Consider the following 57671-nt stretch of genomic DNA (forward strand, 5'->3'; position numbering starts at 1 on the left):
GCGAGTGGTTGATCCGCATACTTTCGTGGAGGATAGCTTGCGCGTGTATCGCGCGGTACAGTTTGCCGCAAGATTTGAGCTTCGCACCGAGCCGCGCACCTTAGAGCTCATGCGTAGTATCGACGTTAGCGATCTTAGTCGCGAGCGCGTTAAAGCAGAGCTGATTAAATTTTTCCGTGCACCTGCGCACCGATATGGGATGATGCTAATGCAAGAGCTGGGGCTTTATGAGCGGGTTTTTGGATTGCAGATTGATACGCGTACGCATGAGCGGCTGATAAAATTCATAGAGCACGGCGAATCTTTCGTAAGAAATGAAATGTTTTTTTTATACGCGTTTTTGAATTTTTTAGGATTAGATAAAAATAAGATTTTAAAGAATTTAGGGCTAAATTCTCTTTATAAAAGGCTACTTAGAGAGCCGTTTTTTAAGCGGGTAAGCGACGAGCGACTATGTAAAATCGCTCTAAAAATGCCGCTTAAGCAGTGGCTCGGGCTGTATTGTAAAGGTAGGGTGCAAGCGGCAAAGCGGCTTGGGATTTGGGATAAGAAATTTAAAAGCTTGGTTTGCGCCGCGGATGTCGCTCGCAATCTGCGCGGCGCTGCGATCGGCAAGGAGATCGAGAGGATGCAAGAAGCGGAGATTAGGGCGTTTGTAGCGGCTTTAAAAGCGTAAATTTAGAGAGATTTTTGTAAAATCGCCGTTTTATTTAGGAGCTAGTTTTATGAAAAAATTCTATCGTCGCGACGAAATTTACGCGTTTTGTAAGAATGCTGCGTCTTTGCAAAAGCGCGCTTTTTGCTTTGATCGCAGGCAAAATTTCGTGATTTTTGTTGCGCGAAATTTTATCTTTTGCGACGAGCGAAATTTAAATTTTTGCGGCGTAAAATTCCATAGCGAAAAGCTTAGCTCGGTAGGATTTTATGACACAGAATTTTACCTATTAAAATTCCATCCGTCGTGCTGTCATACCAAAAAAGCCCACGAGGCGAAGTTTTATGGATCGAGCGAATTTCACAGATCACATCACTGTGGCGGGAAACTATATGAGCCGTGCAGCAGCGATGCGGAATTTCACGGCTCACATTGCAGCGAGATGAAATTTTGCGGATTAGGACATCTTGGCACAAAATCTCACAGCCTGCGTCATATTAAACGCATTAAAGCAAAATTTAGCGAGCCGTATCGCCCGTCCTGTGCTATGGGGGCAGTTCTCGCGCCGCATCATAGAAAGACGCAAGAGCCGTGTCGCTGCAAGGAGAGATCTGACATCCTGCAGCATCGCAAAATCATGAACCTAAATTTTATTTCGCAGAATTTCAAATTGTGGAATTTTGCCCATTTAAATTTGCAAGGCTTTACTGCGCGAAATTCCAAGCCGCATAATTTGGCTTTGCAAAATTCTAAATCTCAAAATCTCGCTTTGCGGAATTTTAAATCGCAAAATTGTGCTCGTTCAAAATCGGTGATTTTTGATGTTTAATATCGTGTTAGTATATCCGCAGATCCACACAAACACAGGCTCCATCGGGCGCATGTGCGTCAATGCGGGGTGTCCTTTGCATCTAATTAAGCCGCTAGGATTTCTCATCGACGACAAGCATCTGCGCCGCGCGGGGCTCGATTATTGGGCGAACTTGGATCTTAAAATTTGGGAAAATTGGGACGAGTTTATGGCGGCGAATGAGAAATTTAAGCAGCGCTTCTTTTTTGCGACGACGAAGACGAACAAACTCTACTGCGAGGCAAAATTTCAGCCGGGCGATTTTTTGATTTTCGGCTCGGAGGGACACGGACTACCGCTTGAGATAATGCGCACAAACCGCGAAAACTGCATCACGATCCCGATGAGCGGGGCGGGACGCAGTTTAAATTTAGCCACCAGCGTGGGTATCGTAACCTACGAAGCGATCCGTCAAAACATCGATAAATTCGACTTTAGGAGCGCGGTTTGCGAGTTTTAGCGCTACTTTTTGCGATGTTTTTCTACGGCGCGAGTGCGGCGGAGCTGAAAATCGCATCGTTTAACGTACAGAATTTATTCGATGGCAAGGACGACGGCACGGAGTACGCGGATTTTGAGATCGGGCGCGGAGGCTGGAGCAAGCAAAAATACGAGCGCAAGCTGCAAAAGGTAGCGGACGAGATAAGCGCGCTTAATGCCGATATTTTGGGGCTGCAAGAGATAGAAAACGAAGCCGTGCTAAAAGCACTTGCTCAGAAAGCGGGCTATAAATTCTACGCTTTTTCGCGCGCGCAAGCCGCACCTGCGGGCGTGGCAGTGATGTCACGCATACCGATAAAATTTCAAAAAACCTACCGCCCGATAGAGCTTAAAACACGAGATATTTTGCGCACTGATTTCGCGCTTGGCGGCGCTGATTTTAGCTTTTATGTCGTGCATATGCTCTCTGCACGCAATCCGCTTAGCGAGCGCAAGCGCAATTTCGCCTTTTTACGCGAGGTTTTGCAAGGGCACCAACGCGCTATCGTAGCGGGAGATTTTAATACGAATTTCGGGCGAAATTCTTTGCTAAACGAGCTTATCGAGCGCGACGGATTTAATGATTTGTGGGCGCTGCATCCCTGCTCGCAGTTAAAGCATTTTGGCTCTTGTGAATCTCATGAAAGTGGCGCGGTGCTCGATCATATCTTGCTTAGCGACGATTTTTTTAGTAGCGAGCCGGGATTTAAAAAGGATAGCTTCGCGGTTGCTAAATCCTCTACCGCTTCCGATCATTTCCCGATTAGCTTCATTCTGACAGACGAAGGCGCTTTAAAATCTATGCCGAAAAAGCAAGAATTTTTAGCTAAAAATACCGCTAGCTCCGCAAAGGCTGTCACGATAGAGGAGCTTTACGGGCGCATTATAAGCGAGCCTGTGCTGATAAAAGGCGCAGTCGTGAGCTTTACAAACCGCCACGGCTTTGCGATCTCCCAAGATGGAAGCGGAGTTTTTGTCTATGGCGGCAGCGGGCTGCAGCTAGGCGATAAACTCGATCTGCTAGTAAAAAAGACGAAATTTTACAAACAAAGCTTTGAAATCGATGATTTTGAGATCGTATCTAGAAGCGGCAACGTAGGCTCTATCGCGCCATACGTTTTGCCTAGCGCATTGGTGCGGCAGCTGCGCGCAGGAGATGTGATAAGCACGATCAAAGGCGACGTTAAAGACGGCATAATTGATCTAAAAAGCGCGGGCGAGTTTAGAATTTTTCGCAAAAGCGCTCCTGTACAAAACGGCAAAAATTTAGAATTTAAAAATGCCTATTTTACGATTTATAAAGGGCAAAAGGAATTTATAGTAGAATGATACATGCCGTTATAACCGCACTTTTCGTGCTTTTTATGATATTTATGATCGTAGGATTTAACCGCGAAATGATGGAGAAAAACGAAAAACGAAATCAACGAAAAAAGGATAAAGATGGAACTACTCATTGAGATTGGGGTCGAGGAGCTGCCTGCGATCCCGTTTTTAAAAGAGCGTGCGAATATCGCGCCAAAATGGCGCGCAGTGCTTGAGGCTAACCGCATAAATAGCGACTTTCGCTTTGAATTTAGCCCGCGTAGATTTGTGCTATTTCACGAGGATTTTCCGCAACGCGGCGATGATGCACAGATCGTAAGTACGGGTGCACCAAAATCCGTCGCGCTCAAAGACGGCGCGTGGAGCCCTGCAGCGCTAAGTTTTGCTAAAAAATGCGGCATAAGCGAAAGCGAGCTGGAATTTCGGCAGGTGGGCGGTAAAGAGGTGCTATATCACGCTGCGGTGCAAAAGGGGCGCGATAGTCGTGAAATTCTAGGCGAAATGATAGAGGAGTTTTTACGATCGCTAAATTTTGGACGCGCGATGCGCTGGGGTAGCGGCGAGTTTGAGTTTATCCGTCCGATAAGAAGTATAGCCTGCGTTTTGGGCGGTCAAAACGTAGATTTTGAAATTTATGGCGTGCGAAGCGCAGCTGCATTTTTTCCGCACCGAAAATTTGGCTACGAAGCGATTAAATTTAAAGACGCCGCGGATTATTTCGCACTGCTGGAGCGTAACGGCGTAATTTTAAGCGAGCAAAAAAGAAAAGATAAAATTCTAAGCGAGTTTGCAAAGCTCGAGAAAAAGCATGGTTTTAAGATTGAGGTCGATCCTGCGTTGCTAGATGAAGTAACGGCGATTACCGAGTATCCGACGGCGCTGTTAGGCAGCTTTGAGCGAGATTTTTTAAGCGTGCCAAAAGAGGTCATTATCACTTCGATGATGGAGAATCAGCGCTATTTTCCCGTTTTCGAGGGTAAAAGCCTAAGCAATCACTTCGTTGTCGTTAGTAATGCGATCACCGATGATGACGAGCTTGTAGTACGTGGTAATGAAAAAGTTTTACGCGCGCGCCTAAGCGATGCTATGTTTTTTTGGAAAAGCGATTTGCAAGCGGAATTTAGCCCTGAAAAACTTAAGCAAATTTCCTATATGCAAGCTCTTGGCTCAGTTTATGATAAGCAAGTGCGCGAGCTAGCTGTAGCAAGGGCGCTGAGCGCGGATTATGCTACGCAGATTGAGGCGGAGATCGGCAAAAAGGACTTCGCGCGGGATGTGGAAAATGCCGTAATGTTTAGTAAAGCAGACCTTAGCAGCACGATGGTGGGCGAATTTAGCGAGCTTCAAGGCATTATGGGTAGTTACTATGCCGCACACGCTGGACTGGCAGATCATGTATGCCGCGCGATACGCGAGCAATATCTGCCTAGCGGCGAGGATAGCGAGCTGCCAAGCGGCGTATTTAGTAGCGTAATTGCTGTAGCGATGAAATTTGAAACGCTCCTGGGACTTTTTAGTATCAATAAAGTTCCAAGCGGCAATAAAGATCCGTACGCGCTTCGCCGCGCAGCTACGGGGCTAATTAAAATTTTACTAAATCAAGGATTGAGCTTTGATGCGAATGCGTTGGCGCAAAAGCTGGCGCCAAATTATAAGAAATTTGACATTTCTAAGCTGCTGGATTTTATAAAAGATAGGTTATATGGAATTTTTGACGAGATAAATCCGTCCGTGATCAAGGCGTGCATCGCAAGCGGCGAGGACGATCTATTACTACTAAGCAAGGCTATAAAGGCGCTGGGCGAGATCGCAGCAGCAGCAGATTTTGCAGAGAATTTCGCAACTTTTAAGCGCCTAGCCAATATCATCAAGGACGAAAAAATAGGCGTGGTGGACGAAAACCTATTCGAACACGACGCTGAGCGTGCGCTAAATGCGGCGTTCAGGGCGATTAAGCTCAACGAAAACGACGTGAGTGGGTATCTGCGCTCACTATTTGGGCTTAAAGGCGTGATTGATGATTTTTTCGATAATGTGATGATAAACGTCCAGGATACCGCAATACGCGCAAATCGTATCGCAAATATCGGGCAAATTTATCGCGCGTTTTTGCAGTTTGCCGATATCAAAGAGATAGGATTTTAATCCCACTTAGAACTCATTTGCCCAAGGTTTACGAGAACCTTGGGCAAAATTTTACTGCGCAAAGGAGCGCAAATGCTAATCATCAACGCAAAATTACCAACTAAAAATCTAAAAATCACAAAATCTCTCTCACAGCTGATTCAGGGCTTTCTTTATCGCTGTCTGCCGGCTTCAGAGCACGTAGGATATAGGCACGAATCAAGCGGTAAAATTTTTAAACGCACGGTGTTTGATTTTATCTTGCGAGGAGAGGACTTGCGCGTGCGATTTGCTTCATGCGAGCCGGAGTTTGAACGTAAAATCGCGCTAGCAGTGCTAAAAGACGAGCTAAGCTTGGGTGAAATTCTATTTACGCAAACTACCGTCGAAGCAAAAAATCATAAAATTTGCGAGAACGAAGCTATTGTGCAAGGCTACGTGGCGTGCGCAGTAAGCGGGCTTTTGGGGCATAAAGTCTATTTGCAGCCGCAAGATAGCAGGCATTTAGAGATGATGAAGACGAATATTTTACAGCGATTTGAAACGATTATGGGGCGAAAATATGATGGCGAAATGGAGTTAAATTTATTGTGGCAAAAGCTGGGTGAATCTGTGAAATTCTATTACGGCAACAATCGCGAGCCAGTATATGCGTGGCAAGCAAGATGGAAAATTGTAGCTAATGCAGAACTAATAAATTTGATCCTTGGCACGGGCGTTGGAAGCGGGTGCATGAACTATGGAGTAGGGGTTTTGGAGGTTGTAAAGCAAGACTGCATTAAAGCACAAATTTCAAATCCTAAAAAGGATGATTGCTTGCTTTAAAACCGATTGTATAATAAAAATTTAAAAAAGGCAAATTATTTCATTAAAACACAATAACTATTGACAATATAATTAAAATTAGTTATAATTCGCGTATATTTTAGAAAGGATAAATTTTGGGCGATATAGTTAAAATTTTTTCTAGTATCGGCGAAATTTATGATAAACAGAAAACTAAAATCAACAACAAAAGCTATGAATACGATGCTATTAAAATTTATCTTTGTGATATTAAAAGTAAAGAAATATTGGTAAATAACAATATTTCAAGAGACGATTTAATAGTTTGTAGATTTGGCATAGGCGCGAATTCTGGCAATTTGTTCCCTAATGTCCAATTCATTAACAAAGCCGTAAAAGACGATACTCCTAAATTTATAAAAGGAATTTCAAAAGCCGTAAAAAATATGCTCTCTTGCTTCAATCCTGACGATATCAAAAATGATAAAATATTAACGGATTTATCTAGCTTAAACGAGAGCTTTTTTGATGATATTTTAAGTGAAATTGTAGCTCTACAAGAAGAGCCTAAGAAAAAGGGCATGAAAGTGGCTACTTTTTTTGCATTATCTTGGGAGGGTAGACCAGTTTCAGCGTATTTCAAAAATATTTTTACGAGTCATTTAAGCGATAGCGATAATGGTAAAACTGCCAAAATTTATGGTTATGATATGCTTACAAATAGTATTGGTATCGGTGGAGATGCGAATTTAGCGTTTTGTTCCGTAAATGAGCTGCCGACTGCTTTGCAAGACATTAAAGTTAGATTACTACCTCTAAATAGTGCTAATGCAAATTTGGTTAAAAACGGTTTTATGGCAATTGATAAGGAATTATCTTTTAATTTTTACGGGGATAAAATGGCGGTCTTACCGACGTTAATGGTAAATGATACAAATTTATTAGAAAAAATAGTGGAAATTTTAAAAGATCCGAGCGAAAAGAAAAAAGATCTGCAAAGCATACAGAATATCGAAGAAAGTATTAATTACGAGTTGGAATCCGTAGCTAAAGCGCAAGCAAATATGCCCGTGCTAAATACAATTCTATTTTATAAAAAAGGCAATGCTGCGGTTAATGTATTATTGCAAATAGATGATGTATTGCCGTCTTATATTTCTAAAATTTCCGATTTAATGGGTAGATATAATATTAAGGCGATTAGGCGAAAAGATAGTAAAGATCAACAAGATGATACTATTTACATGCAAAATTTATTTCTTAAAAACATCGATATTATGGATTTTTTATTATCGCAAAATAGGATGAATTTAGATGATATGATGGAAAAATATGCTGCTTTGATTTATAAAGGCAATATTAACTCTAGTTATGCGTCAAAAATAGAGTGGGGATTTTATTTTAATTGCGTTAAGACATATCAAAATAGAAGTATAAAAAGTATCGAAAAATATCAAAATTTCTTTAATGAAATAGGTGCTTTAAATAAAAAAATATCATTTGCAAGGGAGGTTAATTTGCAAGGCTTAAGTGATAAAAAAGAGTTAATAAACTCGATTTTGAAAAATAGCGAATTTCTAAAAGATAATGAAGTATTGCAGAGTGCATATTTGCTAGGGATGATGTCTGCAGGGTTGATAAATCGCCAATTTGCTATTAGCAAAAATAGTTCATTCGAAAAATGGCTGAATAATGCCGGATTAATTACGAAAGAGCTTTTAGAACGGATTTGGACCAAGTGCGATGAAACTAACAAAAAACTCTCCAATGTATCGCGAGGAAAAAGAAGTGCTAATATAGAAATCATGCGCGATATTTTGATTGGAATTTTACCAAGTGCGTTTTTATCTCAAAAGCGGGTTAAGAGCGCTTATGTAACGCTAGCTTTTGCTATGGGCGGAAGTGATTTTACGAAATATATTAAAGATAACACTCAAGGAGGCGAGTAATGAAAAAGAAGGAAATTCTATTTCTTTGGGACGGCGAAAATTTTAATCCAAACGGCGATATGCTAAGAGATAACGCTCCCAGGATAGACGATGAGACAGGTATAGCAGAAGTTACTGATGTACGTATAAAGCGAACAATTAGAGATGAAATTATGAAAAAAGACGAAAGTGCGATTTTCATTAAAGAGTATAAAAGAGATGAAAATATCTTAGATTGCAAAAGCGCAATACGTGAAGTAATTAACGTGAAGCAAGAAAAAATCGAGATTGAAAAAGAAATTTTATCTAAATTTATCGATATTCGCGCATTTGGTGGAGTTTTGCCGATATCGGATAAAGACGAGATGAAAAAAGAAGGCATAAAAACAGCCGGAATTCAATTTGTTGGACCAATTCAGTTTAGAATTAGCAGATCGCTTCATAGAGTTGCGGTAGAGCATATAAAAGGCACCGGCGCATTTGCAAGCGGTAGCGATAAGGCAAATAAAACGTTTAGAGAAGAAGATTTTTTAAATTATGCAATCTTTGCAACTTACGGAATAGTGGATAATCATAGTGCAAAGATTACAAATTTAAGTGAAGATGATGTGAAAGTGATTTTAGGAGCGCTTTGGAGCGGGACTAAAAATTTAATTACTCGCACGAAAATGGGTCAGATGCCTAGATTTATGCTAGTAATTACATATAAAAATGATACTTTCGCTGGAGATTTAAATAACTGTGTGGCTATAAATAGTAGCAAAGAAGACATAGAGATAAGAAGTATAAATGATTTTACGATTGATTTTTCTAGATTAAAAGCTAAACTTACCAGATACGCGCAAGAGATCGAAAAAATAGAGTATATGAGCGATTTTGACTTCGAGCAAAATAACAGATCACAATTTGATAGTAGTTGGATAAAAATAGGATTTTAAATGGATATAATAGCTTTTGAGCTATCGGGAGATTACGCGCATTTTTCTCATCCGGCTACTATATACTCGTCTCTTACATATCCCGTGCCGCCAAAGACTGCCGTCATGGGGCTTTTGGGATCGATTATAGGTGAAATGAATTATTTTAAACTTAACGATATAGGTTATAGCGTTATTTTAAGTTCGCAATTTCGCAAAAAAACTATGATTTTTAACGGTATAAAATTTGCTCTATCGTCAAATATGCATATCGAACAAGGCTATCAAGATTCTAGCGAGAAAAAGCAGTTTTATAAAGAGCTAATAAAAGATCCTAGATATGTCATATTCGTTGATTTAAGTGCTTTAAAAGCTTCTTATAAAGAAAATATAATCGACAGCTTAAAAGCTCATAGATGTGTCTTCACACCATATTTAGGTATAAATTTTTGTATAGCGGATTTTAAATATATCGAGATAAAAAATTGTGAATTGGTGCATGGAAAGGAAAGTTTTATAGATACGTTCGTTTTAATGGACGATTTTATATTTGATGCACAAAGCTTTGATATCAGACTTGCTACGGCTAGAATGGCTTGCGGATGTGAAGAGGGTAGAATTTTTAAGGATTTTAAAGATTTTGTTATTAAGTTAAGCGGCAATAGTCAAATCAAAGTAAAGAATAGAGGAAATATCTATCAAATAAATGACTACAAGGTCTACTTTGCAAAGTGAGCCGCTATCACATCCCAACAAACCACTAATAAAGCATATAGCAAATATGCTTGCTGAAGCGGATAGTAGGCTTTTACAATGCATTAAAATTTATCACGATATAGCTAAGCTAAAAACTAATTTTCAGATTTATATCAAAAACCCTACTGAAAAAATTGCAGATAAAAATCATGCTTTATTATCCTCTTACATATTTTTACTAAATTCAGAATTTAATGAGCTAGATACGGCTTTTGGATTTTTGTCCATCGTATCACACCATGGAAATGTAGAAAATTTTTGTGAGCTTACAACGCAAAATAAAAATTTCGGCAAATATTTTGAGAGCTCGAAAGAGCTAGACTTTTGAGATGAAGTCTTAGATAAAGCTTTAGGTTTAGAAATTTACAAAGATATTAAAAGCGATAAAAATGAGCTTTTAATTAAAGCTAAGCATTTAAGAGAATATTTCAAATTTGCGAAAAAGAAGTTTGATTATGATGACTTTTTAAATTTCAAAGACATATTTTCGTCGCTTATTTATAGTGATAAATATGAAGCTATTTTTAATCAAAGAATCCCTGTTTCTAAGCCGGCGAATTCTAATACGATCGAAAAATATATCAAAGCCCTGGAAAATCGTAAGCCAAATGCGAAAAGAAGCGAGTTTAGAAAATTTGTTTTAAATAATTTCGATGTAAATCATAATCTTTTTACTTTAACCGCGCCTACAGGCTACGGTAAGACTTTGACTGCGCTAAATTTTGCCGCTAAATTTAATAAAGAACGTATTATTTACGTGCTGCCGTTTACGGCTATCATAGATCAAGTTTATGATGAGATAAAAGAGATTTTCAAAGACGATAAAAATATATTAATTCATAAAATTCATCACAAAACTATGATAGATGAAAGCACCCCGCAAGATCGCTATTCTAAAGTTAAATTTTTGATGGATTCTTTTAGCGGAGATATTAACGTAACTACGCTATATCAATTTATATTTGCACTCTTTGGAAACAAAAATAAAGATAGCGTAAAATTTAACCGATTAAAAAGTAGTGTAATAATAATCGATGAAGCGCAGGCGGTACCGTATAAGTTCAGGGCGGATTTTATGAAACTTTGCGAGATGATGGCGGAAAGATTTGGCTGCATTTTTATTTTTATGTCCGCCACGATGCCTATTGTTGATACGACTAAATTTAAAGAAATTTCAAATTTAGATTATTTCAAAGACCAAAATAGATACGTTTTGAAGTGGTTTGATGGTGACGAGAGTGCCTTAAAAGACAATATTAAACAGTTGGCAAAAAGCAAAAATACACTAGTCGTCGTAAATACCATTAAAAAAGCGCAAGAGCTATTTTTGGAATTTTACGATGAATTTAAAGTTTTTTGCCTAAACGGATATATGTGCGACGATCACAAACGAAAAAATATCGAAAATATAAAAGATGCAATTGCTAAAAATAAGAGTGAGCACGGTGATTCGATCTTGCTAATTTCTACGCAGTCTATCGAAGCTGGCGTGGATTTGGATTTTGATGTCGGATTTAGAGAGATAGCGCCCATTAGCTCGATTATCCAAACTGCCGGTCGTATAAATAGAAATTTCGCAGCTCTGGGAGAATTATACGTATTTAACGATATTTGCGACTACTCCGATCTCATTTACGGTGATTTAAAACGCATTAGCGATAATATTTTGGTAAAAATTCTAAAGCAAATGGATATCATCGAAAGCGAAATTTTAGATATTTCCACTAGGTATTTCAGCGCCATAAAGCAAAGCTTAGAGGGCTTATTTTTGGCGGAACAGATACGAGAGCTCGGATTTTACGATATAAACGAAAAGATTAGCGAGGCTATGGATGATGGGCTTAAAATTTTAGTAATAATCGAGCCAAAAGAAGATTATATTAAAGAATTTCAAAATGAAATTTTTGAAATCAATAGGCTTGATATGGACAAATTTACTAAGAAAGATATATTTACGAATACTATTAAGAAAATTAATAGATTTGGTGTAAATATCACAGAATTTGATGCAAAGCGTTTAAATATAAAGCGTATTGATGGGCTAAAAGATGTCTATTATTTACCATTCGGCGATACTTCGTACAATAATAATTTCGGGATTAAAAAGGATGCCGCCTTAAATCTCAAGAATGAGTTTTTCGACTAATGTTTTGCAAGGACCAAATCACCGGCACGCTTGTGAATTATTACGTCACCTGTAAGCGCGAAGCATGGCTTTACGGACACAATATTCACGCCAATCAGGAGGATGAAAACATGCTGATGGGCAAGGCGCTAGCAGACATCAAAGAGAGCGGTTTGCAGGACTTCGCATTTTCAAATTTGAAATTCGACAAGCTTTCTAAGCAGCGTGGACATTATCTCATCACTGAATATAAAAAGAGCCTAAAAAATCCAGAAGCAGGCAAGATGCAGCTACTTTTTTATATCTATCTTTTAAAAACAGGCTTAAATTTAAAAGAGGTGAAAGGCAAATTAATTAGCGGCAAAACCGTCATAGCCATTGAGGATAATGCCGAAAATTTCACTAAAATCGAAACAATTCTAAACGGCATTGCCGCCCTTGTGAATGAGCCAAAGCCGCCTAAATTTAGCCTGCAAAAGATTTGCGAGAGTTGCGCTTATCGTGATTATTGCATTTAGGAGATAAAATGTACGCTATTTTATTTTACGATATTTCAAGCAGCGACGAAAAGGAGAAAAATAACGCTGCGCGCGTCCGAAAGGCGGTCGAGAAGTTTCTGCCTCGCGTGCAATTCAGCGTTTTTGAAGGTGAAATCAGAGCGAGCGATCTTAAAAAATTAATGGCGATTTTGCAAAAAGAATGCGCCAGCAAGCTTGATTCGGTAGTAATTTATACTTTTAATTCGCTTAAATATTCACAGCGTCTCGTCATCGGGTGCGATAAAAACGAGGCAATATTCAGCTAAAATTTAAGGATAAAGTATGCAAAAATCGGATCGCACGCATTTTATTTTAAGCCCAGGCCGATTGCGCCGCAAAGATAATAATCTATACTTCGATAAATTTAACGACGAGGGCGGAATTTTAACTAGTAAAATTTTGCCGATTAACGCAATTTATGAAATTTATATTTTGGCGCGGGTAGAGCTTGATACTTATGCTATGGCGTTTTTGGCTGATAATAACATTTTGCTGCATATTTTTAGCGCCTATCAGAGCTTCCGTGGCAGTTTTTTCCCGAACACTTCAAATTCTGTAAACAAAAGCGGCTTTGTGCTTTTGGCGCAGCTGCGGGCTTTTGACGATCTTTCTAAGCGCCTTTTTATCGCTCGCGAGATTACTCGCGCTCGCATCTTAAATGCAGCCATTAATTGCAAGGCTTACGGCGTCTCGCTCGATACTGTGCCGCATCTGGATGCTCTAGCGCGCGCCTGCGACATAGCAGCAGTAATGGCGGTGGAAGGTGGCTTTGCCAAGCAATATTTCGCGGCTTGGAACGAAATCATCGAGGATCAGCGCAGTTTTAAATTTACGACGCGCTCCAAACGCCCGCCGGCAGATAAAATTAATGCCCTCATTAGCTATGTAAATACGCGCATTTATAACATCTGCTTCAGCGAAATTTACAAAACCGAGCTTGATCCGCGCATCGGCTTTTTACACGAGCCAAACTACCGCGCGTTAAGCCTGCATCTTGATCTTGCAGAGATTTTTAAGCCTATTTTAGGTGATAGATTAATTTTTGGAATGTTAAACAAGCGCGAGATTACGGCAAAAGATTTTGAAACGGATGCGGGGCGTATTCAATTCGGTCGAGAAGCGGTGCAAAAGATCGAGCTAAAAATGATCGAGAAACTATCATCTTGCGCAAATGTAGCGGGACAGAACCTAACCTGGCGTCAAATCATCCGTCGCGAGGCCAATCAGATTAAAAAATACGTCTGTGAAGGCGTGCCTTACGAGGGGCTGGTATGGCGGTAGGTCTCAGGGCTTCAAGCCTAATTTATGCTTTTTAAATCTTCACTAGAATCATTTGCGCCTATAGATTGTGTCCTCTTAAGATGTATGTGCTTTTGAAATAAATTTGATCTGAAGCACGGAACGGCGAACGAATTGGCTTTAAAAATATATATGCTTTTAAAATTTTAGCTTTTTTTGTTATTCACACTTCGATTTTTTGAATGTCTTATATTGAGATTTTAACATTTGCACTCACGATACATATAGATAGCGATAAAGTTGCTTTTAAGATTTTGAAATGCCTAATTTTGGGCATTTAACAATCGGCGCTTTTTTAAATTTAGTCCATTTTAAGGCATAAAAATATATACTCCTAACGCTTTCTACCTAGAAAAATGGCAAAATTCGTGCTGTAGAATTCCATCCCGTTGGGAATTGAAACTTGTCGTTTATAATCGCGTTATTTGCAGCCTCGCGTAGAATTCCATCCCGTTGGGAATTGAAACAATTTCATCATTCCTTTTTCAATTCCTTTCAGATGAAGTAGAATTCCATCCCGTTGGGAATTGAAACAATGGCTGAGAAACTAAATATCAAGGATTTAGCGCGCGTAGAATTTCATCCTATTGGGAATTGAAGCGCTCTTTGTGCCGGCAGATATGGCTCGGCATAGGGTAAAATTCCATCTTGTTTGTAATTGCTGCCAGAACCGATCAAAAAAATCAAATCCCAAAAGCTTCGATGTGTAAAATTTCATCTATCCCCATTTTAAAATTTAATGTGCCGTTCTGTAATATGCCTGTTTGTGCAAGCTGGTTCATCTTTACGGCATAATATGCAAAATTTTATAAAATTTTATGTTTATTTTATGCAGTATTCTGTATAATTCACACGAATAAACGAAGTATTTTGCTATTTTTACTTATGAATGACACGATTTTTATTCATTTTATACGATTTTATGTATAATTAACGAATAAATTTGTATAATTTTCATATGTTAGAAACGAGCGATATATTCAACATTTTGCACAATGCCGTCGAAGCCAAAAATAATGGCAAAAAGATCTCGCACGCCGCGATGGCGCAGAGGTTAGGCGTGTCGATGCGGACGTATCAGGACTGGCGCTTGGGCACGACCAAGCCGCAAGCCGCGACCGCGATATGCCAGATGTTGTGCGAGCTCGATAGCGACGACGCTGCGTTTGTGCTGCATAAGATAAAAAAACTTATAGGAGAGTAGGGTGCAAAACATTACTTTGCAAGAAAAGCTGGATCTGCAGGGCGTCTTTAGCGTGATTTATGAGAAAAAAGAGTCAAAATTCGCGATCTTTTATAAAGCGGTTTTGAAGAAATTTTTTAAAAATTTTAAAAAATAATTGGCGGAGGCATTTAATTATTATACTTTGCGTGACAAAGGCGGTAGTATCCATTAAATTTAGATGATTTTTCCTTTTTATGACGACCACGCCGATATTCTTTGTTTTGCAGTTTCAAAGGTTACTGCTGAATTCTGCTTTATAAAATTTTTTCCATCTTTCTGCCTCTTTGGCATCATCTAATTTAATTTTAAATTCTATACTTTGGCTCATGATCTTAAATTTATGGCGTAAATTTAATTGAAATTAATGCAGAATTCCTTCTTTAACCTAGCTTTTAAGATCCCTAGCGTGCATTTTTACAAATATTTTGGAATTTGCTACTAAATGAGTTGCATTTAAATCTATTTATATTGCGGCAAATATACAGTTCGTTAAAATTTTAATTTGTGAGTAACTCCAAAATTTCATTCGTAACCTATAAATTTAATATATTTGGTGGCAAATTGAAACCGAATGAAATTTCGCATAAGTGCCCCATGCTGTATCCTATCCCAGCCACAACTAATCTTTTTAAATTTTATAGCGAGACGAGAATTTTACCCATTTCTGCCGCAAAAGTCGCATCGCGTGGATCCGTTTTGATTTCAACAAGATGAATTCTACCGCCTACGCAAATCGTGCAATAAGCCCATTTATGCATTTCAATTCCCAAAGGATAGAATTATTCCACATTCCTGCGGGACGCTATAAAATGCAGTGGCAGAAGTTTCAATTCCCAACGGGATGGAATTCTACGAGACCGAAATTTACCTTAAAAAACTAGAAGCTATGTTTCAATTCCCAACGGGATGGAAATCCCGCTAAAGATTTTAAATGAAAAGCTGTAAAATTCAATGCCTTTCTATTATTGGGAAATAAATCCCTAATGAGGCAATTCCTGGCAAGAAAATCCTCCCTAGCAATTCTTAGCGGGTAATCTTTATTGGCAAGATTTAGCCCTTTCTCTTATCCTTCTTATTCTTGCGAGAGGGGCTTTCCAGCTTGCGCCAAGCCTCGCTTTTTTGGCTATCCTCCATTAAGACTATCTCCCTGGCGCCGTTTCGCACGAGGTTTGGATCCACCGCAAGTTCCTTCGCACCAATTTTTTCGGGATAGTCTATGCGCGAGAGGATGCAACGGAAGGCGTTTAGCCGCGCGATCTTTTTGTCGTTGCTATCAAGGATCGTCCACGGCGCAAACTCGGTATTTGAAGCGAGCAGCATCGAGTATTTTGCGAGCGTGTATTGATTCCACAGCTCCTGCGATCTCGCATCCACCGGCGAGAGTTTGTATTGCTTCAGCGGGTCGGTGCGGCGCGATTCGAAGCGCCTTTTTTGCTCCTCTTTGGAGACCGAAAAGTAAAATTTAAACAAAATTATCCCCGCACTTACCAAAAGCTCCTCAAATTTAGGCACTTGGCGCAGGAAATCTTTATGCTCGGCGTGGGTGCAAAAGCCCATTACCGGCTCAACCATCGCGCGGTTGTACCAGCTGCGGTCAAATATCGTGATCTCGCCGCCGCTGGGTAGGTGCGAGACGTAGCGCTGGAAGTACCATTGAGTCTTTTCGACGTTGCTCGGCTTTTCGAGCGCTACGATGCGGCATCCGCGCGGATTTAGATGCTCGGTTAAACGCTTGATCGTGCCGCCTTTGCCCGCCGCATCGCGCCCCTCCATCAAAATCAAAATTTTTAGCCCCTTCTCTTTTACGAATTTTTGCAGCTTCAAAAGCTCGATCTGGTATCTCTCAAGCAGCGTTTCGTAGTCTTTGAACGATATTTTTTCATACTTTGAGCTTTTAAATTCTATCTCTTTCAGCGCTATTTCGCCCGTTTCGGTTTTGATCTCTTTACTCATATCGCCTCCTAAAAATTTTAAGGAATTTTACAAAAAAGTTCTTTATATTACACTATAAATTCATACTTATTACGTTAGAATGTAGGAAAAAATTTCAAAGGATAAAATTTGATCAGATCACTGATTTTGGCAGCGTTTTTTCTTTTAGGCTTGGGCGCCGAGCCCCTGAAACCCTCCGATGCGTTCAAGCTTAACGTGGCGGCGCAAAGCGATGGCGTAACGTTAAGCTTTGATATCGCGGACGGGGTCTATCTCTATCAAAACGAGATAAAAATTTTCATCGGCGGCGCGGAGGTGACGAATTTAATAAATCTGCCCGCCGCGACCGAATATAAGGATTATAAAATTTACGAGGGCAAATTTAGCATCGCCGTGCCTTTAGGCCTTGTGCTTGCAAATGCCGCAGACAGCGATGATTTCGTGCTTAACGGCGATTTTTTGGGTTGCACGAAATCTGGCTTTTGCTACCAACCGCAGCAGTTTGGCTTTAGCTTCAAGCGCGTGGTGGAGGGCTATCAGATCAGCAAAATTTCAAACTCCGAGCTGAAAAGATACCGAAGCGGCGGAAATTCCGCGCAGATTTCTGCCGCATACAGCGCACAAGGCGGGGCTGTAAATTTTAAAAGCAATACTACAGCAGCGGGCGCAGAGACAGATTCTGTGGCGGACTCGCACGCGGCGGGAAATTCCGCTACAAGCTTGACAGAAAACGCTGCTGTAAATTCCGATGAATCCTCCGCTCACAAAAACCCACGCGGCGCAAATTCCATCTCCGAGCAGGATAAAATTTTAAACGTTCTTGGCGGCAAGAGCTTCATCGCGGCGATCGCGCTGTTTTTCGGCTACGGCGTGCTGCTTTCGCTAAGCCCTTGCGTCTATCCGCTCATCCCGATCCTCTCGTCGATCATAGTGGCAAAAACCTCCTCCAAGCCGAGCGCGAAAACGAGCCTCGCCGTAAGCCTTGCGTATATTTTTGGGATGGCGAGCTCGTATGCGATTTTGGGGGCTTTCGTGGCGGTTTTCGGGCAAAATTTACAAGGCCTGCTGCAAACTCCGCTCGCGCTGATCTTAACCTCGCTCATATTCGCCGCGCTCGCGCTTTCGATGTTTGGATTTTACGAGATTCGCTTGCCTGCGCGCTTTCAAAACTTCTTAAACAGCAAAAGCGAAAAGAGCGGCGGTCTGATCGGAGTTTTTTCGATGGGGCTTATCTCGGCGCTCGTCGTATCACCGTGCATCTCCGCTCCGCTTGCGGGCGCGCTCGTTTATATCGCTGGCAGCGGCGACGTCCTGCTGGGCGCGGCAGCTCTTTTTGCGCTGGGGCTCGGAAGCGGCGCGCTGCTGCTTGTGGTGGGGCTTGGCGGCGCGCTACCGAGACCGGGAGCTTGGATGGAGGCGGTGCCTAAAATTTTCGGCTTTTTGCTGCTTTTTACGGCGGTGTGGATTTCGCGCACGCTCATCGGCGAAAATTTAAGCCTGCTGATTTATGCAGTTTTAGGCGCAATCTTCGCAGGATTTTTGGGGCTGTTTGACGGCGCTGCGGGCGGTATCAAGCGCGCTTTAGCCCTCATAATCGCTCTATATTCGGCGCTGCTGCTCGCGGGCTTTGCCAGCGGCGCAAAAGATTTTTCCAGGCCGCTTGGTAATCTAATCCCGCAAAACGCGAGATATTCCAGGGACGGCTTGGGCGAGAGCTTGCAGGCGGGTGAAATTTCTAGCGCTCAAAATTTTAGCGGTGCACATTTTTCGTTTGTGCGCGATCTGGCGCAGCTGCAGGGCGAAATAGAAAATTCTAAAAAGCCCGTGATAGTGGATTTTTGGGCTAGCTGGTGCAAAAATTGCGAGCAGAGCGAGCGAGCGTTTGCAGACCCTGCGCTTGCCGGCGCGCTTGATAAATTTAGCCTTTTAAAGATCGATCTTAGCGAAGATAGCGAGCAAAATAGGGCGATAAAAGCGCATTTTAACGTATTCGGTCCGCCTACGATTCTGTTTTTTAAAGAGGGCGCCGAGATTGCGAGCCTGCGCCAGATCGGCAGCGTAAATTCCGAAAAGCTGGCTGAGATTTTAAGCGAAATTTAGTGAAATTTAGATAGATTTCAAACAAAATTTAGTTTTAAGGATTGCGCGATGATAAGCAAAAATAGGGCTACGAAAGAGACTAAAATCGAGCTTGAGCTGGAGGTTTACGGGCGCGGCTCGGCGCAGATACAAACGGGCATCGGCTTTTTCGATCATATGCTTAGCGCGTTTGCCAAGCACGCGTGGATCGATCTAAACCTGCGCTGCGAGGGCGATTTGCAGGTCGATTTTCACCACAGTGTAGAGGACTGCGGCATCGTGCTCGGAAGCGCGATCAAAGAGGCGATCTATCCCGCGCAAAACATCGAGCGCTTCGGCGATAGCGTCGTCGTGATGGACGAAGCCGCCGTAAGCGCCGCGCTTGATTTTTCCAACCGCGCGTTTTTGGTATTTGATTGCCCGAGCCTAAAGCGCGGCAAGATCGGCGAATTCGACGCCGAGCTCGTGGAGGAATTTTTTCGCGCTTTGGCTTTCAATGCAAATTTCACGCTACATATAAACCAAATTCGCGGCGAAAATCTGCATCACGTCGCAGAAGCCGCGTTTAAGGCGTTTGCCGTCGCATTTCGCCGCGCGATAAGTATCAACGAGCGCGCCGGCGTGCCTAGCACGAAGGGCGTTTTATAGCAGTAAGTGCGCGCCAAGTTTAGTAAATTTGGCAATTCGCGGTTTTGTAATTTTATCGGCGTTTGAAATTTTACTCTTGCCGCCGCTTGAAATTTGCAAAATTTCGCTTTCGCTCGGGCGAGGATCGCCCGCTTTATTAAGAGCTTGCTTTAGGCGCATTTGCGCTTATGCTCTTGCTTGACTGGCGCGTAAATTTAATCGGCGCGCTAAAATGCCGCTTTGTACATTAAAATTTAAAGGTAAAGAATGAATATTTTTGGATCGCTTATGGAGATTTTAAATGTGCTCTTTTTGATCTGCTTTGTTTGGCTTGTCGCGTGCTTGATTAAATTTATCAGATCAAAAGACGAGCCGGAGCGCCATAAAAGAGATAAAAAATTTCTAATTATTTCGGCAGTTGCGTTTGCATGCGCTTTTACTCCACTCATATATTCTCAGTGGCTATTCGATCCTTTTTCCATGTTTATCTTGGTTTTTACTGGGCTGCCGGTAGTTTCGCTCATTTGGCTAATCGCAAGTTTAGTAAAATTTATTAAATCTGCTAAAAGTGCACCCGAGCGCCGCAGAAGAATTAGAAATCTTTTGATCCTCTCTGTGTTTTCGTTCATAATTTTTTTGAGCGTCCTAATGGGCTTTTTTTGGCTACTTAATCACGCAATCGAGCATATGTGAGGCGCAAAATGAGCGATGAAATTTTTCAAAAAACGATCGCCGTAATATTTACGGCTTGGGCGATTAGCGTTTGCGCGCTAGTCGCAGCGGCGCTATATCTTCAGAGTAAATGCTCGATCATCTCCTATATCGCAAACGGAAACTAAGATGAAGCGTGCAATTATCGCCATTTTTCTGGTGTTTATCTTGGCGGCTTTCGATTTTACGTTTTACCGCCTCGTCGTGAAGCGATACGTTAATCAAAGCAGCGCCGAGATGCAGGCCAAATCGATCGAGCTGCATAAATTTCTGCCGTTTGATGAGGGTTCGCAGATCGTGCGTGTTAGTTCTAGCTTAAAACTTAGCGGCGATCTGCCGATAATCGACGGAGCAGCGGCTTTGTATCCCGTCTTTTCGGCATTCGTCGCGGCGAGCTATCCGAAGGAAAGCGTGGAATTTGACGGGCAAAATTTCACGAGTGCTAGCAGGCTTAAATTTAGCAATACCCGCGGCGCCTACAAGGCCATAAGCGACGGCGAGGCGGATCTCATTTTCGTCGCTGCTCCTTCGAAGCAGCAGCTTGCTTATGCTCAGGAAAAGGGCGCGCGCTTGCGCTTTGTGCCGATCGGGCTGGAGGCGTTCGTCTTTATCGTAAATGCAAATAATAAAGTTTCAAATTTAAGCTTGGATCAGGTGCGAGGGATCTATTCTGGGGAGTTTGACGATTGGTCGCAGCTAGGCGGCGAGCGTATGCGAATAGATGCCGTGCAGCGAAACGCGGGCAGCGGCAGCCAGAGCGCGTTTTTAAAATTTATGGGCAAGACGCAGCCTAAGCGCAAGATCACGGGCTTTTTCGGCAGCGCGATCGGCTTTTCGTTTCGATACTACGTCGAAGGGATCGTGCAAAACGGCGGCGTGAAGATGCTTAGCCTAAACGGCGCATATCCGAATAAAGAAAATATCGCTAGCCGCAAATACCCGCTCGTAGCCGAAATTTACGCGGTTTACGATGAAAACAACAAAAACGAAAATATCCGCACGCTGATAGATTGGATCCTTTCGCCGCAGGGGCAAAGCATCATCGAAAATAGCGGCTACGTGCCGATTAAGGGCTAAGATCGCAGCTTAAATTTATACGGCGTTTGCCAAAAATTCAGCCAAATTTCGTTAAAATCACAAAATTTCAAAAAACGGAAAACGAAGTGATAAAGATCATATTTTTAGACGTAGACGGCTGCCTTAGCGACGGCGGGCTGTACCATTCAAACGGCGGCGAAGAGATGAAGAAATTTAACGTAAAAGACGGGTTTGGCATCCAGGAGTGGCAACGGCTGGGGCTAAAGGTCGCGATCATCACCGGCAAAAGCTCGCAAATCGTCGCAAATCGCGCGCGTGAGCTAAAGATCGATACGCTCTTTCAAGGCGAAAAAGACAAGCTCTCAAGAGCAGAGCAAATTTTAAAAAATTTTAACCTAAGCTTCGATGAGGCCGCTGCGATCGGCGATGATATAAATGATGCGAAGCTTTTAAATGCGGTCGCGATCAGCTTTAAGCCCGCCGATGCGTTAAGCTCGCTAAAAGCGGACGTCGCGTTAAGCAAAAACGGCGGCTGCGGTGCGGTGCGCGAGATGATCGAAATGCTCGTCGATAAAAACGGCATGCGCGAAGAGTGGAATAGCAAATGGCTGTAATTTTGCAAGCGCGCGTGAGAGAGCCTGCGAGAGGCGAAATTCTGCGCAGATCAAAGAGGACTGAGCGATGGTGATAAAAATTTTTTACGTCGCGATTGCGATCTTTTGCGTCGCGATGGTGTTTCTAAGCGTGCAGACGCCGTATTTTAGCGATATGTTTAGGCAGGATCTAAGCATTGCGAATATGGAGATGAAAAAGATCGTCGATTATCAGATCGGCGAGCGCGTGGATGCTAAATTTACCGCGGATAGCGGTACTCGCTACAAGGATCGCGACGAGTTTGTAAATTTTAAAGCCGAGGAGATTAGCGCGGATCTGAATCACACTCTGGTTTCAAAGACTGCGACGCGCGCAGGCGAGCTGATAAAATTTAACGGCGACGCGCATTATATCAACACGGACGGCTTTGATTACACGGCGCAGGAGATCATCTACGATACGAGCAGTAAGATCGTCTGCTCCGACGTGCCGTACGTGCTGCGCCAAGGCGGCGACCGCATCACGGGCACAAGCATCAGCTATGACACCAAAACTAAACAAACAAACTCAAAAGGAATCCACGCATGGTATTTAATAAAAGATCAAAACTCCACAAACTAATACTCGCAGCCGCGCTAATTACGGGCTTTAGCGCGTCAGCTCTCAGCGCCGCGCAGGAGCAGGTCGAGGTCACGGCGGATAATTTTTTCGCCGATGAGATCAAGCAGATCAGCGTCCTAACAGGCAACGTTCGCATCAAAAAGGGCGCTTACGATACGCTAAATTCCGATAAAGTGACGATCTACTTCGACGCCAAGCGCCAACCTACCAAATATGTCGCGACGGGAAATGCAAATTTTAAAATTTTACTCAATCAGAAGCATTACGACGGCAAGGGCGGCGTGCTGACCTACGATCCGACCATCGAAGCTTACACGCTTGAAAACAACGCCTATCTGCACGAAGCCGAGACCAAAAAGGAGGTTTACGGCGATAAGATCATCGTAAATCGCCAAAAGGGCACCTACGAAGTAAAAAGCGGCGGCGGCGAGAAAAAGCCCGTGCGTCTGATCTTTCAGGTCGAAGATCAAAACAAATGATCTATCCTAGCAGCGCGCAGTTTATCACCTCCGCCGCAAATATCGCGGGTGCGCCCGAGTTTGCGATGAGCGAAGTGGCGTTTTTGGGGCGTTCCAACGTCGGCAAAAGCAGCCTGATAAACGCGCTTACCGGGCGCAAAAATCTAGCCAAATCAAGCTCGACGCCGGGCAAAACGCAGCTGATAAATTTCTTTGAAGTTAAATTTAAACAAAAGCTTGCCGCAAGCGCGGACGGCTCGCAAAATGAAACATCGCTAGATTTAGCAAGCAAAGAGGCTTTAAGCTCGGCTGCGAATTGCGCGCAAGATCACGCGGACGCTGCGGCGTCTGAGCAAAATTTGAAGCAGGATTTCGTTTTAAATTTAAAAAGCGCCTCGGCGGATTTTAGATCGGATCGCGAGACAGATCTTGCGGCGGGTTTCGCGCCGAATTCCGCGCAAAACTCCGAATTAAATTTTACAGGTAGATCCGCGCTAAATTTAGCGGGCAATCCCGCTTTTTCGGATCTTGCTAGCTTGGGTGAAAATATCTCTTTGATCTTCGTGGATCTGCCGGGGTTCGGATATGCCAAGGTTTGCAAAAAACTGCATTATATCTGGCAAAAAAATCTCGACGAATTTATCAAAGAGCGCCTAAATATCAAGCTTTTCGTCCATCTCATCGACGCGAGGCAGTTTGATCTTGCGATAGATAAAAATTTGCAAAACTATCTCGCTAGTTTTCTGCGCGGCGATCAAAAGGTCGTGAGGCTCTACACCAAAGCCGACAAGCTTAACCAAAGCGAGCGCGCAAAGCTTTTGAGGCACGATCCGCAGGCTATTTTGGTCTCTACGCTAAAGGGTAGCGGGCTTGCGAAGGCTCGCGAAATAATCGTGCGCGGGGCGTTTGGATTATGAAATTTCTAAATTTAAATACGCAAAATTTTACGGCGCAGAATTTCAAAATAATTAAATTTAGCGGATATAAAATGCACCGCGAAAATTGCGCGAAGATTAGGGAAAATTTTAGATGATACGGCTAAAAAAAGCGCGCCTTTGCGACATTTCGCGTATGCAGGAGCTCGTAAAAGAGGAGGTGCAAAATGGCGTAATCTTGCCTCTTGAAAGCGATGAGATAGCTGCCAATATCCGCTCATACGTGCTGGCGTTTAGCTGCGATTTTAAGGCGGATATGAGTTTTGATTGCAAGGAAAATTTGAGTTTCGATTCTAAAGAAAATTCCGATTTAAATTTAGCACGCAATTCGGATTTAAATTTAGCGCGCAATTCCGATTTAAATTTAATCCAAAGCTCCGCCGCAAATTTTGCCGAAATTACTTCTGAAAATTCCACCGAAAATGCCGCGGGCAATTTTGCGTCGCAACGAGCTACGTCTCAAAATAGCGCAGCGCAAGCCGTATCCGGAGCGAGCCGCGCGCAAGCCGGCAAAGAGCAAATTTTGCGGAGCGAATATTCGCAAGAAGCGAGCGTTTCTCAGACCGAACGTTCTCAGCCCCACGAATCGCAGTGCTTAAAAGAAGCCGAAATTTTAGCGGGCTTTGCTTCGCTTAAAATTTTTAACGCAGATCTTGCCGAGGTGCGCTCGCTCATCGTCGCTCCGCAGTTTCGCAGGCGGGGCATTGCCAGAGCTATCGTAAATGAGCTGCTAGACGAGGCGAAATTTTACGGGCTAAAAAGCGTATTTACGCTCACCTATCAAAGGGAATTTTTCGAGCGGCTGGGGTTTACCGAAATCCCAAAGGATGAGCTGCCCGCGCAAAAAATTTGGGCCGATTGTATTAAATGCAAAAAGTTTCCGATATGCAACGAAATCGCACTTATCTATACCTTATAGCGGACACGCTTTTTAGCGCGGGAGTTCTTTTCTACCTGCTTCTAAGTGCGGTGTATAGGGGGCTGCCGCCGCTGATCGGATTTTTTTTCACGGCGATGGTGGTGCAAAAATATGAAAACGACGTGAAATTTAAAAAGTTCGGCTTTACCTGGTTTTTCTCTATTTTTTATCTGTTTTGCGCCGAGCAGATCCACGGATTTAACCTATTTAGCGTGGCTATCGCGTATTGTATATTTTATTTCGTAGTCTATGAAAACTCATTTAAATATATTAAATTTAGAAATTTTTTGATCTGCTTTTACGTGATGATCAGCTATGTTTTGGTCTTTGTGGTGAGCAACGCGATCTCGGCAATCAAAAAGAGCGAGTATCTGCCTCTAAGCGGCGAGTATTTAAATTATATCGTGATCGAAATTTTGCTCGCTTTGCTCTTTTTTAAGGGGCGGCTGGTATGAGGCTGAAGTTTGTATTTGCTTTCGTGATACTATTTTTTACTATGCTTTTGGTGAGAATCTATTATCTTTCGATCAAATCGAATGAATTCTACGAGCAGGTCGCTAAAAACAACGTCATCTCTACCGAATACATCCCGCCGGTGCGCGGTCAAATTTTAGACGCCAAAGGCCGCCCGCTCGCGATAAATAATCTCGGCTTTTCGCTATCGATCGCGCCGCATCTAAAAGACGCCGCGCTGCAAAGCGAGCTAAATAACATCTCGCGCTACTTCAAAGATCTCAACGTCACCGCGATGAGCAAGAGCTACAAGGACGCGAATTCCGCCTATAATCAAGACTTTATCGAAGTCGTGCCGTTTTTGGACTACAACGCCACGATACAGCATTTTGCAAGCCTAAGCCTGCACGAAAATATCAAAATTTCGCCCGCTTCACAGCGCTTCTACCCTTACGGCGCGCTTGCTTCGCACATCATCGGCTACGTCGGCCGCGCCAATAAAAAGGATATCCAAAGCAACCCCCTAAGCGCGCTTACCGGATACAACGGCAGAAGCGGCGTCGAGGGGTATTATAACGAGCTTTTGCAGGGCAGCAAGGGCGAGCGCAAAACGAAGGTTACGGCGCTAAATCAGGTCGTAGAGGAGATCTCGATGCAGGAGCCCAGCAGCAGTGAAATTTCGCTTACCATCGATCTTGAGCTGCAAAAATACCTCGAGGAAATTTTTAAAGATAAAGACGGCGTAGCGATCGTGATGGATCTGCGCGACGGCGCTATCATCGCGGCGGGCAGCTTCCCCGAGTACGATCTAAACACCTTCGTGGGCGGAATTTCACAGGCGCAGTGGGACGAGCTGATAAAAGATCCGCGTCATCCGTTTACGAATAAGCTCGTAAACGGCCTATATCCGCCCGGTTCGGTCATTAAGATGGCTGTGGGGATGAGCTTTTTAAACAGCGGCAAGATCAACGAAAACTGGAGCGTGTTTTGCAGTGGCGCGATAGAGCTAGGGGGGCGTAAATTTCGCTGCTGGAAGAGCTGGGGTCACGGCCGCGTGAGCTTAGTAGAGGCGATTAAAGGCAGCTGCGACGTGTATTTTTACGAAGGCTCGCTGCTAGTGGGGATCGACTATATGTCCGCGTATCTGCAGCGTCTGGGTTTCGGTAGCAAAACGGGCGTTGATCTACCCAATGAGTTCGTAGGCACGATGCCTAATAAGGCCTGGAAAATGCAGAAATTTAAGCGCGCGTGGTATCAGGGTGAGACGGTCAATGCCTCGATCGGCCAGGGCGACGTGCTTGTCACCCCTATGCAGGTGGCGAAAAACACCGCTCAGATCGCCGCGGGCAAGGCTATCACGCCGCATTTTTTAAAAAGCATCGACGGTAAGCCGGTGGAATTTGCCCCCACCGAGCTTTTCACGCCGAAAGAAAAGGCCCAGCTGCCGCTCGTAAGGCGCGGTATGTATGAAGTCGGCAACAACCCCGACGGAGGCACCGCCTACAAGCTCATCCATACCGCGGTAGTGCCTCTAGCGGTCAAGACCGGCACCGCGCAGGTCGTAGGCATCTCTCAGACCGCCAAAAAGCGAATGAAAGAGGCCGATATGGACTACTTCCACCGCTCACACGCCTGGATGACGAGCTTCGGGCCGTACGACAAGCCGCAATACGCCGTAACCGTGCTCGTAGAACACGGCGGCGGCGGCGGAAGCGCGGCAGGTCCCGTAATAATACAAATCTACGAAAAACTCGTCCAGATGGGCTACATCGACGCTAACGCAACGACTATCAAAGACAGCGCAAAGAAAACGAAGTAAAGCGGAATTTTAAAATTATAAAATTTTAGAATTCTACTCGTGCTTTGCTTGCTCGAAATTTTAAAATTTAGCAAGCCTTTGCGGGTTTAAAATTTTGAAATTTACCCCGCTTCCGTGAGCCTGAAATTTTAAAATTTAGCTTGGAGCATTGATGCATAATTTTAAAATTTTATAAAACTTGGAGGAGATAGAATTTTATCTCGCCTTTGCCTATTTGAAATTTTAAAATTTAGCGCAGTGTGGAGACTTTGAAATTTAGAATTTTACCCGTCCTTCGCAGACTCTAAATTTTAAAATTTAGAGCGGCGAAAGACCTTGAAATTTCGATATGGTAAAGCACTTTTAAATTTTAAATACATATATACTAGCGTATAGGCAGATATAAATATATCGTAGTATAATCCGAGAATTAAATTTTAAGGAGTGGAGAATGGCGTTTGAGAATGCAATCATCACAAAAGAGGATGATGAGAAGTATGGACTTAACGAGATTTACTATAAGTACAATCCATTATATAAGACACTGCCAAGTCAAAAGAGCTGGATTATAGATAAAAAACTGGATTGTTGGATTATGAAAACTCAATTATTTAATGATCCAGAGATAGATCACGCATATCTATCGAAAGTAATGTGGAAATTCTATTATAAAGGTGATATATTTGACATCGTTCTTGATTATGGATTAGATGAAAAAGTTTCAGGCATCCAATATAATAAAGTCTGGAAAGTATTGTCAATAGTGCCAAATGGTAGCGAAAAAATATCAGTAGATGAAATTTTATTACTTTTAAAAGAGCAACTTATGGTATTCGGGCTTGATGGATTATATAAGCAAGGTGAGAATTATAAAGTCACGCTGATAGATGCAAGAAAAGGATAAATAGTTTTTTATCCGATCATAATTCAGCTCGGTAAATTTTAAAATTTAGCGCAGCAAAAGACTAAAATTTGATGAGAGATCACGACAAAGAGTTTTGAAAACGTCGAAATAAAACGCAATATAAAAGCCGAATTGATCTTAAAAACTATAAAGTAGGGGCTAGGGTGATAAAAGAGTTCATTAAAAAATGTTTTGAGCTAAAAGGGGTGAGGATTTTATTCTGGATCGCCTTGCTCTTTTTTACTATAGACTGCCTGGGCATTATATTTGCCAGCATAGATGCGGTTTTTTGGCGGAGTATAGCGGTTACGATATCGCGCATCCGTTTTCTATCGTTTTAAAAGCTTTTGAACCAACTTGGCACGAAGAGGCAAGCGATAGCGAAAGCGATATTTTTGGCGCTATGATATTGTATCTATTTTGCGCGACGGTAATTTTGCCTCTAATCATTTGCTATTTTGTATTTTCTAAAATAAAAGCTTTTATTCTGCTAAATAAAATATCCGGCGCATCTGCATTTTTTATAAGTCTATTTTATACTTATTCGCTAGCTGTGATAATCCTAACAGGAGCCGATTTGACTTGGTTGGATCATCTGTTTGATCGCTCAAATTTTAATTTTAACATAATGATTATAAGCGCTTTATCATCGCTAGTAATCGCATCTGCGACAGTTTTTATTCTAAAAAGAAGAGATAAAATTTAATGCGGATAAGTTTATGAGATCATCTTTTTTCGGCTAAATTTCACGTAAATTAATACGTAAAATTTTATGAATATGGTTTGAGGAATAGAAATTTAAAAGGAGCAAATTTTGAAATAATCTTAAAATTTGCCCCCGCTTCAGATTTGAAATTTCAAGTTGCGCGGTTTGGAATTTCGATCATCGACTTCAAATTTTAAAATTCTAATCCCGCCTGCTTTCTTAAATTTTATAATCTAAAATCCTCGTGTTTTGAATCACGTAGCTTGAAGTCGCTGCTTCTTAAATTTAAAATTCTAAGCTCTGGGATACGGAACTCTACTCGATAAATTTTAAAATTTAAAGCCCAGAATTTTATTTGGTAAAAATTTTATCGGGCAGGATTCGGCTCGATAAATTCTATAGAATGCTAATATGTGAGAGGGAAAAATGAAATTTTAAATAGAGCATTTTAATTCCCAACGGGATGGAATTCTACGTTACCGCGGCGAAGCTCTCGCCGCCATTAATACGTTTCAATTCCCAACGGGATGGAATTCTACTCGAGAATGGCTGGAACAATATGGGGGGACTAGTCCTGTTTCAATTCCCAACGGGATGGAATTCTACGAAAGTTATCTTTTACCGTGCGCTTTAGTCCAAGCTGTTTCAATTCCCAACGGGATGGAATTCTACTTGTAGAAACCGCGCATACACCTTGATTGTCATATCGTTTCAATTCCCAACGGGATGGAATTCTACTTTACATCCTAGAGAGCATGAATAGGTTTCAATTCCCAAGGGATAGATTACCCACCAAATTTACTTAGCTAAGGTGTGAGATTTACCTCGCCTCGCCAAATTTACTTAGCAGAAGCGCGGAATTTACCCCGTAGGATAAATTCCGCCAAATTTTACTTCACTCTCTTTATCTCGATTTCGCTGCCGTGCGCGCCGATTTCGATCCGATCGCCGGTTTTGATCTCGTCGCTTAGGATCATATCGGCGATCTTATCCTCCACTAGGTCGTAGAGTGCCCTGCGCAGAGGCCTCGCGCCGTATTCGATATCAAAGCCCGCCGAGGCGATGAGCTTTTTGGCATTTTCGCTTAGGCTCGCGTTAATGCCGCGGTTTGCGAGCGTTTTTTGCAGGCTCTTAAACATAATGCCCACGATTTTTATAAGATCGTCCTCGCTTAGGGCATTGAAGATCACGATGTCGTCCAGGCGGTTGATAAATTCGGGCTTGAAATAATTCTTCAGCTCGCTCTTTACCGCCTCCTCTCGCTCGGCAAGCGCGATTTCGCGCGGCTTGTCCGCATTTTTGGCGTCAAGCTCCATAATCTTAGCCGAGCCGATATTGCTCGTTAGGATGATGATCGTGTTTTTGAAATCGACCGTAACGCCCTTGTTATCGGTCGCGCGCCCGTCGTCTAAAATTCCAAGTAGGATGTTAAAAACGTCCTTGTGCGCCTTTTCGATCTCATCAAAAAGTAGCACCGAGTAGGGCTTTCTGCGCACAGCTTCGGTAAGCTGTCCGCCCTCATCGTAGCCCACGTATCCAGGAGGCGCACCAAGCAAGCGCGAGACGCTGTGTTTTTCCATATACTCGCTCATATCAAAGCGGATCATCGCCCGCTCATCGTCGAATAAAAACCTAGCTAGGCTCTTTGCGCTTTCGGTCTTGCCGACGCCGGTAGGGCCCAAAAACAAAAAGCTTCCGATTGGACGGTTTTCATTCACGAGCCCCGCTTTGTTGCGCTTGACGGCGCGAGCGATAGCATGCAGCGCCTCATCCTGCCCAACGACACTCTCTTTTAGATGCTCTTCGATGTGGAGGAATTTCTCCTTTTCGGAGGAGAGCATTTTGCTTACCGAGATGCCCGTCCATTTGCTTAAAATTTCAGCTACGCTCTCCTCGTCCACGCGGTTTCGCAAAAGCACGCCGTTTTCTTTCATCGCGTCCCATTTCGCCTCAAGTTCCTTAACTTTCGCCTGCGCGGCGGGGATCTTGCCGTATTCGATCTCGGCAGCCTTACTAAGATCGCCGTTGCGTCTTGCTAAGCTCGCTTCGTTTTTGAGGCTGTCGATTGCTTTTTTCGCCTCGCTGATGCCGCCGAATACGGACTTTTCGTTTTCAAATTTAGCCTGAAGCGCGTTTTTCTGCTCGGTTAAATTTTCGATCTCTTTGTCGATCTGCGCGAGCCGCTCGTTGTTTTTGCTGTCATCCTCCATCTTAAGGGCTTCCTTTTCGACCTGAAGTGTTAGGATGTCGCGCTTAGCCTTGGCAAGCTCGTTGGGCTCGCTTTCGATCTGCATTTTAAGCTCCGCCGCCGCTTCGTCAATGAGATCGATCGCCTTATCCGGCAAAAATCTATCGCTGATGTAGCGGTCGCTTAGCCTTGCAGCCGCCACAAGCGCGCTATCGGTGATGGTGACGTTGTGATGCACCTCTAGCCGCTCTTTTATGCCGCGCAGGATCGCCGTAGCCTCGCTCACGCTAGGTTCCGCGACCGTTACGGGCTGGAAGCGGCGCTGAAGTGCGGCGTCTTTTTCAAAATACTTTCGGTACTCTTTCAGCGTTGTAGCACCGATAGCGTGCAGCTCGCCGCGCGCAAGAGCGGGCTTTAGGATGTTTGCGGCATCCATAGAGCCTTCGCTTGCGCCCGCGCCTACGATGGTGTGAATTTCATCGATGAAAAGCACGACGTTTGCGGCTTTTACGACCTCGTTTATGACGGCTTTGAGCCTATCTTCAAACTCGCCGCGGTACTTCGCGCCCGCGATCAACGCACTCATATCAAGCGCGATGACGCGTTTGTTTTGCAGGCTAAGCGGTACCTCTTTTTTGGCGATTAGCTGCGCAAGACCCTCGACGACCGCGGTTTTTCCCACGCCCGGCTCACCGAGCAGGATAGGGTTGTTTTTCGTCTTGCGGATTAAAATTTGCATCATTCGCGAGATTACTTCGTCGCGGCCGATTACCGGATCGAGTTCGCCCGCGATTGCCTTGGCGGTGAGATCGACGCCGAATTTGCTAAGCGCCTCAAGCGTCTCGTCGGCGGTTTGCGAATCGATGCTTTTACCGCCGCGAAGCGCCTCTAGCTCCTTTTTGATCTCGCTAAGATCTGCAAATTTAGACAGAATTTTCTTTAGCGGATCTGCGTTTAAATTTGCAATCAGCCAGGTATCTACGGCGATAAATTTATCGCCCGAGCTTGTCATCAGCCCTTTTGCGACCTCTAGCGAGTTCATCAGCTCGCGCGAGATTCGCACATTTTCCTTCGTGACGTTTGAGCTCGTAGGCAAATTTGAAATTTCGCTTTTGATCTCAAGCTCGACTGCGGTCTTTTCGATGCTAAATTTATTAAAAATTTGATTTAGCACAGAGCCGCTGTCGGCTACCAAAGCCCAGAGCATGTGCAATACGCCCACTTCGCTATTTTTGGAATGGATCGCCAAAGAAACGCTGCTTTCGAGCACGGAGCGCATTTTATCGGTTAAAATTTCTATAGTTTCGTTCATAAATTTTCTCCTAAAGTTGAAGTTGATTGCATTATATAACTTTAGTGTCTTTATGTCAAGGTTTTTTAGTGAGATTTTAAAATTTTCGGCTTAAATTTATCCGTAAACGCGCAAATTTCGTATGAAATTTACCTTATTTTTAGCCAATTTTCTATAAAATTCACTCCATTTTACTTTCAAGGATAAACTTTGCGACAAAAACACCTCTTCTTCGGCTTGGGATTCATATTTTCTCTATTTTTAGGCGTTAGTTTTTTTACCGGAAATTTACAAGCCAGAGAGGTCAATGCGACCAAAAAGCCAGACAGCGAAAAAACGCGTCTGGAGGCGCTAGCTAAGCTTACCAAAACACTTGCGATCGTCGAAAACAATTACGTCGATGAGATGACCTTCTCGGAGCTCGTGGATAAGACGATCTCGGGGCTTATGAATAACCTCGACGCGCACTCAAGCTATATGGACGAAAAGGCGTTTAACGATACAAAGGTGCAGACCGAGGGCGAGTTCGGCGGGCTTGGAATTCAGGTGGGTATGAAAGACGGCGCTCTAACCGTCATCTCGCCTATCGAGGGCACTCCTGCCGACAAGAAAGGCATTCAGGCCAACGACGTGATCTTGCGTATCGACGGCAACGCGACTTTCGGCATCACGATCGACGATGCGGTCTCAAAAATGCGCGGTAAGCCGAAAACCAAAATCACTCTAACGATCGTGCGCAAAGGTGTTAGCAAGCCTTTCGACGTCGAGATTATCCGCGACATAATCAAAGTAGAATCGGTCTATGCCAAGATGATCGAGGATGATAAAATTTTATATCTGCGCGTTACGAATTTCGATCAGCACGTAGTTTCGGATGCGAGTAAATTTATAAAAGAGCACAAAGACGCCAAGGGTATTATTTTGGATCTGCGAAACAACCCAGGCGGGCTTTTGGATCAAGCGATCGGGCTTGTAAATTTATTCGTCGGCAAAGGTCTTATCGTCTCTCAAAAAGGACGCGCGAAAAACGAAACCGAAGCGCATAGCGCCGATCCTAAAAAGAAGATCACTGATTTGCCACTGGTAGTACTAGTAAACGGCGGTAGCGCGAGCGCGAGCGAGATCGTAAGCGGCTCGCTTCAGGATCTAAAGCGCGCCGTGTTGGTTGGTGAAAAAACTTTTGGCAAGGGAAGCGTGCAGGTGATCCTGCCGATAGAGGATAAGGAGGCGCTGCGACTAACCATCGCGCGTTACTATCTATCAAGCGGCCGCACTATCCAAGCGGTGGGCGTGACGCCTGATCTCATAGTGGCGCCGGGCAAGGTGCCGAGCCGCGACGAGGATGAATTCTCGCTAAAAGAGGCCGATCTTAAAAAGCACCTGCAAGGCGAGCTAGCCAAGGTCGAGACTAAGAAAAAAGATGCTCAGAAAAAGGATGAGAAAAATTTCATCACAGCAGAGCAGATTAATAACGATATCCAGTTAAAAACCGCAATAGACGCGATAAAAATTCTAAACATCAAGTAAGGAGAGTGTGATGCAAGCTACCAAAAAAGAGCTCATCTACGAAGGCAAGGGCAAAAAGATGTGGTCGATTAACGAAAGTGACGACCTTTTGATTTCGGAATTTAAAGATTCGCTTACGGCGTTTAACGGCGTCAAGAAGGCCGAAGAGAGCGGTAAGGGCGCGCTGAATTGTAAAATTTCGACGCTGATTTTTGATCTGCTTAAAAAGCACGGCATCGCCACCGCGCTTGTTGAGACGATTAGCCCGACCGAGCAGCTCGTAAAAAAATGTAAGATTTTCCCTCTTGAGATCATCGCTCGCAATATCGCCACCGGCTCGCTTACAAAGCGCCTGGGCATCAAAGAGGGCACAAAGCTCCCGTTTGCTCTGGTGGAGTTTTGCTATAAAGACGATGAGCTGGGCGATCCGATCCTAAACGACGAGCATTGCTTGCTGCTTGGCGCCGTAAAGAGCCAAAGCGAGCTTGACGAGCTCAAAAAGATCGCGCGCAAGATCAATGAAATTTTGGTTAAATTTTTCGACGAGCGAAATTTAAAGCTCGTTGATTTCAAAATCGAGCTTGGCAGAGATAAGGACGGAAATATCCTACTTGCAGACGAGATCAGTCCAGATAGCTGCCGCTTTTGGGACAAACAGACCGATAAAAAGCTCGATAAGGACGTGTTCAGGCAGGATCTTGGTAGCGTAAAAGTGGCCTACGAAGAGGTCTTGCGTAGAATTTTAGGATAAGCGATGAAGGTAATCGTAAACGTAAGGCTTAAGCAGGGCGTGCTAGATCCGCAGGGCAAGGCGGTTTTGCACGCCCTCGCTTCGCTTGGATTTAGCGGCGTGCGAGATGTGCGCGTAGCCAAACAGATCGTCCTTGATATAGATGGCGAGGATAGGGATAAAATTTACGCCGACGTCGCTAGGATGTGCGATGAAATTTTGGCAAACACCGTCATCGAAGACTACGAGATCGTGATATGAAGGTAGCGATCGTCAATTTCCCCGGCACGAATTGCGAGCGCGACACCAAATACGTCTTTGATAAGCTCGGTTGCGAAACGCAGATAATCTGGCATAAGGAAGACAAAATAAATGCCGATCTGATCGTGCTTCCGGGCGGATTTAGCTACGGGGATTATTTGCGAACCGCGGCGATTGCTAAATTTAGCCCCGTAATGCAAGCGGTGCTTGATCACGCGCGAAAGGGCGGTTATATTTTGGGTATCTGCAACGGCTTTCAGATGCTTTTGGAGCTGAAGCTACTTGCCGGAGCGATGAGTAGAAATATAAATTTAAGCTTCATCTCAAAATTTCACCATCTGCGCGTCGTTTCAAACGATAATAAATTTCTGCACTGTTGCGAGAAAGGCGAAATTTTAAATATCCCGATCGCGCATGGCGAGGGAAACTATTATGCGCCTGCGGATACGTTAAAGTCGCTATACGACGAGGATTGCGTGCTGCTAAAATATTGTGACGAAAACGGCGCGGATCTAAATCCGAACGGCTCAGTAGACGCAATCGCAGGGATTTGCGATAAAAACAAAAAGATTTTCGGCCTGATGCCGCATCCTGAGCGCGCTATAGAGCCTATTTTGGGCGGCACGGACGGAGAGAAAATGCTAAAAGGCTTAATTTGCTAAAAAAAATTCTTACTATTTTAGGTGTCTGCACGCTTGCGTTTGCTGCGCCGGAGATTGAGATTGATTCGCTTGACGATCTAAGTAAATATGCACCGAAAAAAGCTGAGGATAAGCCCGACGAGCCGCAGACGCGCGATAATTCCAAGGTTATGCTGAAGTATAATAAAAAAGAGGTTATGTCGATGGATAATCTAAGCATCGACGATCTTAAGGCTTTGGCGCCTACTAACGAAGTCGATCTTGACGTATCCGACGATAAGGTCTATCAGGACATTAAGCCCAAGGAGCTTACGCTAAAAGCCAGCGGGATGCCTAGGAAGGTGTATTGCAATCAAATTTTTAAGATTGATTTCGCCGTATATTTGGGGCAGAAAATCACCGTTAAGCCAAAGCTAGAGATCAGCCGCACCAATGGTATGAAGTGGCTTAATGCCGACAATCTTACGTGGATTGAGGGCGACGAGATGTTTGAGACGACGCTGTGGTTTGCAGCAAGTGATAAGAGCGATAAGATAAATGAGCTCGTTTTGACCTTGCAGCGCAACGGAGAATTTTTTGAAAAAAGCTCTATCAAACCTGATAATCCGGAATTTATGAAGCTTGACACGAAGCCTAATTTTTCGCATATCGTAGCTGACGAGCTGAAACTTAAAAACTACAAAACTACCAAATTTGACGACGCTTCAAATTTACTCACGCTCGATCTTGGTATCCGAAACGGCGCAATCAGCGCTTTTAGCATTGATAATCCCGCTATTATCAAGCAGGGTGTGGACTCCGTGCGCGGCACATACGCGAGCCAAAGCGGATATTATTTCGCCGTCGTGGATAAAAATATCACAAATTTAGACTTCAGCTATTTTAATCTTAATACTAAAAAATTTGAAAATTTCGGGCTTGAACTCAATCCGCGCGCCGAGGATCTTAGCACACAGATCGGTCTAAATCCGAAAGAGAGTAAATTCGAAGCCTACAAGCAGATCGCGATCTACACGCTAGCTGCCGTGCTTTTGGTGATGTTTCTGCTTAGTAAAAATATCACGCCGCTCATCTTTGCGGTGCTGATTTTAGCGGTAAATTTCTATGCGCAAAAGCCTTACGGCACGGGCAGCATCGCGCAAAATTCCCCCGTTAGAATTCTGCCTATGCAAAGCTCCACCGTGTTTTACGTGACTAAAAATCCCGAAAAGGTTGAAATTTTGGGTACGAATAAGGAATTTTATAAAATTATGCTGGGCGGCAACAAAATCGGCTGGGTTAAAAAAGATGAGCTTAGCAAGGATTAGAGCGTTATTTTACGCGATTTGGTTTATTTTTACCGTCGTTTGCGTCGTAATCGCCATGGCTGTTAAAAACTCCTCTCATCGTCGCTTCCGCCGCATTTGGGGGCGCTTCCAGCGCTACGGCATTGGGTACGATATCCAGATCGTAGGCACTCCCGATCCGCGCGCGCAGCTAGTAATCGCCAACCACCAAAGCATAATGGATATCGTCGTGCTCGAAGAAACCCATCCCGCTGATATTTGCTGGATCGCTAAAAAGGAGATCGCAGACATCCCTATCATCGGCAAAATCATCACTCTTCCGAAGATGATCCAAGTCGATCGCTCTAATCCGCGCGATCTGGTGCGGATCGTGCACGAAGTGCAGCAGCGCGTGAGCGAAGGGCGCGTCATCACGATGTTTCCCGAGGGCACCAGACATCGCGGCACGCAGCTTTTGCAATTCCAAAGCGGCGCCAAAGCGATCGTTAGCAAGCTCGGTCTGCGCGTCCAGCCCGTGGTGCTCATCGGTACGCAGCATATCGCAAACTCTCACGATTTCACCGTCCACAGCGGACACGTCAAAATCATCTACCTAGACCTGCTCGATACGAGCGATAAAGATTGGCTGCAGCACGCCAGAGAGGCGATGCAAGCCGTAATCGACGAAAACGAAACCGCCGAAGCATAGGCGGGATTCATAAATTTTATCGATGAAATTCAAACGCGACTTTTGTTAGTTCGCGCGATTTCTGTGCGCTAGTGCGTTTATTTGCGCTTTGATTTGCGGCGGCAAAATTTTATAAAATTTCATCCGCTCGTGTTAAGCGGCGTGGAATTTTAAAATTTAGTTCGTGCGCGCGGACGACGAAATTTTAAAATTTTATCCATGCGTTTAGGTAGTGAAATTTTAAAATTTTATCTAAGCAGCAGGCGGCGAGCTATCGGCAAGAGACCCGCAAGAAAACAGCGCCTGCATAAAAGCGAAATTTTAAAATTTACGCGCTACGGCAAGATGAAATTTGGCGTATATTTAGCCATTTGCGAAAATGGCTAAACGATTTGTCGCAAGAGCAAAAAACGGCGGCAACCCGCAAGCAGTCTAAAATTTTAAATTCTTAAGGAGGAGAGAGTGGCGTTTGTTACAGAGCGTATTTCAAAAGAGGATGTCGAGAAATACGATTTACTAAAACCCTGCAATGAGATATGCGAAAAATATCATCAAGTTAATCTGGAATGGGCTATTTTAAATTCAAGAAGTTGGTGCATAGAACGAGAAAGAGGTATTTGGCTTTTTCCAATATGTAGTATCACTATCGGAGATCCTAGAGATATGAACTATAGCGGCGAGGATATATGGCTTTTGCACTATAAAGGTAAAGATATAGAGATTGATTTAAGAGATATAAATAACGAAAATACTGGTAAAAAAGATACGGATAATCCGTTTATACTAATATATGAACTGGAATCTATAAGAAGCGATCTTGGGGATATAACAAAGCAGGAGATTGTAGATATTTTAAAAGAAATTTTAAATGAGTTTAAGGGAGGAGACGTTATAACGTATTTTATCCCTAAAGAGAATATTCAAGTAATTTTCAGATCTAAAATTTAAAGAAGAGGGGATAAAGTGGCGTTTGTTACAGAACGTATTTCAAAAGAGGATATCGAAAAATACGACTTACTAAAACCGTGCAATGAGATATGCGAAAAGTATCATCAGGGTGAGCTTGTTTGGGCAAACTTAAATTCAAGAAGCTGGTGCATAGATCGAGAAAGGGATATTTGGCTTTTCCCTGTGCGCAGTATCACTATCGGAGATCCTAGAGATATGGAATTTAGCGGTGAAGATATATGGCTTTTGCACTATAAAGGTAAAGATATAGAGATCGATTTAAGAGATATATACAACGAAAATACTGGTAAAAAAGTTACAGATAATCCATTTAGAATAATATATGAACTAGAATCCATAAGAAGCGATATCGGGAATATACCAAAGCAAGAGATTGTGGATATTTTAAAAGAAATTTTAAATGAGTTTAAAAGAGGGGCTATAATAGATTCTATCCCCAGAGAAAATATTCAAGTAACTTTTATATCAAAAATTTAAAGTAAAGGATGAAATATGGGCTATACGGTAGAACAAGCAAGTGCTGAATTAAAGAAATAGTAGATGATTAAAGCGCCTGCGATTAAGAAAACTATTTGCTTTATACCGATCATCAATATGCAGTCGATTTAAAATTTTACCGTCGTAATAGGATAAATTTTAAAACCCCGTTCGCTTAAATCAGCATCGGCTTTAGTTTGCGCGCCGAAAAGTTGGGCCTCTCGCCGCGAGCTAGAGCGATGAGCTCATCCGTCGCAATTAGATAAAAGCCCGCGAGGTCTCTACCGAAAAGCCTTTGGATTTCATCGCTTCTGCCGTCTAAAAAATCAAGCGCGAGCTTGGAATTTACTAGCAAAAAATCGCTTCCGCTGTCAAACGCGTCAAATAAAATTTCACCCCCCAGCCGCAGCGCGCACTCCCGCTCGCGCTCGTATATCTGCGCTCCAAGCGGCGCGCCTTCACATTCAAAGTGCACGATCTGCGCGCCCAGCCTGCTAGCCAGCTCCTCCGCGGCCTCGTCGTACCACACGGCGACGTTAAAGCCGCTAAAATCGTGCTTCGCGCCCGCCGCGTCAAATTCCGCCATGCTTTGCGCGCTTAAAATTTTATTGCTGCGCGCGGGCTCAAATTTTAAAATATCGCAAAACGCCCTGTATGCCGCGCGGTCGTCAAACTCCATCCCTACGGCGTCGCACTTCGTAAAATACGCCATCTGCGGCTCGATGATCTCCAAAATCCTCATGCGCTCGCTCGGGTGCGTCTGCATCAGGCGGTGCGCGAAGATAAAGGCGCTGTTGCCCAAAAACTCCTGCGAGCATGCGGGGATTTTCGTCGAGTAAAAATAGGGCGCGAGGCTTTTGTAAAACTCGAAATCAGAGACATCCGCAATGCTTTCAAAGGCTTGAAATTTGTCCAAAAACGCTCGCGGCTCGCAGCGCAGATCCTTTATCGCCTCTTTTTCGCTAAAAGGAGCGATGATTAGCTCGCTTCCAAAGTGCGCTATGAGCGTATCCAGCGGCTCTTTTACGCTCACCGTCGTGCCGCCGATTTTTACAAATTCCACTCCCTGCGCGCTAAAATAGGGATCGTGCGCGCAGATGTCGTCAAGCAGTGCCGCAAGATCGGCAAAGGGCGCGCTTTCATAAACATAGGGCTTGAAGTAGCTTGCGACGTCGCAGTGCGGGTCGAAGCGAAAGAGCCTGATTCGAAGCATTTTTCATCCTTTTTTTATGGCGAATGATACTAGAATTTGCCTTAATAATGAGTTTTTTAGGCTCAATTTTATAAAATTGCGCCTTAGATTAACGCAAAGGCCGGCTATGAAAATTTTATACACCCTAAATCACGCGCCGATAAATGCGCATTTTAGTAAAAACTCCAGCGATTTCGTCGTGCGCGAAGTGCCGCTTTACGAGCCTAGCAATGAGGGCGAGCACTGCATTTTGCTGCTACAAAAAAAAGGCATCAGCACGCACGAAGCGCTGCGGATTTTAAGCGAACATACGGGCGCTAAGATGCGCGAGTTCGGCTACGCGGGGCTTAAGGACAAACAGGGCCTTACGACGCAGCACGTTAGCATGCCCGCTAAATTTGAGCCTGCGCTGGGCGGATTTTCGCACGAAAGTCTTAAAATTTTAAGCGTGCAAAGGCACAAAAACAAGCTTAAAATCGGGCATCTAAAGGGCAACGACTTTTTCATCCGCCTAAAAAAGGTTCTACCGCCCGACGCCGTCAAGCTCGCAGCCGCGCTAGATACGCTAGGGCGCGAGGGCTTTGCGAACTACTTCGGCTATCAGCGCTTCGGCAAGTTCGGCGATAACGCAGCACAGGGCGAGGAGGTGCTGCGCGGACAGAGGCGGCTTAAAAACCCCAAAATGCGCGACTTTCTAATCAGCGCCTATCAGAGTGAGCTTTTTAATCGCTGGCTTAGCAAGCGGGTCGAAATTTCAAAATTTGCGGCGGAATTTAGCCTTGGCGAGTTTTCTAAAATTTACGGACTAAGCAAGGAGGAGGCGCGCGAGATCGCGGCTCAGCCGCAGTTTTTTAAGCTTTTAAGGGGCGAGATTTTAGGACATTTTCCGCACGGCGCGTTTTTTAGCTGCGACGATCTGGGCGCGGAGTGCGAGAGGTTTGCGAGGCGAGAAATCACGAGCGCAGGCCTTATCGTGGGGCGAGCTAAGCTGCGAGCTAGCGGGCTTGGCGGCAGATTTGAAGATGAAATTTTCGCGCCTGCTCGCGAGTTTGAGGCACAGATGAACGGCTCGCGCAGGTTTGCGTGGAGCTTTATGGAGCGCGTGCAGCACGCCTATGATACGCAAAATGCGCATTTTAGCTTTAGTTTTTATCTGCCGAAAGGCTCTTACGCGACGGTCGTTTTGGAAGAAATTTTGCACCGAGATATATTTGAGGGCGCCGCGACAGACGAGGATTGAGCCGCATCGCGCCGTGGATTATGGCTCACGTCGCGTCAAACCGCGCCGTAGAGTAGGGGGGGTTCGCACCGCATCGCGGAGTGGGACTCCGTCACCCCGCGCCCCACGTTAAACCGCGCCGCGCCGCGCAGAATTTTGCGAAATATTAAAACCGACTGCGTGGATTTAAATTTATGCGGCAGATAAAATTTTATGAAATTTCGTGAAATTTCATCGCAGCAAGCGCGCCGTTTTGTCTGAGCCATAGAATTTCAAATTTAAAATTTTATTCGGCTCGGTCGTAGGTAAAATTTGCTAAATTTCACCTTTTTATAGTTGTCCAAATTTATTTTCGTCAATAACCAGCAAAATATTATTAAGCTTAAAATCGCTTAAGTCTTTTATCTACTATTGCCCGTTTACAATATTTTCAAAAAAATTATTCTCTTCCCAAAAGTAGCATTCTAACATTTTTAAAATTCCATTTTCCAAAAGAACCATTGCTCCTCCAATGTTTTCATCAGAAAGCATTAAATTTACATTGCCGACAAAACCGTTGTTTTTGCTTTTTTCTAATATTTTTTTACACTCGAAATGGCAATAATATCCGGCTGTCGAAACCTCTCTTTTAGTAATTTCTGAATTTTCAAACTGCTCATAAAGCGCATAATCGCCTAAATCATCACTTATTAGCTTAACAATTTCAGCTTCGATATTTGCAATATCCGTAAAATTGTCTAAGGATAAACATTGTTCCGATTTCTGATTTTCCATTTTTTATAACTCCACGTACAGTAATTTCATAGCCTTTAATATTGACTTTATGACCATTAGTAAAATTATTTGGCAACTTACCATTTGCCATATCTTTTTCAAGTTCTTTAATTATAGCATTATAAGCTTGTTGTTGATTATTTTCAAATTTATTTAAAAATCATCTAATTTTATGCTATTTTTTTGTTAAAGATGTGATTTAATTTATTAGCTTCTTTATCGTCGTCATCCTCCGGCGGCAATGGTGCAGAGGCGGGAGTTTATACTTGCTCACGCCAAAAATTCCGTCCCTTAAATTCCGCAAGCCCTGAAGTTTAAGCCAAAAAAGCTATAATTGCGCTCGGGTGTGGCGTGCGGTCGCTCCGCAAGGAGAGGAAAGTCCGAGCTGCGATAAGACAAGGTTGCGTCTAACGGACGCCGGGGGCAACCCTAGGGAAAGTACAACAGAAAGCAAACCGCCGCGCAAGCGGTAAGGGTGAAAGGGCGGGGTAAGAGCCCACCGCGCGCGTGGAGACACGAGCGGCAATGCAAACCCAACCTGCAGCAAGAACGGGTGGTTTCGTCTTATATTCGAACCGTTCGCTCGAACCGATTTGCAAAAATCGGTCTAGATAAATGACCGCTGTAACGGAACTCGGCTTATAACCACACCTATTTTTACGCCGAATTTATTTACTTGGAATAAGGAAAAAATTTTGAAAAGCTTAATTTTATGCGGTACGCTTTGCGCCGTCGTTTTAGGGCTCGGAGGCTGCGCGAGTGCGGGCGCTGATAAATCTATAATCTTGCAAGGCGACGCCCACGATCGCGCTTGTGCAGAGGTTTATGAGCATTATAAAGAGCTCGAAGCGGAGCTTTTAGCGGTCGAGAATCGATATGCAAACCCAAGCGTCGCAAACGATTATATACAGAATTACGACGAGTACGAGCGCACCATCGCCTACTACAATGAAAATTGCGCAACTGATAAATAAGTGGTGTGGATTGAGCGTGATTTGGTATAAGCATGGCTGCGGGCAGCGGCGTAAAGCGCTCAAAATTTTATAAAATTTCTAAAAAATATTGAAAATTTTACGCGAAGCAAAAAGCGTCTAAAATTTATTTCGTACGCTTGGATCTAGCGATACGAAGTCGCGGCGTGAAGCATAGCGTGGTGCCTATTTTTGCCCGCATTTAGCTTAGCACGCCAAATTTGCTGTAATCGTATAACGGCGCCACATACTCGCGCATTGGCTAAAGGGCGCGCGATTTATTAATTGGATCGGCGCGAAGCCTTGAAGTTGCGAAGTCGCGCTCAAAAATTCCGTCGCGCGGATTTGAATTAGTGGCTTAAAGTGTCAAAGCAATACCCCAAAATTTAGCCGCGAGGCGGACGAAGAACGATTTATTAATCGGATCGGTATAAAGTCACACTAAAAATTTCGTCAAGTGGAGTTGGTTGCCGTGCCCGTTTATGCGTCCACTAAAGCCTTGTAGCCTCAAAATTCCGTCGCGTAGATTTGATCAGCGCCTAGGCGCTTGGATCGATCGTAAAATCAGGTTTCAAAAATCCTGTTACTCGGTTTTTGACCTGCTGCGCGATTTTCGCGGCATATAAAGGCGGTAAAACGAGATCGTTAGGGTAGCTTTAAGGTGCAGCGATTTTTTCGCTTGCGTATGCGGTTTTTGAGGCGCTTGGTAATTTCAGTTTACTCGCAGAATTTTAAGATGTGCGGTTTTTTTGGGACTATAGCAGCGGGTTTTTGGGTTTTTAGCGCGAAGGTATTTGGCGAACTTGCAGTGCTATGGCTCTGATTTTTGTCGAGAAATTTTGGAATCTTACGATTTTACAGGAGAATTTTGTGTGTTTTGGCGCCGCGTCGAACTTAAAATTTCATCTTGTCGCCGCGTAAGATTGCGCATCTAATCTTTCTGTTTTTTAAATACGGCATCCGTTTTGAGATTCGCGTCCGTTTTTGAAATTTTACTCCGAATAGACGCCGAATTCGCAAAATGAGCCGCCCGGCGATAATTTTAGAAAGCCATGCAGGCTTGCAATGCAAAAGCAAAGCTTTATGAGAGACAGAGTTTAAGGCCTTTGTCGATAATTTAGCCACGCAGAATACCGCGACTTTAGAATTTCACGAGTTAAATTTTTAAAATTTACGCCGCTTGCTGTGGCTGGTAAAATTTCGCAAGTTAAATTGCGCTTAAATTTTACGAATGGCGACAGAAATATTAGGCGCAGAATTTTATTTGGCTTGTTTATGCGGAGCGAGGGTTTAAGCTTGCAAGTAACCGCGATTTTTGCTTTACGCTTGCACCAACCGCCCAAAGTACCACCGCGTATTAGTGCGATGTTTATCTTGACTACGCTTTAATGCGCGAGGTTTTTGTGTCGCCGTAAAATGCAAATTTACGAGCTTTTGGGATTGCAGATTAATTTTGCGTGCTTGCAGATCGCTTTTGAAATTTTGTCAAAATCTGAAATTATATCCGCGCAACGCCCATAAATTTCTTAGCGTCAAACGGCTAATCCTGCTCGCAGCGCTATTGTCTTAAATTCGTAATGCCTATAAGCCGCTTTTTAAAGTTTCGCCAAAATACGAAATTTCGCTCATGAATCATGAATTTCACCTCTGAAATGTAGAATTTGCCCACGACCGCAAATTTACGCATGCAATATGTGGCGTCAAATTTTGTTTCGGTATAGCAGCGCTGAATTTCTGGAGCGGAAAGCGTAGCGATTGATCTTACTCACATCGTGACGAGGGCGTTTAATGCTTAAGCGGATTAAATTTACTCGCGCGCCCATGAAATTTAGTTAATCAAATTTTATGCGTGTCAGACAGCCTTTGAATTCTGCTTGCTCGCGTAACAAATCCATTAAGCTGAGTTTTAAATTCCGTCTATCTACCCCAAATGGGAATTTTATTTGCAAAATAGGCGAGGTGCAAATTTAATTTGAATGCCACTCGCCCACCTGTGGAATTCCGCCGCGTTATAAGCTTGCTAAAGCACTCCAAGCTGCATTGTACGCTACGTTTGCCCGCCTCACAGTTCGCTAAAACGCTCGAAGCGGGCTTTTAGAGATTTTGCATTTTTGTTTAAAAGCTCCGCTTGCGCAGCGAGCTTATCTGCGTATGTTTGAAGCGCCGTCGCATACTTAGCATGCGCCTCAAAGTCCGATTTTAGCGCGTAAATTTTATCTTTTACCGATTTTATATTTTGCGCTAGCGCCTCGTCTTTTACAAAGATTCGGATCGTGCCTAAAAGCGCCAGCAGCGTCGTGGGTGATGCCGCAAAAATGCCGATTTGCGCGCAGTATTCAAGCACCTGCGGCAGCCTCTCGCAGACGTAGACGAAAACCGCCTCACTCGGCACGAATAGCACCGCAAACTCCGTGCTAAGAGGCGGTATGATGTATTTTTCCGCGATATCTGCGGCGTGCTTTTTCATATCTGCGGCTAGCTGTTTATCCGCACTAGCAAGCGCTGCGGCGTCGTTTGAAGCGGAGGCGGCGATAATTTTTTCATAGCTTTGAAGTGGAAATTTTGAGTCGATGCAAAGAATTTTTTCTTTTGCGATATGTAGCGCGCAGTCCGCGATCCTGCCGTTTGGAAGGTGCTTTTGCAGCTCGTAAAACGAGGCGTTTTGCCCATAAATCATCGATAAAATTCTCTCTAATCGGTACTCGCCGAAGTTACCGCGTAGTTTGACATTACCTAAAATCGAGTTTAGCCTTGCGATTTCGTCACGCACCTGAAGTGAAGTTTTATTTTGCTCGCTCATTCGCGCTAGATTTTCCGCTATGTCCTTAAAGCCGCGATCCAGCGAGCTTAAATTTTCGCTAAGCGCGCTGTTTTGACGCTGCAAACCCTCGCCTAGGGATCTATTAAGATAATAGAGCTTATCGTTAAAGCCGTCATTTAGGCTTTGATTTAGCTTAAAAAGCTCGGCACTTGCTCTCGCACTTTGAGCTGTGAGCCTTTCGCTTAAAAGCTCACTAAGTGTGGAGTTTGCATCGCTTATGCGGCGGTTTTGCAGCACGAGCGCGATTAGCAGGGCAAGCACTAGTGCAGCAAAAAACGCAAACGCCGCGAGTAAAATCCCATCAGCGCCCATTTTCTTGCACGCTTTGCGGATCTAAAATTTCATTTTTGTAACGCAGATATTCGATATCGTTGTTAAGCGCGCGATTTTCCTCAAGCAAAACTTCGTGCTTGGTACGAAGCGCGGCGATGTCGCGGCTGATGTAATAAATTTCGTTGCGGATATAAATCGCCGGTACCGTCAGCAAAAACGCAAATCCGATCAGCAGATAAACAACTAAAAGCTGATAAAGCGTGAGATTTTTCTCCTTTTTTTTCTCAGCGTCGTAGTTGCGTAGCAGCTCGTCTTGCGCGCCAGCAAAGCCGCCGTAGCCACGCCCTGCAGCAAGGCTTGAATAATCCTGCGCGCCCAGATCCGCGTAATTTTGATTTTGCGCGCCTGTAAAGCTTGCATCTGCAAACGCCGCGTAATCCGCCTTGCCGGTAAAATTGGCACCTACGAAATCGCCGTAGCTCGCTCCGGTTGCGTAATTCTCGCTGCCTCGAGTGGTTGAAAGATTTGCGTCGTCGCGTCCTTTTAATTTTACTTTACTGCTTTTATTAAATTTTGTTCCGCCGCTTTCGGAATTTAGGTAGTTTTGGGTATTTATAAAGCCTGAACTTTCGAATTCTAAGCCGGTAAAATCGTCGTAGCCGTCAGCTGCGCCCGCGTAGTTTCGTTTTACGGAAAGATCCGCGGCAAGCTTATCCTCTAGCTCCTCATCCGTCAGATCCTCCATAGCTCGTCTTTTTGCGAGCTCTATGCCCGCTAGATCGGATGTCCCTGCGAAGTCGTGCCCGTCATCGTCGTCGGCAAAATATTCATATTTATTCATCTAAAATCTCCATAAATTTAAAACCACGATCCTATTTTTACTTGCTGCCAAAGCGCCTGCGTCAAGATAAATTCTGCTCGAAGCTCACAGCTAGCGTGCGCTCAGCAAATAGCCGTTAAGGTAAAATTTAAAAGCCAAAATCACGAGCAAAATTTTTCTTTGCAATTTTACCTCGGTAAATGGAATTTTATCTTAACTTACCAAATTCTATCTCGGCCAGCAAAAGCAAAATTTCACTTTAGCGGCTATTGCGTTTATTTATCTGGCTCTTTGCACGATACTGTATAGTAGCGGAAGCTACAAAAGAAGCATCACATTAATTTTGCTCGTTTTTTTGCACCGCCCGCTTGGGAAAAATCGCTTTGGCGGGTAAAAATCGAGCTCACTTTACCGAGATTGACTATTTATAAAATTTTTGTCAAATCGTCTGAAAAACCGCTTAAAATTTTACTGCGTCTTCGATACGCCTTAAAACGCTAAGCGAAGGATATCGCTTGCAAGATAGGCTCTATCGTCTAAAAAGGTCAATGAAACTACTGCTCGCTTACAAAATTTCGTTAAAGCAAAGAACGAGATTTGGCATTACGCCGCTTGCTTTAGGCGCCAAATTTTAACTCTCGCTCGGTTCTGTATCTATGTTGCCACTTAGTTTTTAAAATATGCAGCAGCTAAATCTCATAAAATTATACGTTAAATATAGCGTAAAATTCAACGTTAAATTTTATGATTTAGACATTGCGCGTTCGAAATAACGCTGAAAATATCATAAATTCTAAAGCCAATCTTTGAAAGCTGGATTTCAAAATTCCGTAAAATTTTAAAATTTAATGCCTGCAAATCTGTAAATTTTACAAAATTTCGTCAAAATTTAAAATTCATAGCAAGCAAAGGCGGTTATTTTAGCCGAAAAATTCTAAGCTTCGCGCTCGCTGCTCGCGAGTTTTGCGCAAGCTCTTGCGCGTCCGCTATTATAGGGCTTTTGGTTAGGATTTTGCCTAACGAATGCCCGCCGCCGCATTCGCAGCGCATAAACTCGATAGGACAGACGCAATCGCGCTCCCACGCCTTAAATCGCTCCTTTACTATGCGGTCTTCAAGCGAATGAAACGAGATTATAGCGACAGTTGCATTAGTTAGAATTGAATCGCGCGATTTTTGCTCAATGAGCGCGAGCAGGCGCTTTAGCTCGCCAAGCTCGTCGTTTACTTCGATGCGGATCGCCTGAAATGCTAGCGTAGCCGCGCTGATGTTGCGTCCTTTAACGGGCTTTGTTCCGATTAAATTTGCCAAAGCTTTAGCACTTGTTAGTGGTGCGTTAGTCCGCGCAGTAGCTATTTTGGAAGCGATTGCGTTAGCGTTTGTTAGCTCGCCATATTCGCGGAAAATGCGCGCCAGATCCGCTTGTGAGTAGCGGTTTACGACATACGCCGCATCTAGCATTGCACTCTCGTCCATTCGCATATCCAGCGCGTCGCTTTTAGTGGAAAAGCCGCGGCAGTTTTTATCCAGCTGAAGAGATGAAACGCCGATGTCGGCTAAGATCCCGCGAACTGCGCGGAGCTTTTGCTCGGGCAGAATTTCTAAAATTTCACTAAATTTCGCTTTGTGGATTTCTATGCGATCTTTAAATTTACTGAGCCGCTCGCGCGAAAATTTTATCGCTTCGGCGTCTCTGTCGCAAGCGATGAGCTTAAGGCGCGGATTAGCGGTCAAAATGCCTTCGCTGTGCCCTCCATAGCCTAGCGTGCAGTCGATAACGTAGCCGTCCTCAAGCTGCGAAAATGCTGCGATCGTTTGCGAAAAAAGTACCGGAATATGTGGAGCTTGCACCTGAATTTATCCTTTTGAAATTTCTAATCCTATATAATATCGAAATTTTTTACAAAGGCGAGAGATGGACGAGTATTATTATGAAATTTTACGCAAAATTTCGCTTTCGATGTTTAGAGATAGGCTTTTTGGGATCTTTCACGGCTCGATTTCAGCAAAAATTAAAGAAAATCAGTTCTTGATCAACAAAAAAGACGCGATTTTTGATAGCCTGGATAGGGATGATTTTATAACGCTGTTTTCAAAAAAGGACTACCGCTGGCAGGATGCTAGCATCGATAGCGACATACATATAAATATCTACAAAAATATAAAAGAGGCGAAATTCGTAACCTACGCGACACCACCATATCTCGTCGCATATACGCTGGAGCATGATTTTATTTTGCCGCGAGATTACTTTGGGGCGAGTAAATTTAAACGCATTGAAATTTACGATCCCAAGAGTTACGACGATTGGCACGAGCGTGCGCCGTATGAAATTTGTAACTATATGATAAATGAAAATAGCGATATAATGGTGATTCGTGGCTATGGGGTTTTTGCCCATGCAAGGAGCGCGCAGCAAATGGCAAAAAAAATAGCGATTTTAGAAATGAGTTCAAAGCTGCTTTTGCTAAGCTAAGATTAATGTATACCAAATCGTTTACTAACGCGTTATAATTCGCCAAAAATGCCTATTTTTCAGCCTTACATAAGGTTTTATCTGTATAATTACTAACAAAAAATTTCTTTAGTTAGCTATTTAAGGATTTAGATGATAGAATGGATGCAAAAGCATAAGAAGTCGCTTATACCGACGATCTGGATAAGCACGATAGCCTTCGTGGGCGCAGGCTTCGTCGGCTGGGGCGCATATGATATGAACGCTAACCGCGCAGGCTCAATCGCTAGAGTAGGGCAGATTTCCATAACCAATCAAGAATATAAGATAAAATCAACCGAGTTATACAATAGATTAAACGCTATGAGCGATGGGCAATTTACTCAAGAACAAGCCAAAAATATGCATCTAGATCAGATTGCAGTAGATCAGCTAATCGGTGAGGCATATTTTCTAAATTTTGCTAAAGACTTAGGTGTTCAGGCTAGTGATAAAGATGTGGCGGAATTTGTACTGAACTCGCCAAATTTCCAAGAAAATGGCGCATTTAGTAAGGAACTTTACAACAACGTAGTAAAAAATTCAGGACTTACCAAGAAAGAATTTGAGCGCAATCTACAAAAGGTCTTAACTTTAGAAAAGCTCGGCAAAGCGCTAAAAATAACGCCTAGCCCTAAGATCGTAGAAGCATTTGCAGCATCGCAGCTGATGCAGGATAAGGTTTCTGCAGAGATAATCTACGCAGACGCTAACGTCACTTTTAATGACGACGAGCTAAAGAAATTTTGGGAAGGCGAGAAATCGCACTTTATGACCGAGAAAAAATATAATCTAGGGGCCTATTTCGTGGCGCCTAGTAAAGCCGACGTGAATGAGACGGAACTAAGTAAATTTTATGAAGAACACAGAGGTGAGTATAGAAGCCTGGATGATAAACTATTGGATTTTGCAGAAGCCAAACCTAACGTCTTAAAAGATTACCGAATGGATCAGGTTAAAAAAGACGCTACAAAGGATTATTTGGAGATCAAAAAAGGCAAGCTTGATACTAATGAAACTATAGTTGCTACGGCTAGCAATTTTCCAATATCTGAGATTGAGGTTGCAAAGCCGGGAGATGTCATAAAGCCTTTCGAGTACAAAGGCGGATATTTGATTGCTAAACTAAACGGTGTAGAGCAGCCTAGGCAGATGAGCTTTGAAGAGGCTAAGCCTTTGGCTTCTAAAGAATTTGAAACGAAAAGACGCAAAGAGCTGCTTGAAAAAAGAGCTCAAGATGCGCTTAAAAATTTTAAAGGCGAAGATTTCGGCACGCTATCTCTTAATAGTAAAAATAATACCAAGCTAAGCGATGACGAATTTTATAAATTTCTTATCGATATGTTTAATAAGCCTGCGAAAGAAGGGATAGTGATGTTTGATAACAAAGCCGTAGTGTATAAAATTTCACAGCAGAGCCTGGGCAGCAGCGAAGAGATAGATAAAGAAAAAACGATCGTAGCCGATAGGATAACCACTTTATTAAATTCTAATCTACAAGACGATTTAACCAAAATGCTAGAAAAGCGCTATAAAACCGAAAGATATTTTAAAGGTAAAGACAGTGAGTGAGTATATTTTAGGTCTAGATATAGGCTCAACTAAAATTCGCGCGATAATCGCTAAAAATGATGGCATTTTTACGGTCTTAGGTGTCGGTGGAGCCGATACTTTAGGTATCAAAAAGGGCGTCATAACAAACATAGAGCAGGCCGCGGGCTCAATAAAGCAGGCGGTGAAAGCAGCAGTAAAAGGCGCTGGTAGAAGCTATGATAAAGCCATTATATCTATCTCGGGCTCATACGCCAAAAGCGTTAAATCTCGCGGCGTCATAACTATGGAAAATGAGATTGGACTGGATGAAATCAAGCGCGCTATGCAGGTTGCCGAAGCGCAAGCAAATGTGCCTAGCGATAGTGTGATTTTACATGTGCTTCCGTATGATTTTAGAGTCGATGAGCAGGAACACATCGAAGACCCCCTCGGTATGAGTGGCACGCGTCTAGAGGTATCTACGCATATCGTTATTGCGCCAGAAAGCTCTATTAAAAATTTGAAAAAATCCGTTGAGATGGCGGGCGTAAAGGTAGATAACATCGTCCTTTCAGGCTACGCATCATCCATATCTACGCTTAGCAAGGACGAAAAAGAGCTAGGTGTCGTACTGATCGATATGGGCGGTGCTACTTGCGATATAGTCATCCACCTGGGGAATTCCTTACGTTATAACGATGTTGTGATGTTTGGCTCCAATAACGTTACTAATGATCTATCGCGCGCCCTACACACGCCGCTTCCGTATGCGGAAAACATTAAAATTACCTATAACGATCTAATCAATCAAGGCAATAGCGAAGTCGAATTGCCTGCTTTAGGAGATAGCGAGTCAGAAAACCACATCATAAGCCTTGAGATCATCTCTCAGGTCATCCTCGCTCGCGTTAAAGAGACCTTCGATATGATAGCCGATAAGATCGAAAGAAGCGGCTATAAAGACCGCATAGGCGCAGGTATCGTGATCACCGGCGGCATGGCGAAGTTAGACGATGTGCGCGATCTAGCGGCGATAGTTTTTGATAACACTTCCGTTAGGGTTGCAAGAGCAAAGAGCGTGGGCGGCCTGCACGAGATTGCTGATGATATTTCAAATTCTTGCGCACTAGGACTTTGCATGTATGGCTTTGGCGAATTTACCCCTTACGAGATGGACTCTAACGGCAAACTCCGCTACAAAGACGAAGTTATAAACAAGGCTCCGAAACGAAATGTGAACGAATATTATGAAAAAGAGGTCAGTAAGGCGATAGAAAAAGAGGGCATCAGAGCGGATAGCGGTGCGGCTAAGAAGGAGGAACTAAATATCCAACTTCCCAAAAAAGACGGACAGAATTTTTTCAATAAAATTTGGTCGTCTATGAAAAATTGGTTTTAAATTTTAAGCTAAGGAGATACTCGTGAAAGGATACAGCATGGAAGAAAGAAAGGGCATCTACGGTGCCAAGATGAAGGTTATCGGCGTCGGCGGCGGCGGATGCAATATGATCAATCATATGATTCGCGAGGGTTTTACCAAAACCGACGTTGAGCTTATGGTGGCTAACACCGACGCACAGGCGTTAGAAAAGTCGATCGCAAATACTAGAATTTTACTAGGCGAAAACACCACCAAAGGCCTTGGCTGCGGTATGGATCCAGCGCTTGCTAAGATGGCTGCGGAGGAGAACTATGACGATCTTAAAGACCGCTTGGATTACTCCGACATCGTTTTCGTGGGCTCCGGTCTAGGTGGCGGTACTGGTACGGGCGCTGCACCTATCGTTGCAAAAGCTGCGAAAGAGAAAAAAGCGCTAACTATCGGCGTTGTTACCACCCCTTTCGGTTTTGAGGGCAAAAAGCGCATGCGACTAGCCCAAGAGGGTCTTGAAGAGCTTAAAAAAGAGTGCGATTCCATAATCGTTATCCCAAATCAAAATTTATTAAAAATCATCGATAAAAAAACCGGCCTAAAAGATGCCTTTAAGATCGTAGATAATGTCCTATTCCAAGCCGTAAATGGCATGATCTCCGTGATCTTAGAATCGGGCGATAGTGATATCAACGTCGATTATGCCGACGTTAAAAAAGTAATGACTCATCGCGGTTTGGCGCTAATGGGTATAGGCGTTAGCGAGGGCGACGGCGCGGCAGAGGAAGCGCTAAAAAGTGCGATCCAGTCTCCGCTTTTGGATAACACCTCCATCCACGGCGCTATGGGCGTATTGGTGCATTTTAAAATGTCGCCTGATTGCTCCTTGCTTGAGATCGAATCTGCAATGAATATCATCGAAGATACCGTAGATAAGGATGCCGACGTTACTTGGGGCACCACCACCGATCCTAAGATGGAAAACAACCGCGTCGAAGTTACTCTCATCGCCACCGGCTTTGAAAGGAGCATCGAGGAAAAAAAGCAGGTCGCCAGCGATAATGTAGCCGATCGCAGGAAGGCGCTTTTGGAGAGCATGGGTCGAAATTCTATCTTTTCTAGACAGAAGGTAAGCAGCGGCGATTTTAACGGAGACGAAACCTACGACGAGCTCGACGAGCCCGCATTCCTACGAAACCAGATGGACTAAATGCGCAGACGAGATAGGCAGCTAAGCGAAGATGAGGCGTTAAAAATCATCGACGAGAGCGAGTACGCTACGCTTAGCTGCATAGACGATAGCGGCGAAATTTTTAGCGTGCCTATCTCGCCGGTGCGCGATGCAGACATTATTTATATCCACGGCGCGCCTGCCGGCACAAAGGCGAAACTCTTTCAAAACGGACGCGCGGTAACGGCGGTTTTTGTTAGCTACAACCGCGTTCCTACCCCAAGCGACGAAGAATACCGATCTATCGCAAACGACGCTGCCGCTTTAGGCTCTAGAGTTTATACGACAGAATACCGCAGCACGATCGCCGTTTGCGAAGCAAACGAAGTGTTAGATGACGAGCGTAAAATTTACGCCCTGCGGATACTTTGCGAAAAATACACCCCAAACTACATGTCGCGCGTAGAATTCGCCTCCAAAGCATCATTAAAGCGCACGAAAATTTACGAACTCAAAATAAAATCCGTAACCGCAAAGGCTAAAATTTTATATAATTAAATTTAAGAAATCTAAATTTAAATTGCTTGATTTCTTAAAATTTCAAGCTTGAATGTTAGACAAATTTTAATCTGAAATTTCGTATCGCAAAATTTTAAAGCGTAAAAATTTGGCGTTTATTTATCGCTCGCCTCATCGAAAGCGCGCTGCTGGAGGTAGATAGCGGCGTGATCGAGGCAGCGAAGAGCTTCGGCGCGAGCAAGACGCAAATAATCTTTCGCGTGATGTTCGTCGAGGCGCTACCTAGTATCATCGGCGCGATTACTCTGACGCTCATCGTCATCATTGGATTTACGGCGATGGCGGGCACGGTCGGCGGCGGCGGGCTCGGCGACGTGGCGATCCGCTACGGCTTTCAGCGCTTCCGCCCAGATATAATGGCATACACCGTCGTGATTCTGATCGTGCTTGTGCAGATAATCCAAAGCATTGGAAATTTACTCTATAAAATTACGAAAAAGTAGGCGGCATATGGGCGGCAGAATTTTATGATGAAATTTTGACCGCTTCGCTTTTGCTGCGGAATTCTACTCTTGCTTCGGAATTTCATCTTTGTTTGAGACTCTGCGTTTGCTCGTGAAATTCTGCTCTTGCTAGCGAGATTCGGTATTCACTCGCAAGGCTCCGCTTTCGCTCATTTGATTGTACTCTCGCCGTGAAATTTTGCCGTAAAATTTAAATTTGAAATTTTGTATCGTAAATTTTAAAGCGGCATAGAATTTTGCGAATTATCTTGCGCCGCTTGCGGTAAAATTTTATGCGGGCGGATACTGCGCGTTTAATAAGATCATTATCGCATAAGAGCGAATCTATGAAATTTATCTAGTGCATAGCGTCTAAATTTAAAAAGGGGCGAGAAATCTCCCGCCCCTGAAATTTTAAGTATAGGATTTGATTTTATAGATGCGTGAGCTAGAGCTTACGCATCTCTTAAAATTTAAAACATAATCTCAAACCCTGCATTGATAGCACCGCCTCTTGTTTTACCTACGTAGCCCTTGCCTCCTAGGCTAAAGATTAGGTTTTTACTCTCATACTTATAGCCGGCTTCAAATACTCCGGTAGAGCCTTTTAAGCTAGGCTTAGGAGCATCAAGCCCCATAGTAGATGCTTTGGTATCTCCGCTAAACTCATACTCGTATGCTCCGCCAAAGTATAGGTTATGCTCATCTTTTAGATTTATAGTATCTCTAAGACCTACTCTTAGCCTATTAGATGTAACGCTATCAAAGTGATATCTCTCGCCAGAGCTTATAGTAGCATCTGCATCATCCGTGTAAGCATATAGCCATTTAGTATAAACGTCTAGTTTATTACTTTGGCTTAGATCAAAGATCTGACCTATTCCTATATGAGTAGCCATATAGGTTGAGCTGATATCAAACTTCTCATTATGAGCTAATACTCCAGGAGCTATGGCATAGGTCCAGTCGTTACTATTGTAATCGCTACTTATCTTACCTACGTGAAAGCTTGCATCTACGTAGGTGCCGCTAGTAAAGTTTTGCTTTAGCATCAAGCCTCCGCCTATATACTCGCTATCTCCGTCTGCATGTAGGCCGCTATCTAAGTAGCTATCGTAGTTGGCTCTTCCATATTCAACGAATACTCCGCTTAAGATATCTCCTGCGAAATTCTCAGTTAAGCTGGCAAGTCCTGCTGCTACTCCATAGCCTTTGGAATTTACGTGTGAGCCCGTCTCATGCCTTAGATCATAAGCTTCGCTTATAGCAAAAGGAAATAGCTCTAAATGACCATCCGGTATTAGCTTATCTAGGTAGTTAGTGATTAACTCACTTCCGCTCTTTAAGCTAGCTAAGCTTGCTGCTCTGGTTTCTGCGAAGGATTTGGTATCGTCTTTTACTCTTCTTTTACCGCTAAATCTAAGATCTAAAGCTCTTCCGTTTGCATCTACCATACCGTAGGTCTCATACTCTATGGTAGCTCCTTGCTGAACTCTGGTTTGTAGATGCGAAGGATCGGGAAGTAGTAATCGTCCGCTTCCTTGCTTATCTATCAGATGGATCGTGCTGGTATCTCCTACATCGGTATTGCCGCTAACGTAAGCGGTGATCTTACCTCTCATATTGCTTAGATCGGTATTAGCCGTAGGATCGGTAAGCTTAATCATAGAATCGCCGTCTTTAACGGTAGGTGGCATAAAGATATTGATATTGTCAAACCCTCCGATATTCTTAGCGGTTATAGAGTTAGGAGCTGCCGGATTGGTAGGGTTTTTACCTACGTTTAGAGTGCTTCCAGCTCCGCCGGTGATATTTCCGATATTATTGCCGCCGGTTAAATTTACGGTAGAGCCATTGCCGCCGTCGATATCTAAGCCGTTAAAATCCGTAGGATTAGAAGGATCTTCGTTAACTACGTTTATTACAGGGTTTGGGATCGGACTATATCTATTGATCTCATCGTTTCCAAACTCGCCGCCGGTGATATTTCTAGAGGTAAGCTTGCTTCCTTGAATCAAGATAGATTGATCGTCGCCGCTCTTAATTAAGCCTTTTAGCATTATATCGTAGGTGGTAGAATTTCTAAGCGTAAACTCCTTTGTTGTTTGCTTAGCCTTCTCTGTAAAGCTCGTAAAGGTATTACCGGTATTGCGGATAAGGTGATACTCCTTACCCTCCTCTATATTTAAAGAGCCGTAGCTATCATTGCTTGGATCGTAATCTATTCCGTTTAGTTGGAATTTAGCATTATTGATATCGGTGTTGCCGGCAGTGGTTAAATTTAAAGCTGCGGCATCTGCGCTACCGTTAGCGTTTGAAATTCCATTGAAGTTTAATACATTTAGATTTGCTATATCGCCTGCGGTTTTTTGAGTAGAGGCGTTATATACGTTTAGGCTATTGTTGGTACCGCTTGTATTAGATAGACCATAGATCGTTCCTCCTACGCTTCCGCTATGGAAATTTACGCTGTTACCGCTACCGCTGCTTGCATCTGCAGCGTAAACGTTACCGTCAACTCTAGCTGAGCCTTTTAAATTTACTGCGTTATTGGTTGCGGAGCCGCTAGCTTTTGCGCCTTTTATGTCGCCGGTAACTTTGCCGTCGTTTAGAGTTATAGTGTTGCTATCCGCATTACCATTTGCTGCTTCACCGCCGTAAGCGTTTCCGTTAATAACGGTATCGTTTGTAGTTACGGTATTATCGTGAACGTTTCCGTTTAAGGCATAACCTGCGCTTACGTTTCCGTTTACCACCGCACCTTTTGAGCTATCTTCAAAGCTTAGCTCGTTGTGGTGAACCTCTTGGGTTCCGCTATCGCCGTAACCTGCATTTACGTTACCGAAATTTGTTCCTCCCTTAACTACAGTCTTATTGTTATAGATGGTATTTGGAGTTACGCTGTCTTTGACATCAGCTCTACCCGAGCTTATATTCTTACCGTTTAGATCTCCTGCGCTTTGAGATACGTTTACGGTGTTTCCTTTATTACCGAATAACTTATGAGCTCCTACTTGAGCATCATTGTTAGCTTGGTTCTTGGTTAGCTCCGTGCTATCGAAACCGTTATCGATCCAAGCATCCGTAATGGTGCCCTTTCTATATACTAGCTCTTTATCTGCGTTTTGTTTACGGAAGGTTTCACCGTCATATTGGTAGTGATCTTTATCGGTAATGGTATAGACCTGATCTTTTTGGGTGCTTCTAT

The 57671-nt window shown here is 43.6% G+C and carries 51 protein-coding genes, 1 other RNA gene, 3 pseudogenes and 2 CRISPR repeat arrays (1 of these 57 running past the window's edge); of the genes and pseudogenes, 46 read left to right on the forward strand and 9 right to left on the reverse strand.

Annotated elements, in window-relative coordinates; genetic code table 11:
• From Q0460_RS04810 to Q0460_RS04890, 17 genes and pseudogenes are all read left to right on the forward strand, one after another.
• A pseudogene (locus Q0460_RS04810) lies at positions 1–676 on the forward strand (hypothetical protein); the annotation flags it as partial.
• 49 nt (positions 677–725) lie between these two features.
• Positions 726–1484: a hypothetical protein gene (locus tag Q0460_RS04815; RefSeq protein ID WP_299085512.1), complete on the forward strand. Its 759-nt coding sequence runs from the start codon at positions 726–728 to the stop codon at positions 1482–1484.
• A complete protein-coding gene (locus Q0460_RS04820; protein ID WP_299085766.1) occupies positions 1477–1965 on the forward strand; it encodes a tRNA (cytidine(34)-2'-O)-methyltransferase in 489 nt (162 codons plus the stop codon). Before Q0460_RS04815 ends, Q0460_RS04820 begins: the two co-directional genes overlap by 8 nt.
• Positions 1953–3314: an endonuclease/exonuclease/phosphatase family protein gene (locus Q0460_RS04825; RefSeq protein WP_299085514.1), complete on the forward strand. Its 1362-nt coding sequence runs from the start codon at positions 1953–1955 to the stop codon at positions 3312–3314. Before Q0460_RS04820 ends, Q0460_RS04825 begins: the two co-directional genes overlap by 13 nt.
• A complete protein-coding gene (locus tag Q0460_RS04830; protein WP_291937682.1) occupies positions 3311–3445 on the forward strand; it encodes a hypothetical protein in 135 nt (44 codons plus the stop codon). The genes Q0460_RS04825 and Q0460_RS04830 overlap by 4 nt, the downstream gene beginning before the upstream one ends.
• Positions 3429–5456 carry a glycine--tRNA ligase subunit beta gene (gene glyS, locus Q0460_RS04835; RefSeq protein WP_299085516.1) on the forward strand — a complete coding sequence of 676 codons (2028 nt, stop codon included), beginning with the start codon at positions 3429–3431 and terminating at the stop codon, positions 5454–5456. Before Q0460_RS04830 ends, glyS begins: the two co-directional genes overlap by 17 nt.
• 72 nt (positions 5457–5528) lie before the next feature.
• Positions 5529–6260, forward strand: a complete 732-nt coding sequence (locus tag Q0460_RS04840; RefSeq protein WP_299085517.1) for a CRISPR-associated endoribonuclease Cas6 — start codon at positions 5529–5531, stop codon at positions 6258–6260.
• Between the two features lie 116 nt (positions 6261–6376).
• The gene (locus tag Q0460_RS04845; protein ID WP_299085520.1) at positions 6377–8170 is read left to right on the forward strand and encodes a TM1802 family CRISPR-associated protein; all 1794 of its coding nucleotides are present in this window, start codon (positions 6377–6379) and stop codon (positions 8168–8170) included.
• A complete protein-coding gene (gene cas7b, locus Q0460_RS04850) occupies positions 8170–9087 on the forward strand; it encodes a type I-B CRISPR-associated protein Cas7/Csh2 (protein WP_299085522.1) in 918 nt (305 codons plus the stop codon). Before Q0460_RS04845 ends, cas7b begins: the two co-directional genes overlap by 1 nt.
• Complete coding sequence (gene cas5 / locus Q0460_RS04855; protein ID WP_299085524.1) at positions 9088–9801, forward strand: CRISPR-associated protein Cas5; 714 nt, start codon at positions 9088–9090, stop codon at positions 9799–9801.
• The gene (locus Q0460_RS04860) at positions 9791–10150 is read left to right on the forward strand and encodes a hypothetical protein (RefSeq protein WP_299085526.1); all 360 of its coding nucleotides are present in this window, start codon (positions 9791–9793) and stop codon (positions 10148–10150) included. Before cas5 ends, Q0460_RS04860 begins: the two co-directional genes overlap by 11 nt.
• 261 nt (positions 10151–10411) lie before the next feature.
• Entirely contained in the window at positions 10412–11968 is a 1557-nt protein-coding gene (gene cas3 / locus Q0460_RS04865; protein WP_299085768.1) for a CRISPR-associated helicase Cas3', read from the forward strand.
• Positions 11968–12465, forward strand: coding sequence for a Dna2/Cas4 domain-containing protein (locus Q0460_RS04870; RefSeq protein ID WP_299085528.1), 498 nt, complete (start codon positions 11968–11970; stop codon positions 12463–12465). The genes cas3 and Q0460_RS04870 overlap by 1 nt, the downstream gene beginning before the upstream one ends.
• An 8-nt stretch (positions 12466–12473) precedes the next feature.
• Positions 12474–12752, forward strand: a complete 279-nt coding sequence (gene cas2 / locus Q0460_RS04875; RefSeq protein ID WP_005869129.1) for a CRISPR-associated endonuclease Cas2 — start codon at positions 12474–12476, stop codon at positions 12750–12752.
• 16 nt (positions 12753–12768) lie between these two features.
• Positions 12769–13767 (forward strand): CRISPR-associated endonuclease Cas1, encoded by a 999-nt coding sequence (gene cas1 / locus Q0460_RS04880; protein ID WP_299085530.1) that lies wholly within the window; start codon positions 12769–12771, stop codon positions 13765–13767.
• A 391-nt stretch (positions 13768–14158) separates the two neighbouring features.
• Positions 14159–14450: direct repeats of the CRISPR family, unit length 30 nt; unit sequence GTAGAATTCCATCCCGTTGGGAATTGAAAC.
• 293 nt (positions 14451–14743) lie between these two features.
• On the forward strand, positions 14744–14989 hold the full coding sequence (locus Q0460_RS04885) for a helix-turn-helix transcriptional regulator (RefSeq protein WP_040303199.1): 246 nt from the start codon (positions 14744–14746) through the stop codon (positions 14987–14989).
• A 1-nt stretch (position 14990) separates the two neighbouring features.
• Positions 14991–15125 carry a hypothetical protein gene (locus tag Q0460_RS04890; protein WP_299085532.1) on the forward strand — a complete coding sequence of 45 codons (135 nt, stop codon included), beginning with the start codon at positions 14991–14993 and terminating at the stop codon, positions 15123–15125.
• A gap of 935 nt (positions 15126–16060) precedes the next feature.
• On the opposite strand, the gene ppk2 is transcribed toward Q0460_RS04890, so the two are convergent.
• Complete coding sequence (ppk2, locus tag Q0460_RS04895; RefSeq protein WP_299085534.1) at positions 16061–16963, reverse strand: polyphosphate kinase 2; 903 nt, start codon at positions 16961–16963, stop codon at positions 16061–16063.
• A 108-nt stretch (positions 16964–17071) separates the two neighbouring features.
• On the opposite strand from ppk2, the gene dsbD reads away from it, so the two are divergent.
• Entirely contained in the window at positions 17072–19042 is a 1971-nt protein-coding gene (gene dsbD, locus Q0460_RS04900; RefSeq protein WP_299085536.1) for a protein-disulfide reductase DsbD, read from the forward strand.
• A 48-nt stretch (positions 19043–19090) separates the two neighbouring features.
• Entirely contained in the window at positions 19091–19669 is a 579-nt protein-coding gene (gene hisB / locus Q0460_RS04905; RefSeq protein WP_299085538.1) for an imidazoleglycerol-phosphate dehydratase HisB, read from the forward strand.
• Here the strand turns inward: hisB and Q0460_RS04910 are convergent.
• On the reverse strand, positions 19664–19828 hold the full coding sequence (locus Q0460_RS04910; protein ID WP_299085540.1) for a hypothetical protein: 165 nt from the start codon (positions 19826–19828) through the stop codon (positions 19664–19666). The genes hisB and Q0460_RS04910 overlap by 6 nt on opposite strands.
• Positions 19829–20349: 521 nt before the next feature.
• Here Q0460_RS04910 and Q0460_RS04915 point away from each other — a divergent pair.
• From Q0460_RS04915 to Q0460_RS04965, 10 genes and pseudogenes are all read left to right on the forward strand, one after another.
• The gene (locus Q0460_RS04915; RefSeq protein ID WP_005869117.1) at positions 20350–20487 is read left to right on the forward strand and encodes a hypothetical protein; all 138 of its coding nucleotides are present in this window, start codon (positions 20350–20352) and stop codon (positions 20485–20487) included.
• A 1-nt stretch (position 20488) separates the two neighbouring features.
• Positions 20489–21436 (forward strand): substrate-binding domain-containing protein, encoded by a 948-nt coding sequence (locus Q0460_RS04920; RefSeq protein WP_299085542.1) that lies wholly within the window; start codon positions 20489–20491, stop codon positions 21434–21436.
• An 86-nt stretch (positions 21437–21522) separates the two neighbouring features.
• Positions 21523–22011 carry an HAD family hydrolase gene (locus tag Q0460_RS04925; RefSeq protein WP_297961976.1) on the forward strand — a complete coding sequence of 163 codons (489 nt, stop codon included), beginning with the start codon at positions 21523–21525 and terminating at the stop codon, positions 22009–22011.
• Between the two features lie 67 nt (positions 22012–22078).
• Positions 22079–22612 carry an LPS export ABC transporter periplasmic protein LptC gene (gene lptC, locus Q0460_RS04930; RefSeq protein WP_299085544.1) on the forward strand — a complete coding sequence of 178 codons (534 nt, stop codon included), beginning with the start codon at positions 22079–22081 and terminating at the stop codon, positions 22610–22612.
• Entirely contained in the window at positions 22576–23091 is a 516-nt protein-coding gene (gene lptA / locus Q0460_RS04935) for a lipopolysaccharide transport periplasmic protein LptA (RefSeq protein ID WP_299085546.1), read from the forward strand. Before lptC ends, lptA begins: the two co-directional genes overlap by 37 nt.
• Positions 23088–23303 (forward strand): annotated as a pseudogene (locus Q0460_RS10625) (GTPase); the annotation flags it as partial. The gene lptA and the pseudogene Q0460_RS10625, both read left to right, overlap by 4 nt.
• 796 nt (positions 23304–24099) lie before the next feature.
• Entirely contained in the window at positions 24100–24924 is an 825-nt protein-coding gene (locus Q0460_RS04950; RefSeq protein WP_367178657.1) for a GNAT family N-acetyltransferase, read from the forward strand.
• Positions 24891–25379 (forward strand): hypothetical protein, encoded by a 489-nt coding sequence (locus tag Q0460_RS04955; RefSeq protein ID WP_297880117.1) that lies wholly within the window; start codon positions 24891–24893, stop codon positions 25377–25379. The genes Q0460_RS04950 and Q0460_RS04955 overlap by 34 nt, the downstream gene beginning before the upstream one ends.
• Positions 25376–27196: a penicillin-binding protein 2 gene (gene mrdA / locus Q0460_RS04960; RefSeq protein ID WP_299085551.1), complete on the forward strand. Its 1821-nt coding sequence runs from the start codon at positions 25376–25378 to the stop codon at positions 27194–27196. Before Q0460_RS04955 ends, mrdA begins: the two co-directional genes overlap by 4 nt.
• Positions 27197–27626: 430 nt before the next feature.
• Entirely contained in the window at positions 27627–28079 is a 453-nt protein-coding gene (locus tag Q0460_RS04965) for a hypothetical protein (RefSeq protein WP_299085553.1), read from the forward strand.
• A gap of 1151 nt (positions 28080–29230) precedes the next feature.
• Positions 29231–29578: direct repeats of the CRISPR family, unit length 30 nt; unit sequence GTTTCAATTCCCAACGGGATGGAATTCTAC.
• A gap of 97 nt (positions 29579–29675) precedes the next feature.
• Here Q0460_RS04965 and Q0460_RS04970 read toward each other — a convergent pair.
• Complete coding sequence (locus Q0460_RS04970) at positions 29676–32285, reverse strand: AAA family ATPase (RefSeq protein ID WP_299085555.1); 2610 nt, start codon at positions 32283–32285, stop codon at positions 29676–29678.
• Positions 32286–32501: 216 nt separating this feature from the next.
• Between Q0460_RS04970 and Q0460_RS04975 the strand changes: the two genes are divergently transcribed.
• The 8 genes from Q0460_RS04975 to Q0460_RS05010 all read left to right on the forward strand — a co-directional run bounded on the left by Q0460_RS04975 (position 32502) and on the right by Q0460_RS05010 (position 38801).
• Positions 32502–33791, forward strand: a complete 1290-nt coding sequence (locus Q0460_RS04975; protein WP_367178668.1) for a S41 family peptidase — start codon at positions 32502–32504, stop codon at positions 33789–33791.
• 10 nt (positions 33792–33801) lie between these two features.
• Positions 33802–34521 (forward strand): phosphoribosylaminoimidazolesuccinocarboxamide synthase, encoded by a 720-nt coding sequence (gene purC, locus Q0460_RS04980; RefSeq protein WP_299085557.1) that lies wholly within the window; start codon positions 33802–33804, stop codon positions 34519–34521.
• Between the two features lie 3 nt (positions 34522–34524).
• A complete protein-coding gene (gene purS, locus Q0460_RS04985; RefSeq protein ID WP_299085560.1) occupies positions 34525–34761 on the forward strand; it encodes a phosphoribosylformylglycinamidine synthase subunit PurS in 237 nt (78 codons plus the stop codon).
• Positions 34758–35423: a phosphoribosylformylglycinamidine synthase subunit PurQ gene (gene purQ / locus Q0460_RS04990; RefSeq protein WP_299085562.1), complete on the forward strand. Its 666-nt coding sequence runs from the start codon at positions 34758–34760 to the stop codon at positions 35421–35423. The genes purS and purQ overlap by 4 nt, the downstream gene beginning before the upstream one ends.
• Complete coding sequence (locus tag Q0460_RS04995) at positions 35417–36709, forward strand: SH3 domain-containing protein (RefSeq protein WP_299085564.1); 1293 nt, start codon at positions 35417–35419, stop codon at positions 36707–36709. Before purQ ends, Q0460_RS04995 begins: the two co-directional genes overlap by 7 nt.
• A complete protein-coding gene (locus Q0460_RS05000) occupies positions 36690–37376 on the forward strand; it encodes a 1-acyl-sn-glycerol-3-phosphate acyltransferase (RefSeq protein WP_299085566.1) in 687 nt (228 codons plus the stop codon). Before Q0460_RS04995 ends, Q0460_RS05000 begins: the two co-directional genes overlap by 20 nt.
• Positions 37377–37817: 441 nt before the next feature.
• The gene (locus Q0460_RS05005) at positions 37818–38303 is read left to right on the forward strand and encodes a hypothetical protein (protein WP_299085568.1); all 486 of its coding nucleotides are present in this window, start codon (positions 37818–37820) and stop codon (positions 38301–38303) included.
• Positions 38304–38318: 15 nt separating this feature from the next.
• Entirely contained in the window at positions 38319–38801 is a 483-nt protein-coding gene (locus tag Q0460_RS05010; RefSeq protein WP_299085571.1) for a hypothetical protein, read from the forward strand.
• Between the two features lie 175 nt (positions 38802–38976).
• Here the strand turns inward: Q0460_RS05010 and Q0460_RS05015 are convergent, their stop codons facing one another.
• Entirely contained in the window at positions 38977–40014 is a 1038-nt protein-coding gene (locus Q0460_RS05015) for a hypothetical protein (protein WP_299085573.1), read from the reverse strand.
• A gap of 106 nt (positions 40015–40120) precedes the next feature.
• Here Q0460_RS05015 and truD point away from each other — a divergent pair, with 106 nt between their 5' ends.
• Positions 40121–41233: a tRNA pseudouridine(13) synthase TruD gene (gene truD / locus Q0460_RS05020; RefSeq protein WP_298979434.1), complete on the forward strand. Its 1113-nt coding sequence runs from the start codon at positions 40121–40123 to the stop codon at positions 41231–41233.
• Between the two features lie 387 nt (positions 41234–41620).
• On the opposite strand, the gene Q0460_RS05025 is transcribed toward truD, so the two are convergent.
• Positions 41621–41986, reverse strand: a complete 366-nt coding sequence (locus tag Q0460_RS05025; protein WP_299085575.1) for a hypothetical protein — start codon at positions 41984–41986, stop codon at positions 41621–41623.
• Positions 41987–42327: 341 nt separating this feature from the next.
• Here Q0460_RS05025 and rnpB point away from each other — a divergent pair.
• Positions 42328–42644, forward strand: an RNA gene (gene rnpB, locus Q0460_RS05030) — RNase P RNA component class A.
• Positions 42645–42681: 37 nt separating this feature from the next.
• Entirely contained in the window at positions 42682–42960 is a 279-nt protein-coding gene (locus Q0460_RS05035; RefSeq protein ID WP_299085577.1) for a hypothetical protein, read from the forward strand.
• A 2059-nt stretch (positions 42961–45019) separates the two neighbouring features.
• On the opposite strand, the gene Q0460_RS05040 is transcribed toward Q0460_RS05035, so the two are convergent.
• The 3 genes from Q0460_RS05040 to rsmH all read right to left on the reverse strand — a co-directional run bounded on the left by Q0460_RS05040 (position 45020) and on the right by rsmH (position 48722).
• The gene (locus Q0460_RS05040; protein ID WP_299085579.1) at positions 45020–46090 is read right to left on the reverse strand and encodes a DNA recombination protein RmuC; all 1071 of its coding nucleotides are present in this window, start codon (positions 46088–46090) and stop codon (positions 45020–45022) included.
• A complete protein-coding gene (locus Q0460_RS10630; RefSeq protein ID WP_367178658.1) occupies positions 46080–46892 on the reverse strand; it encodes a hypothetical protein in 813 nt (270 codons plus the stop codon). Before Q0460_RS10630 ends, Q0460_RS05040 begins: the two co-directional genes overlap by 11 nt.
• Positions 46893–47786: 894 nt before the next feature.
• Positions 47787–48722 carry a 16S rRNA (cytosine(1402)-N(4))-methyltransferase RsmH gene (rsmH, locus tag Q0460_RS05050; RefSeq protein ID WP_299085581.1) on the reverse strand — a complete coding sequence of 312 codons (936 nt, stop codon included), beginning with the start codon at positions 48720–48722 and terminating at the stop codon, positions 47787–47789.
• A gap of 64 nt (positions 48723–48786) precedes the next feature.
• Between rsmH and Q0460_RS05055 the strand changes: the two genes are divergently transcribed.
• From Q0460_RS05055 to Q0460_RS05080, 6 genes and pseudogenes are all read left to right on the forward strand, one after another.
• Positions 48787–49347, forward strand: coding sequence for a class II aldolase and adducin N-terminal domain-containing protein (locus tag Q0460_RS05055; RefSeq protein ID WP_005869054.1), 561 nt, complete (start codon positions 48787–48789; stop codon positions 49345–49347).
• 132 nt (positions 49348–49479) lie between these two features.
• Complete coding sequence (locus tag Q0460_RS05060; RefSeq protein WP_299085584.1) at positions 49480–50937, forward strand: peptidylprolyl isomerase; 1458 nt, start codon at positions 49480–49482, stop codon at positions 50935–50937.
• Complete coding sequence (ftsA, locus tag Q0460_RS05065) at positions 50930–52297, forward strand: cell division protein FtsA (protein ID WP_299085586.1); 1368 nt, start codon at positions 50930–50932, stop codon at positions 52295–52297. The genes Q0460_RS05060 and ftsA overlap by 8 nt, the downstream gene beginning before the upstream one ends.
• A gap of 22 nt (positions 52298–52319) precedes the next feature.
• Entirely contained in the window at positions 52320–53480 is a 1161-nt protein-coding gene (ftsZ, locus tag Q0460_RS05070; protein WP_040303139.1) for a cell division protein FtsZ, read from the forward strand.
• The gene (locus tag Q0460_RS05075; protein ID WP_299085588.1) at positions 53481–53999 is read left to right on the forward strand and encodes a pyridoxamine 5'-phosphate oxidase family protein; all 519 of its coding nucleotides are present in this window, start codon (positions 53481–53483) and stop codon (positions 53997–53999) included.
• Positions 54000–54118: 119 nt separating this feature from the next.
• Positions 54119–54463, forward strand: a pseudogene (locus Q0460_RS05080) (ABC transporter permease subunit); the annotation flags it as partial.
• Positions 54464–54936: 473 nt separating this feature from the next.
• Here the strand turns inward: Q0460_RS05080 and Q0460_RS05085 are convergent.
• A protein-coding gene (locus Q0460_RS05085) for an autotransporter outer membrane beta-barrel domain-containing protein (protein WP_299085590.1) crosses the window boundary here: on the reverse strand, positions 54937–57671 show its final stretch. It continues 4399 nt past the right edge of the window; only the last 2735 of its 7134 coding nucleotides appear in the window; its start codon lies beyond the right edge, outside the window; it ends in the stop codon at positions 54937–54939.

The sequence above is a fragment of the uncultured Campylobacter sp. genome (assembly GCF_937980635.1).
Lineage (GTDB): Bacteria > Campylobacterota > Campylobacteria > Campylobacterales > Campylobacteraceae > Campylobacter_B.

Coding starts and splice junctions, on each gene's coding strand:
- Q0460_RS04820 (WP_299085766.1), top strand. CDS start 1,477: ATGTTTAATATCGTGTTAGTATATCCGCAGATCCACACAAACACAGGC.
- Q0460_RS04815 (WP_299085512.1), top strand. CDS start 726: ATGAAAAAATTCTATCGTCGCGACGAAATTTACGCGTTTTGTAAGAAT.
- lptA (WP_299085546.1), top strand. CDS start 22,576: ATGGTATTTAATAAAAGATCAAAACTCCACAAACTAATACTCGCAGCC.
- glyS (WP_299085516.1), top strand. CDS start 3,429: ATGGAACTACTCATTGAGATTGGGGTCGAGGAGCTGCCTGCGATCCCG.
- Q0460_RS04955 (WP_297880117.1), top strand. CDS start 24,891: ATGCAACGAAATCGCACTTATCTATACCTTATAGCGGACACGCTTTTT.
- Q0460_RS04870 (WP_299085528.1), top strand. CDS start 11,968: ATGTTTTGCAAGGACCAAATCACCGGCACGCTTGTGAATTATTACGTC.
- Q0460_RS05025 (WP_299085575.1), bottom strand. CDS start 41,986: ATGGAAAATCAGAAATCGGAACAATGTTTATCCTTAGACAATTTTACG.
- ppk2 (WP_299085534.1), bottom strand. CDS start 16,963: ATGAGTAAAGAGATCAAAACCGAAACGGGCGAAATAGCGCTGAAAGAG.
- lptC (WP_299085544.1), top strand. CDS start 22,079: ATGGTGATAAAAATTTTTTACGTCGCGATTGCGATCTTTTGCGTCGCG.
- Q0460_RS04910 (WP_299085540.1), bottom strand. CDS start 19,828: ATGCGCCTAAAGCAAGCTCTTAATAAAGCGGGCGATCCTCGCCCGAGC.
- Q0460_RS05040 (WP_299085579.1), bottom strand. CDS start 46,090: ATGGGCGCTGATGGGATTTTACTCGCGGCGTTTGCGTTTTTTGCTGCA.
- Q0460_RS04840 (WP_299085517.1), top strand. CDS start 5,529: ATGCTAATCATCAACGCAAAATTACCAACTAAAAATCTAAAAATCACA.
- Q0460_RS04920 (WP_299085542.1), top strand. CDS start 20,489: ATGAAGCGTGCAATTATCGCCATTTTTCTGGTGTTTATCTTGGCGGCT.
- Q0460_RS04970 (WP_299085555.1), bottom strand. CDS start 32,285: ATGAACGAAACTATAGAAATTTTAACCGATAAAATGCGCTCCGTGCTC.
- Q0460_RS04950 (WP_367178657.1), top strand. CDS start 24,100: ATGATACGGCTAAAAAAAGCGCGCCTTTGCGACATTTCGCGTATGCAG.
- purC (WP_299085557.1), top strand. CDS start 33,802: ATGCAAGCTACCAAAAAAGAGCTCATCTACGAAGGCAAGGGCAAAAAG.
- Q0460_RS04915 (WP_005869117.1), top strand. CDS start 20,350: ATGAGCGATGAAATTTTTCAAAAAACGATCGCCGTAATATTTACGGCT.
- purQ (WP_299085562.1), top strand. CDS start 34,758: ATGAAGGTAGCGATCGTCAATTTCCCCGGCACGAATTGCGAGCGCGAC.
- cas5 (WP_299085524.1), top strand. CDS start 9,088: ATGGATATAATAGCTTTTGAGCTATCGGGAGATTACGCGCATTTTTCT.
- mrdA (WP_299085551.1), top strand. CDS start 25,376: ATGAGGCTGAAGTTTGTATTTGCTTTCGTGATACTATTTTTTACTATG.
- truD (WP_298979434.1), top strand. CDS start 40,121: ATGAAAATTTTATACACCCTAAATCACGCGCCGATAAATGCGCATTTT.
- Q0460_RS04830 (WP_291937682.1), top strand. CDS start 3,311: ATGATACATGCCGTTATAACCGCACTTTTCGTGCTTTTTATGATATTT.
- Q0460_RS04965 (WP_299085553.1), top strand. CDS start 27,627: ATGGCGTTTGAGAATGCAATCATCACAAAAGAGGATGATGAGAAGTAT.
- cas1 (WP_299085530.1), top strand. CDS start 12,769: ATGCAAAAATCGGATCGCACGCATTTTATTTTAAGCCCAGGCCGATTG.
- hisB (WP_299085538.1), top strand. CDS start 19,091: ATGATAAGCAAAAATAGGGCTACGAAAGAGACTAAAATCGAGCTTGAG.
- Q0460_RS05075 (WP_299085588.1), top strand. CDS start 53,481: ATGCGCAGACGAGATAGGCAGCTAAGCGAAGATGAGGCGTTAAAAATC.
- Q0460_RS05000 (WP_299085566.1), top strand. CDS start 36,690: ATGAGCTTAGCAAGGATTAGAGCGTTATTTTACGCGATTTGGTTTATT.
- cas2 (WP_005869129.1), top strand. CDS start 12,474: ATGTACGCTATTTTATTTTACGATATTTCAAGCAGCGACGAAAAGGAG.
- purS (WP_299085560.1), top strand. CDS start 34,525: ATGAAGGTAATCGTAAACGTAAGGCTTAAGCAGGGCGTGCTAGATCCG.
- Q0460_RS10630 (WP_367178658.1), bottom strand. CDS start 46,892: ATGAATAAATATGAATATTTTGCCGACGACGATGACGGGCACGACTTC.
- Q0460_RS05060 (WP_299085584.1), top strand. CDS start 49,480: ATGATAGAATGGATGCAAAAGCATAAGAAGTCGCTTATACCGACGATC.
- Q0460_RS05055 (WP_005869054.1), top strand. CDS start 48,787: ATGGACGAGTATTATTATGAAATTTTACGCAAAATTTCGCTTTCGATG.
- Q0460_RS04885 (WP_040303199.1), top strand. CDS start 14,744: ATGTTAGAAACGAGCGATATATTCAACATTTTGCACAATGCCGTCGAA.
- cas7b (WP_299085522.1), top strand. CDS start 8,170: ATGAAAAAGAAGGAAATTCTATTTCTTTGGGACGGCGAAAATTTTAAT.
- Q0460_RS05015 (WP_299085573.1), bottom strand. CDS start 40,014: ATGCTTCGAATCAGGCTCTTTCGCTTCGACCCGCACTGCGACGTCGCA.